The sequence below is a fragment of the Paenibacillus sp. BIHB 4019 genome (assembly GCF_002741035.1).
Classification (GTDB): domain Bacteria; phylum Bacillota; class Bacilli; order Paenibacillales; family Paenibacillaceae; genus Pristimantibacillus.
Map to the genome: position 1 here is coordinate 5,655,947 of NZ_CP016808.1, position 57,671 is coordinate 5,713,617.

Here is a 57,671-nt window from a genome sequence, read left to right on the forward strand (position 1 = left end):
TTTCCGTATTTGGATTTTCAGCATTGCTTGAATAAAGCTATTGATACGTACAAATATCATTTATTTACGTATGGCGATCCTCAAGGAATGGCCGAGCTTCGCGAAACACTCGTTCGCCATTTGGCTAATGATCAGGTGTTTGCGAAAACCGAGCGGATTTTCGTGACATCAGGCGCTCAGCAGGCGCTGGAAATATTGGCGAAAATGCCCTTCCCAAACGGCAAGCAAACCATTCTCGTCGAACAGCCGACGTACAATCTTTATTTGAGGTTTCTGGAAATCGAGCAGCTGCCGACAGCGGCCATTGCCCGCACCACGGCGGGGATCAGCTTGCAGGAGCTGGAGCGTCTATTTCGCGACGAGGATATTAAATTTTTTTACACGATGTCGCGTTATCACAATCCGCTGGGCACGTCCTACACAACCGAGGAACGGAAAGCAATTGCTGCCTTGGCGAAAAAATACGATGTGTACATTGTCGAGGATGACTATATGGCCGATCTGGGGGTGGAACGGGGGTTTGATCCGATTTATAGCTATGATTTGACGGAGCATGTCATTTATTTAAAAAGCTTCTCGAAAATCATTTTTCCCGGCTTGCGCCTTGGCGCTGCTGTATTGCCGGAACAGCTCATTGAAACGTTTTACCGCCATAAAAAATACGGAGATACGTCATTTCTTTCCCAAGCGGCATTGGACATTTATATTAAAAATGGGATGTATGAACGCCATAAGCGCGCCATAAGCAGCCTGTACACCTCGCGAATGCTGGTGCTGAACGAAGCGCTCGCACGGCATAATGGAGCAGGGCTTATTCAAGCCTCTGGAGTGAGCTCAGGCATCTACACCCAATATAAACTGCCTATTACCGTTAATATGGAGCAGTTGATGGAAAGGCTAACAGCAAAGCAAATCCGGGCTGTCGATGGGAAAGGCTTTTATTTGCCGGGGTATCTGGAGCGGGAGAAGTTTTTGCGAATCAGCATCTCCCGGGCCAGTGAAGGGCAAATCGATGAGGGCATAACGGCTATTGTGGAGGAAGTAAAGCGGGCTAATCATTTTTATTAACACAGATGAGCTATATTCCTCTATTCATAATAGAGCGGTGCAAGCTTAACACCTTGAATAAAGACGGGATCATGGAAGGGAAAAAGCATGCTCCCTGGCTGTTTGGCCAGCTCATTCAGCCTGCGGATGGAGGCGAGCGCCGCCTCGTCGCCGCCGCTTGCTGAGCCCGGCAGCTGTTCCCGCTCAAAGTTTTCGAGGAAATCGCCAGCATCGAACGTGAGCACGAGCCTTGTCCCGCTTGGCAGCGTTGCGACAGCAGATTGATGGCCCGGCGTATGTCCGGGTGTTGAAATGATTTGCAGGCCAGGCACTAGCTCGGCGTCACCATCGAGAAGCTGCCAATCGATATCTGGAAAATCATAATCCTCCGTAATATTGCCCAAGAAGGGAGGCGTCTCCATAGCAAAAATATACTCTGCGCGTTGAACGTACACTTTGGCATGCCGGAAAAGCTTCAAATAACCAGTATGATCGGCTTCCATGTGAGAAAGAAACACGCGGGTAATATCGGCTGGCTGAACACCAATGGCGTTCAACTGATCCAGAAGCGAGTGGGCGGGACGGACGACAGGAAGGGCGCTCCAGCCGCGGCTCGTATAAAAGTGCTTCGCGAGCTCGGGATCGCGGAGCCTCGATTCATCTAAGCCTGTATCCATTAAAATCCATCCTGTATCGGTATCAACCAAATAACAGCATATCGGCTCTGCAATCATAATGCGGCTATCGCCGCCTCGCAGCGACAATGACTTGGGCACCATTTCATATCCAACTAGCAGGACATAGAAGCGTTTAATTGATGTCATTAAAGATCCTCCTTTTTTTCATAGTCAGGCATGAAGCAAATCTACAATTTCCCGTTTTAATTGAATGAAGGGCTCTGAATCGCGGAGCGCTTTATTTTGGCGCATAGCAGCCGGAATTTCAATTTCGCGGACGATGCGCCCTGGGCGGCTTTTCATCACATATAGACGCTCAGATAGAAAGATGGCCTCATCAATATCATGCGTAATAAACAAAATAGTGGCGTGCTCATGCTTCTGAATGTTCATGAGCAGCTCCTGCATATCGCTGCGTGTCTGGGCGTCCAGAGCGGCAAAAGGCTCATCCATCAGCAGCATTTCCGGAGAATTGGCTAATGCCCTGGCGATGGCGACGCGCTGCTTCATTCCGCCCGACAGCTGCTTCGGATAAGCATCAGCAAATTTCGCCAACCCGACCAGCTCCAAATATTTATCCGACACTTCGCGCCGCTGCAGCTTGGGAGTTCCTTTCAGCTCCAAGCCAAATTCAATATTGTCGCGTACGGTGAGCCAAGGAAACAGCGTATAGGATTGGAAAACAACGCCGCGGTCTGCGCCGGGCCTGGTTATTCGCCTGCCCGCTATGGAGGCGCTGCCGGAGCTTGCATCCTCAAGGCCCGCAAGCACCCGGAGCATCGTTGATTTGCCACAGCCGGACGGGCCAACGAGCGTCACGAATTCATTTTCTAAAATATGTGCCGAAACTTGATCCAGCGCAGTAAAGCTGCCGGATTTGGTTGTGTAGGTTTTGGACAGGCTGTCGATGATAATTTTGCTGGATCTGGCTGCTTGGCTTACGCTAGCTGTATGCGGCTCCGTTTGCGAGGGGAAAGTACTCATCTTAGCGTCCTCCTTCTGCCCATGGAAATAGCTTCTTGTTGAGTAAAGCAAACAAACGATCAATGATGAGTCCGAGCATGCCGATAACGAGTATGCCCATGAAAATCATATCCGTCTGCAAATAGCGCTGCGCTCTAATAATCATAAATCCTAGCCCGGAGCTGGCGGCAAATAGTTCGGATGCGATGAGGTAAGACCATGCCCATCCCATTATAAGGCGCATCGTATTCATAAGCTCCGGCAGCAGTGCAGGGAGGAGCACCTTGCGAAGCACCTGCAGCTTATTGGCGCCAAGCGTATAGGAGGCCTGCAGCAAATCATTGGATACTGCGCGGGCATTGTCGGCAACCATCAGCAGCATTTGAAAGAAGCATCCTACGAAAATGACCATTATTTTTGCGGGCTCCCCAAGCCCAATCCAAACAATAATGAGTGGAATAAAGGCAGTGGCGGGCATATAACGAATGAATTCGGTAAGCGGTACAAGCACAGCTTCAGCAAATTTAAACGTACCTGCCAAAATGCCGAGCGGAACAGCAAGAAGACAGGTGAACAAATACCCCATCAGCACCCGGTAAGAGCTAATGCCGACATAGCTCCAGAAATCAGCGCTCTGGATGCTGCTCCACAAGGTTTTGCCGACTGTGCCAGGCGTTGGCAGAAAGGTCGGATCGACCAGCTGAGAGTAGCTTAATAAACTCCACGCCACAAACACGGCGGCGAAGGTACCGACAACTGTAGCCATATAAGCTTTACGGCTCATCTCCCCACGGATTTTAAAAAGATTGGATAAGGTGTCCATCAACGTTATTCCTCCTGCTTATGCGAACAGGCGGCAAGCGGATTCGTCCGACTGCTGTCCATTCGCATCTTTATTTTACATAGCTAGCTGTTTATTTGAACAGGAAAGGATTAATGGCACCGCTTGTGTCAAGCGACTCGGTCAATATTTTTTGTTCGATAAAAAATTGTACGAATTCAGCCATTTGCTTCTCCCAAGCTGCCTGATCCTCCATGAGCATTTTTTGGGAATCCGCAAGTGCAGCTAAATCAAGCGTTGCTGCTGTACTTTTAACAGCCTCGAGGTCCATGCCTAGCTCATCGCCAACAAGCTGCTTGCCTTCGTCTCCATTGTTGAATAACGCAAGGCCTTCATCAAAGGCTTCCGCCATTTTTCTCAGCTCATTTGGATACTGGTCAATGATGCTTTTCTTGGTAACTAGAGTATCGACAATGAGATCAGGCGCATCAGCTGTGGAGTAGAGCAAATGTCCATTTTTTTCTACCGCCTGAGATAGGTAGGGCTCCCATGTTACCGCTGCATCAACTTGCCCGGACATAAAGGTCGAGCCGGCAAGGTTGTTGTCCATATTTACAATTTTGACATCCGATTCTTGCAATCCAACCGTATCCAAGGCGTGAAGCAGCAGAAAGTGGGCGAGAGAGCCAATGGATACGGCTACGCTTTTACCTTTAAGGTCCGCCAAAGAAGTAACGGACTGGCTGGCAATAATGCCGTCTGCACCTTTGGATTTGTCGACGACCGCAATAATTTGGATCGGGTCATCAGCCTTTTCCTTCGATTTCATCTGCACGACAGCATCGAGCGACTGCACGACTACATCCAGTTTGCCTGACATAAAGGCATCCTTTGTGCTGCCTTCCATTTTTACAAATTCGACGTTAACGCCCTTCTCCGCAAAAAGGTTTTTGGCTTGGGCGATAATCGCCCCTGCAGAGCCGATCCAGGGACTATAGCCGAAACGAATCGTTTTGGAGCCGCCCTCGCTGTTGTTGCCCGCGGTTTGTGCGCCGGATGGGGAAGCTGTAAGAGCGGGGGCTTGGCTAGGTGTGTTATTGCTTCCGCATCCAGCAATGAGGAGCATAACGGAGAAGAGAAGTGACAGCGTTGTAAACATGTGCTTTTTTGTCATAGGTGATTCCTCCAAGTGTTCGTTATCGGCTTGCTTATCCAATCGTTCTATAAGACTGAAGCACAGGCACCTCCCTAATAAAAATAAAAAACCCGGGAGATTATTTATGAAATAATCTCCCGGGTTTTTATCCCTCCGTGTCACTGACGCATTAAGGTAGCGGCAGCGGTTTACTCTCGGACCTGACCCAAATTGGCGGAACCCTAGTAAACTGTAAAACCGTTATTCAGTTAATGTAATGTATACTAACATTTAAAAGTTGATTTTGACAAGAGTTTTATGAAATATTAAATAAATTTAAGAGAAATATCTAATTAGTTAACTTAATGAGTTATATATAAGTTATGTTTGGCGTTGGATAATTTCGTTTTTTTTCTATGTCCATAATGGAATAGGGGAGGCGAGGTTGCAGAATGCCGTTCTCGGCGTGCAGTGGGCACAGCAATAAAAAGAAAAGGCAGGGGAGAGGGCGTCGCACGCCCGTTCCTCTGCCTTTTGAAAATGCCTTGATAATTGGACGAAAGCTCGTCGCTACTTCAGCGGCTTGCTGCTGCTTAATGTTGGCGTGTGAGCTTTGCGCAGCGGGATGAGAATAGTCAAGCTGACCAAGGTGACGAAAATAGTGGCACCCATATCGGATAAAATTGCGATCCACAGCGTGAGCCAGCCTGGTATGGTCAGCAGCAGCGCAAGCACCTTAAGCCCGAGTGAAACCGCAATGTTGAAGCGAATCACCCGGTTTACCTGCTTGGCAACGGATATCGCCTCGGGCAGCTTGCCCAAATGATCCTGCATGAGCACAATGTCCGCTGTTTCAATCGCGCTGTCTGTGCCCTTGCCCATGGCAATGCCAAGCTGGGCAGAGGCAAGAGCGGGAGCATCATTGATGCCGTCACCGATCATAGCGACTTTGCCGCTTTCCCCAAGCTCTTTAATCCGTGCGACCTTATCCTCAGGGAGCAACCCTGCGTAGAAAGCAGATACCCCGACAGCCGAAGCTACTTTATCGGCCGTTTTTTGGTGATCGCCGGTGAGCATGACCGTACGTTTAATGCCCTGCTGATGAAGCGCAGCGATGACCGCATGGCTTTCCTCGCGAATTTCGTCAGCGATTCCGAACATGCCAAGCACTTGATTGGCATTTGCAACAATGACGAGCGTGAGTCCAGACGCTTTCATCTGCTCGACCGTGTCGCGCACCTGATCAGAAAAGCTTAAATGCGCGATGCTTTTCTCATTGCCGAGCCAGTAGCGCTCTCCATCAATGACAGCTTCCATTCCACGGCCGGCTACATTGATCATTTCCTCTGGCTCTGGCAAGCTGACTCCGCTTTCTTGCACAGTCTTCATAACCGCTTTAGCGAGCGGATGGGAGGAGGAGCGCTCCATCGCGCCGGCAACCTTATAGAAAAGTGCATCCTCATAAACTTCCACCTGTACGACATGCGGCTCGCCTTTGGTTAAGGTGCCTGTTTTATCAAAGGCAATCGTATCGATTTTACCAAGCTGCTCCAAATATACGCCGCCTTTAATTAAAATGCCGTTTCGGGCATTGCGCGTAATGCCCGAAACAATGGCGATAGGCGAAGAGAGAATAAGGGCGCATGGGCAGCCAACAATCAGCACTGAAAGACCTTGATAAAGCCATTTTGTCCAGTCCTCTTGCAGCAGCAGAGGAGGGAACAGCGCCACAAGCAAAGCAATCGCCATAATAAGCGGTGTATAATATTTCGCGAATTTATTAATAAACAGCTCGGTTGGCGTCTTTGTTTCCTGGGCTTCCTCTACCAAATGCAAAATCTTCGCTAGCGAGGAATCCTCATAGGCTTTATCAATTCGAATGATCAGTACGCCTTCATTGTTGATGCTGCCGCCAAATACGGTATCCCCAGCTGCTTTGTCGACCGGAAGCGACTCGCCAGTTAGGGCAGCTTCGTTGACCGAGCTTTTCCCTTCCGTAACAGCACCGTCCGATGGGATTTTCTCTCCAGGTTTGACGCGGACGATGTCTTGCGCCTTCAGCGAGGTAATGGGAATAACCAATTCCTTGCCATCTATCAGCTTGGTCGCTTCCTTAGGCGCTACTTGCAGCAGCGTCTCCATTGAACGCCGCGCCTTCTCCATGCCGTAGCCTTCCAGCCATTCATTGACGCCGAACAATACGGCGACGAGCGTCGCTTCCTTCCATTCGCCGATGGCGATGGCGCCAACAAGCGCAATGGTCATTAGCGTATCAATGTTGAATTTTAGCTTGAACAAATTGCGCAGTCCGCGCCAAAAGGTCGTATATCCGCTGATGGCGATGGCTGCCAAGTATAAAGCGATTAACAGTGGTGCGCTTAGCGCCTGCTCCAGCAGCAGCGCTCCGCCGTAGAGTACGCCGGAAGCAAGCAGCAGCTTCAGCATATGGGAGTTTCCTCCCCCATGGGTATGATCATGTCCATGGTCGTCGTGAGCATGGCTGTCGCCATGCGAATGAGCAGCTTCCTCATGGCAATGACCGTCATGGCAAGCGTGGTCATGAGCCGAGTGGTCATGAGAATCAGCGCTATGGACCGATCCCGATCCTTTAACGGCAGCGGGAGCAGAAAGCTTCTCTAAATAAGCGCCTTCCGACTTCAAAATTTGTTCAACCTTCTGCATCGAAATTTGCTCATTGACCAGCAGCTTGCCCGAATTATAGCTGAGCTTGGCATCTTCGCCAAACGTCAATTTTTGAATTTCCGTCTCCATCGTATGGGCGCAATGGCCGCAGGTCAGACCTTTAACACGATACTCAACCATGATTCAGCCCTCTTTTCTACCAATGTATGAATAAGTGCTCATATATAAATAATATGCCTCGATGACAGCATCTGTCAAACCTATCTTTGCCAATTAGCTCCCGAATCATGAGGCAAAGCTGTTTAAAAGCAGATTATGCAAGACATGGAGCGGCGTGTCTAATGCATATAAATAGGGAGTAGAAGGAGCGTGATGAATTGAACGAGAAGGTGAGGAAATATTACCAGCTCAAGCAGAAGCAAAAGGAACTGGAGCAGGAGCTGGCTGGCCTGCGAACGGAAATTTTAGCTTATTGTGCGGAGCAGGAAGCAGCGGAGCTGACTGTAGGCCGCTATAAAGTAAAAATTGTCGCACAGGAGAGGCGGGAATACGATGAGGCGAAGCTGCTTGCAGCACTTCCAGAGCCCGATGCCTGGCGCCTCGTTTCCAAAGTGGACCCATCAAAGGTATCCAGTCTGCTGCAGCTAAACGTCATTAGTGAATCCAGCCTTCAGGATACCTTTACAACGAAAAAAATTTCCTTATTGCAGGTTGATAAACTATAATTTCCACCCAAAAAGGCGATTGCAACCGTTGGACTGAGATTGTTTATGCTCAGAAAGCCAACGCTGCAATCGTCTTTTATTATTTCTCTTCATGAATTAATTTCCATATATATCATTATATAAATGGATTATTCGATTAAATAATAATCCGTTTAGCGGTATTTAGAATCCGTTTTAAGGTAGCCGCTATTTTCGCAATGGATTACGCTTGAAGCAGAGCAGCGCCAAAACAACAGCTGCGAAAGGAGAAGTAGTGAAAATGGGACGAATAAGGCTCAGTATATTTTTTAGCGTTTTTGTTGCTATGGTTGGATTAATGATTATAGCTCCTGTCATGCCGCCGCTTATCCGCGAATTGGGACTAAGCGAGACACACTCGGGCTTAATTATTTCCTTAGGTTCCATTGCCATGGCCGTGATGGCTCCGGTATGGGGGAGAAGAAGCGATTCGTTAGGGCGGAAGCCGGTCATTTTAATCGGATTTATAGGCATGTTTGTCAGCTACATTTTGTTCACGGTCATCATGTATGCTGGGCTATCAAAAATGATAAATGGAACGCTGCTGGTTGTGCTGCTGATCGCAGCGCGTGCGATGGTCGGGCTATTCATTCCAGCCGTACCTTCGTCGGCACAAGCTTATATGGCGGATGTGACCGATGAAAAGGGACGTTCGGCCGGCATGGCCTTAATCGGGGCAGCCAATGGGCTGGGACTGGTGCTAGGACCGGCAATTGCGGGTGTTTTTGTCCTGATTGGGCTGCTATGGCCGTTATATATCGGTGCTGTGCTGCCGCTTATTGCCTTTGTCGTCGTCCTCTTGTTAATTCCCGCTCATAAACCGGTCATTCGAGAGAAGCTGCCCAAAGTTAATCCGTTCGCCAAAGGGCTTCGTCTGTATTTGTTTGCTGGACTTGCCACGATGCTGAGCATCGTCACCTTGCAAGTCATTGGCGGCTTTTATTTTCAGGATCAGCTCGCTTTGACGACACAGGAAACCGCACGCGTGGTATCGCTTGGCCTCATATTTAGCGGAGTCGCGATGATTATTACCCAAGGGCTGCAGATGAAAAATACAAAATGGCAGCCAAAGCCGCTCATTCTTGCTGGCGCTTTGCTTTTGCTCGTCAGCATGGCTATTTTTCTTTTTGCCATGAGTTTAATTGGTTTTTATACGGCTTTCTTTATATTCGGAATTGGTGCGGGCTTGATGATGCCGGGCTTTATGGCGGGCGCTTCGCTTAGCGTTTCACCAGAGCAGCAAGGCGGCGTCGCAGGGATGGTTGCATCGGTTCAAGGCGTATCCGCTGTAATTGCGCCGATACTAAGCACGACCTTATATCAGGTGGATAAACATCTGCCTTTTGTCGCGGTAGCCGCGATTGTGCTCATTATGGGAATTACACTGCTTTCCGTGAAAAATAAAGCGAGTGCAGGCCAGCCAACGTCCGAAAAACATTTTTCTGCTTGACTTTTTTAAACCGGCAGCCGTAATATAATACCTACATCTTCATAACTGGCATTGACCAAAGACATGATTCCAATTTCGGGCCGCCCAGAGAGAGAAGCGATTGCTGCAAGCTTCTTCGGATACCGGATATGGTTTTACCCCTTTGCAGCCGTGCTGCTGAACCCGCTCCCTTGTGCGACAGTAAGCTTCACCGCCTTATCCGCGATAACGGATACCAATAAGGGCCTTTTATCCGGGGCGCTGCAGCAAGGGCTGTGGCAAGCTGGCGATTAGGTCGAATAAGGGTGGAACCACGAGCCGAACGCACTCGTCCCTTTCCGGGATAGAGGCGTTTTTTTGCGTTCCCAAGGTGAAACAGCTATCGCCATCCTTTGGCGGCGCAGCGCGTTTCAGTCCGAGAAATATAAGCATATTTATAAGGGGAAACTTATAAATTCTTATATTTTAAATAAGCAGAAGTGGAGGCTCAAGCGATGAAAAATCAAAGCGAAAATCAAAATCACATACAAATCAAGCTGCCGGATGGCGCAATCAGAAGGTGCCCAGCTGGAACAACAATGGAACAGCTCGCTGAATCGATCAGCCCAGGGCTGCGAAAAAAGGCCGTTGCCGGCAAAGTCAATGGAGAAGCCGTTGATTTAAGCTATTCCATAGAGGAAGACAGCGACGTGGAAATCATTATTTTGGACAGTCCGGAAGGGCTGGAAATTTACCGGCACAGCACAGCGCATCTTTTGGCGCAGGCGTTGAAGCGGCTGTACGGCAAGCAAGAGGTTCAGCTCGGAATTGGGCCTGTCATTAGCGACGGTTTTTATTATGATATTGCCATTGCAAGCCCGCTGCCGAATGAGCAGCTCGCCGTCATTGAGCAGGAGATGGCCCGAATTGCGGAGCAAAATCTGCCGATAATTCGCCGTGTTGTCAGCCGGGAGGAAGCGCTGCAGCTATTTGAGCAGCTAGAGGAGCCGCTTAAGGTCGAGCTGATTCAAGCTTTGCCGGAAAAAGCCGTCATTTCACTTTATGAACAGGGTGAATTTATCGATTTATGCCGCGGGCCGCATTTGCCATCAACAGGCTGGATTAAGGCGTTCAAGCTGCTGCACACAGCGGGAGCCTACTGGCGCGGTGATTCCAATAACCAAGTGCTGCAGCGCATTTATGGCACAGCATTTCCGAAAAACAAGCAGCTGGAGGAGCATCTCCATATGCTCGAAGAAGCGAAAAAACGCGATCACCGCAAGCTGGGCAAGGAGCTAGGGCTATTCATGTTTTCGGAGGAAGCGCCTGGCATGCCGTTTTATTTGCCGAATGGCATGATTATACGCAATGAGCTGGAGGAGCTGGAGCGCGGCATTCATCGCGAACGGGCCTATGATGAGGTTCGCACGCCGCTAATGCTGAACAATCGGCTATGGGAGCAGTCCGGTCATTGGGAGCATTACAAAGACAATATGTATTTCACACATGTTGATGACGCGGTTTTTGCCCTCAAACCGATGAATTGTCCGGGCCATATGCTTATATTCAAAAATGAGCTCCGTTCTTACCGAGATTTGCCGATCCGCCTTGCCGAGTATGGACAGGTGCATCGCCATGAGTTTTCAGGAGCGCTCAATGGCATGATGCGGGTGCGGACGTTTTGTCAGGATGATGCGCATTTATTCGTCCGGCCCGATCAGATCGAGGAGGAAATCGCTAAGGTAATGGCGCTCATTGACGATATTTATTCGATCTTTGGCTTTACTTATCGGGTGGAGCTGTCGACTAGGCCGGCCGATTCCATGGGCTCGGCACAATTATGGGATCAAGCGGAGGATGCGCTCAAAAATGTGCTGGTCCAGCAAAATGTCCCTTATATGCTCAATGCAGGAGACGGCGCCTTTTATGGGCCGAAAATCGACTTCCATATTCGCGATGCGCTTGGCCGCAGCTGGCAATGCGGAACAATCCAGCTTGATTTTCAAATGCCTGAAAAGTTTGATTTGACTTATATCGGCGAGGATGGCGGAAAGCACCGTCCTGTCGTCATCCATCGTGCCGTATATGGCTCTATTGATCGGTTTATGGGCATATTGACAGAGCATTTCAGCGGAGCATTCCCGCTGTGGCTCGCACCCGTACAGGTGAAGCTGCTTCCTGTTTCAAGCGTGCATTTGGATTATGCCCTGCAAGTCAAGCAGCAGCTTCTGAAAGCAGGCCTTCGTGTGCAAGTCGATGCTCGCAGCGAAAAGCTTGGCTACAAAATTCGGGAAGCGCAGCTGGCGAAGATTCCTTATACACTCGTAATCGGGGATCAGGAGGCGAGCGAAGGGACGGTTTCGGTTCGCAGACGCGGCGTGAATGAGCAGCAAGGGATGTCCATTGCGCAGCTAATGGAGCAGCTTTCCCGGCAGGTTGCAGCTAAAGAGCTGAACGCTAATGAGAGCGTATAGCGGAATGTGCTGCCTGGCTTTCTACTGGCGATAAGCTAAAAAGCAGGAAAGAGCAAAAGGACGGCATCCAGGCTATAAAGCCTGGTGTGCCGTCCTTTTTTTCATTGGATTAAGAGGTGTGCCCTGTGTAAACAAGCACCGCATCGCGTAAAAATGCTGCAGAACCGGGCTGCTTCTCATCATAATAGGCAGTGAAGCGCTCATCGTCAACGTACATTTGGGCAACGCCGGCATGCGCTTCCTTCGAATAGCTGCCCCAGTAAAAGCTCAGCCATTGCTTGTGCAAGTCAGCTGCTTTCTGTGCGAGCTCGCCCGCAGGATCACCTGTCGCAAAGGCTGCCGCCAGCGCCGTCAGCACATCCTCGCCGAGCTTTTCCACTTCAGCGTGCTGCGCTTCTGTTATATTTTTAATAGCATCGTTTGAGCGATTGACGGCTGATTCCCCATATTTGGCCCTGATTTCTTCGCCATACTTGGCCTCATTGTCATCCAGCAGCTGCTGCTTGAAGCCTGCAAACTTTTCTTTATCGTTCATCGTTTGTTTCCCTTCCTTCTGCAATAATGTTTGGTCGAGGTTGGCAATAAGCTGATCGAGCTGCTGCCTGCGCTCAAGCAGCTTGTGCCGATGCTCCTGCAAGGCCGTGTGGACGTCGAAATGAGGCGACGTCATAATCGCTTTAATTTCCTCCAAGCTGACGCCAAGCTCCTTGTAAAATAAAATTTGCTGGAGCAGATCAACCTCGGTCTGCCCATAAATCCGATACCCTGATGAGTTGATGCGCGCCGGCTTTAATAGGCCGATTTCATCATAATAACGCAGCGTTCTTGTACTAATGCCAGCCAAATAGCCCAGCTTCTGAATGGTGTATTCCATATGCTCACCTCCTGACAAATTTATCGTACACGTTGACGGCGCGTGAAGGTCAACCGTTTTTTTTCGGATGAAGAGGTCGTGGGAAGATTTACTTGGCCTGAAATACAACCAAAAGCCCCGTCAGAAGAGAGCGTTCTTCTAATGGGGCCTAATCGTTTTGATTTTACCTTTATGTTTTGATTCAAAATTTAATGCTGGCGCCTAGAAAATAGCCGATCGTAACAAAAATAAGCACCCATGTAAGTGAGCCGAGACTCGTAATGAGCAAATACTTGCGGAACGGCATTGATGTAATGCCGGAAATGTAGCTGGTCATGCTCCTGACACCCGGAATGAAATAGCCAAAAAACAGCGTCCATATGCCAAAGCGGGCAAACCAGCCCTTTACCTTTTCAAAACGTTTGGTTGTTAGGCCGACCCATTTGCCGTGCTTGTCGATTAAAGGCTGTCCAAATGTTTTGCCCAGCGTGTAGCTTAAAAGCATGCCCGTTATAGCTCCCGTGAAACTAACTAGCAAAGAAATGGAATAATTTAACACCATAATCGAACATAAATATCCGATAAATAACATTAATAATTCATCTGGAACCGGAAGCCCGATAATGCCGAGTGCAAGCAGCCCGAAGACGGCGTAATATCCGTACTGAGAAATCATTTCTATGGCAAAAGTCATAACCGGCTCACTTCCTTGCGTAGTCTTTTTTGAAGGCGGGAAATGGAATTCGGCTGACCATTAAGACAGAAAGCAGACCCATTAAGGCGAGAGCAGCGGCGGGCTTCATTTGACTGTTTAAAAAAGGAGCAAGCGCCAAAATGACCCCGGCGGCCGTAATCGGCAAGCCAACAAAACCTTTCACTTGGCCTTTTATATTGAATCTTGCCAGGCGCAGCGCGCCGCAAGCTAGAAATAATACAGCGGCAATTGGCCCTAGCCACAATGAACCGTCGAGCTTGTACAGCAGGACCAGAAATACAGGCGCGATTCCAAAGGAGACCAGATCAGCCAGCGAATCCAGCTGTTTGCCGAAGTCGCTTGCACAATGAAGCCATCTGGCAAGCAGTCCATCGAGTACATCCCATAAAGCTGCTGTCATAACCATGGCGAAAGCAAGCTTATACTCGGCTTTTATCGTAAAAAGTAAAGACAATGTCCCGGCTCCCAAATTCAATAAGGTACAGAGGGAGGGCAGCCAGTTTTTATTCATGTCAATCAGCCCCTTGATGAATGAAATCCTTTTTTTACTTGCAGGTTAATAATGTAACAGGCGGCTGTGACTTTTATGTGTCCACTTGTCCTTCTTTTATATCTTTAACGACAAAATCCCTATTAATTCACTTTATTAAGCGACAATGTTAAATTTTAATGTCGATTTTCAGCTTTACATAAACGAATAGGCGCCTCCGCCAGCAAGGGCAACCCCAAGCAGCGATGCAATTATCACTATATTGTACTCAAACCCGCCGTTAACCGACCAAAGTCCTTTGCTGCCATGAACTTTGATGATGGCAACAATCATCGTCAATATCAGCAGCACAGCACCCGCCACAACCGATAGACCGGAAGCAAATAAAACTCCCCCAACCAACTCGGAAAGTCCAGCGCATATGACCATCGCTCTGCCAGGACGGAGGCCAATTGCTTCAAAAAAACCAGCCGCTCCTTGAATCCCTTCGCCGCCAAACCAGCCGAACAGCTTCTTGCAGCCATGCCCAATCATAAGGAGCCCAATAACTAAACGAATTAATAATAACCCTAAATCTAACATTTATAAATCATCCTTCCTCGTTTGCATGCAACATTACGCTCATTCTAAGGAGCAATCATACTGAAATCTCATTTTCAAGTCAATATCGTGCAGAAAATAATTTATTTTTGCCGCTTGCTTGTATCAGAGTATGGAAATGTGCTAATGTCGTTGTCGATATGATGAACAGGAGTGATAAATGATGAGCCAAGCAAAACTTTGTTTTATCGGTGCAGGCTTTCATGCCTCGACGAATATTTTTCCATCGGCAGTAGAAGCAGGAGCTGAAATTGCAGCAGTATCCACCCGCAGTCTGGAGCGTTCGCAAGCTGCGCTTACACGCTTTGGCAGCAGCGGCACACCGTATGACGATTACAAGCAAATGCTGCAAAATGAAGAGTGCAGCGGCGTTGTTGTTGTAGCCCAGCCTGGCGATCAAACGGAAATCGTTATGGACTGCATTAGAGCGGGTAAACATGTATTCGTCGACAAGCCGCTCGGATGGACTGCCGAAGAAGCGGCAGCTATTGCGGACGCCGCAGAAGAAGCTGGCGTCGTGCTGATGGTCGGCTTTATGAAGCGTTATGCCCCGATCTATCTGAAGCTCCGAGAGCTGATTGAGTCTGGCGAGCTTGGAGCAGCGCGCTCGTTCCAAATTCGTTTTGCCTGCGATAGTACAGGCTTTAGCAAAAACGAGGAACAATTCCTGAAGCTGGCTGCCATCCATCTCGTTGATCTCATGCGCGGCTTGTTTGGCGAAGTGGCGCAAGTTGCAGGGTTTAACAACAATTTGGACGAAAATATATCCCAGACGTTTTCTTTGAAATTCGACAACGGCATTTCCGGCAGCGTCTATTTTGCAGGCATGACCGCTTGGTCGAGTGAAAGCGAAAGCGTGCTGGTTACCTTCGACAACGGCCATGTCGTAGCCGAAAATTCCAAACGGCTGTCGATTCACAAGCCGCCTTTGCCTGGCTCCTCTTCGTACCAGATGCTCTCCGAGGAAACAGCGGTGTTGACGCCGTCGATTTCCACGATGTCCGGCTGCTTTGGCGACCTATATATACGCGGCTTTGTCGGTGAAATGGCCCATTTCATCGCCTGCTGCAAGCAAAATTTGACGCCGAATTCGAGTGGGCGGGACAACATTGGCACGATGGATTTATGCGACCGCATTTTGGAAGCGCTGAACTAGTATGCACCGCTGTAAATCTGCGAGGATAACTAGCATGAACGCTCCCAGCTCCGTTAAAAGTTTGAGAAAGCTTTGATCGCCGCGATGATTCGCGGCTTTTTTGCTGTCTTGTTGCCCTGCTGGTGTCAACAATCTGTATGGTGGCGAATGACAGCTGAAAAAACTTTGCCAAAAAGGACATATGTCCTTTTTAAAAGGGTAAAATAGGTTTACATTTAAGAAACTGAGGAAGAGCGACAGCAGAGAAGGTGCCATATTGCGTACAGATTTGCGTACAGATATAGATTCCATTGAACGGATCATTCAGGGACATGGCTGGCTGAAGGAGATGTTTGACGAGCTTCCAGAGCAGGTGCAGAATTGCTGGGAAGTGCGCCGCTTTCATCCGGGCGAGACGGTATGTGATCAAGCCAGCGACATGGTCTACGTGTATATTTTGATTTCCGGCGAACTTGCGGTAGAGCGGAAGCTATCCGACGGGAAAATGTTCCGGCTCGCGATGTTGCTGCCGGGCGACGTCATCGGCGATATTGAGATTAGCCTGGATATGCCGTTTATTAATCAGGTCGAGACGACGCGCGAGTCTACGCTGCTTGCCCTCGACAAGCAGCGCTTCAAAAAGTGGGTCATCAACAGTCCTGCTTTTCTGCGCCGATTGAACGATCAGCTAGCGAATAAGCTTTTCCAGCAGGGGAGAAAGACGCTTGAAAACAGCTTTTATTCAATGGAGCATAAGCTGCTGGCCTATTTTTACGAGGCATTGGGCCATGCTGATTTTCAGAAAAAGCCGGTATATGAGCTCATTGCCACTCGTGAGGAAATGGCGCGGCAGCTTGGCGTAGCAGTGCGCAGTGTCAATCGAATTATGAAAATGCTTAAAGAGGAGAAGCTATTCGTCGTAAAAAAAGGGCGATTGCTGTTTACCCAACAAAGCAAGCGGTCGATTGAGCAAAAGCTGAACTGCAGCAACCGCGCGATGTTTTAATAAATGGGGATAGCACAGGTTAAGCGACGATTAATGCTGCTAGCATTTAGGATTGCCATTTGAACAGTGTGCGACGTGTTTCTTCTATATATAATAGAGTGCTGTTAGAGAGGCCGAATTGATCGTATTTGATCTGCTGAAAGATCCGCTGCTGAAGCGGGTCTTTTTTATTTTGCAAACAAGCTTTTCAGGAAGTCGTTCGTATGCTAATGTTAGCTTATTAATGATTAACGAAACCTAACAAAACTAACTAATGTCTCTATTCTAACTAAAGGATGTGAAGCTATGGCTAACAAAGTGACGATGCAGCAAATTGCTGACTATTTAAATGTTTCAAAATTCGCTGTTTCTAAAGCGCTTTCAGGAAAGCCGGGCGTTAGTGCGGAGACGCGGGAGAAAATTGTCAGCGTTGCTACGCAGCTTGGCTATTTTGCCGGGCAAAAGCTTAAAGCTCCTTCCGCCAGCATAAGCGGCGACAAATCAAGCGAGCGTCAAACACGCGATACGGTCATTTTGCTTGTGCCGAACGTGAGATACCAGACGCGGGATTCCTTTTTCTGGGGCAAAATTATGGATGGCATTACGATGGAGCTGGAGGAGCGGGAAATTGGCACGATGATGATTACGGAGCAGTTCAAAAATCATTTCTCCCAGTTCATTAACCCGAGCAGCATTCGCGGCATAATTGGCGTTGGCCTAATCACCTCGCAAATGCTGCTTGAAATTCGCAGTCTAGGCATACCTTTCGTACTGGTGGATCATGAAGACCCGCTGATTCCGTCGGATACGCTCTTTATGAACAATATGGAGTGCATGCGCAGAGTGACCAATTATTTAATCGGCTGCGGCCACCGCAAGCTGCAATTTGTTGGCAACACTCACTATTCGCGCAGCTTTCTTGACCGTTTTCTCGGGTACAGCTCCATGCTGGAGGAGCATGGGCTTGTCCAAGAGCAGGAGTCTGCGCTGTTGGCGTTCGAGGGAAATAACCGTTCAGAAATGACCGAGGCACTGGAGCTTATTGTAAAAAAGCTTATCCAGGAAGCAGCGCTGCCGACCGCCTTCATTTGCGCCAATGATTCCATTGCCATCTGCATAATGACGGTGCTGGGTAAATTAAATGTTGCCGTTCCTGGCGAATGCTCCGTTGTCGGCTTTGACAATATTGAGGATGCGGCTTGGTCAAAGCCTACGCTCAGCACCGTCGATGTGCAGAAGGAGGCTTTCGGCCGCCGCGCTGTCGAAATGCTGCTGCGCCGGCTGGAGCACCCGAGCAGCCCTCAAGAGAAAATTTTGCTGTCGGGCGATTTCGTCATGCGTGAATCGACTTCCAGCTCCATGGCGCAAAGCTAAGGGGCGAATGCGATGGGAGACTCAAAATTTTGGCTGCGGCGCTGGACTTTCTTTCCGGCAACCCGCATGGAGGCCAAGCTGTTTATCGTGTTCGTGCTGTTGATCCTTATTCCGGTTGGCGGGCTTACTTATATTTCTTCGCTGCGTTACACGAATACGATTGAGAAAAATACAGTCACCTATGCAGCGGAAATTTCCGACAAAATGGTCAGCAAGCTCGACGACTATACGAAGGATATGAAAAAAATTTCAATAATACCTTCCTATCTCGGCGAAATTCAGGAGGGGCTTAAGCTCTCTAATCATTATTATTCGCAGGTGGAGGCCGAAACGGGAGGCAACCCTAATCTGCATGATGGAAATAATATAGAAATGAAGCTGCAAATCCAGCGCAAAATCGAAAGCAGCATTTATTTTATGAACAATATTAAGGAAGGCGCCAGCAGCGTCTATTTATTTGATGCGTACGGCAATCCCTATTATGTCATGAAGAGCGGGGGCGCTCGCGCCAACCTGCCTGAGTTTTATAATCGCTGGCATGAAACCGCTGCTGCTGCAAATGGCAAGCCTGTGCTGATCAGCACGCAGGAGGTAAGCGGAGATACGAATCGCAAGCGGTATGTATTCACGATCGTACGCAATATTATTGACAGCACCTACCACTCCGTCGGGATGATTGCGGTCGATGCCAGCATTGAAGTCATTGAGAACGTTGTGAATGATCTGGATGAGACGACGAAAGGCACAACGCTCATATTGGATGAGGCGGGCACCGTTATTTATGACAGCGAGCAAGCCTTTCTTGCTGAGAATTTATCCGGCGATGCGCTGCTCCAGCAGGCAGAAGGGCAAAACGGCAGCTACATCGTCGATAAAAATGGCAAGGAGCAGCTCGTCATTTATCGTAAATCCGAGGAATCCGGCTGGCTCACTCTTATTCTCATTCCGAAGGAGCAGGTGGAGGCCGAAGCGATTCAGACGCGTAATTACACGGCAGCGGCAGCAATTGCCATTATGACGCTGGCTCTGCTCATTTCGATTGTGCTGATTTTTGCGTTGACGAAGCCGATGCGCGAAATGGTGAAGCTGATGAAGCAGGTGCAGGCGGGCAATCTCGATGTCGCCTTTCCGGTTCGCCGCCGCGATGAAGTCGGCATGCTTGGCAATGCCTTTAACCGCATGATGGTGAGAATTCAGCTGCTGATTGAAAACATTTACCGCATGGAGCAGCGTAAAAACCAGATCGAGCTGGAAAGCTTGCAGCGCCAGATTAATCCTCATTTTATATACAATACGCTGGAGTCGATTCGAATGACTGCTGTGCTGAACGATGATCCTGAGGCCGCTGAGATGGTCCAGCTTCTAGGGCAGCAGCTCAGATACAGCATTCATGCAGGAGATGAAACGGTGACGGCGAGCCAGGAATTTGAGCATTTGCGCATGTATATGCAGCTGATTAATGACCGCTTCGGCGATCGGTTTCAATTGGAGCTTCCAGAGGGAGAAGCGGCCTGGGGCATAAGGGTGATGAAGCTGCTGTTCCAGCCCATTGTGGAAAATGCCGTCAACCATGCGTATGAGGATTCCCGGGAAACGATGCTCATTCGCATTGGCTGGGGAATCGTCGGCAGAGAGCAGTGGTTTACCGTTTCCGATGACGGCTGCGGGATGGAGGAAGCACAACTGCTTCGGGTACGCAATGCCTTGTCTGCTGCCGAGCCGTTAGAGCCAAATGGAAGAGGCATTGGACTGCGCAATGTCCATGAGCGCCTGAAGCTGCGTTTTGGCGTCAGCTATGGCTTAACGATCGACAGCGAGCTGGGGAAGGGAACACGGGTAACGATTCGGATGCCGCTGGAACAGGAATAAAAAGCGCAGCGAAAAGGAAGGAGTGGCAACGATGGATATAGTTGTTGTAGACGACGAGGAACGAATCAGGCTGGGATTATGCAAGCTCATTGAGCAGGCAGGCGAGGAATACCGAATTATTGGCGCATTTGGCAGCGGGCAGGAGCTGCTTGACCAACTGGATCATCTTAATCCCGATTTTGTGCTGACGGATATAAAAATGCCGCAGATGACAGGGCTCCAGCTCATTGCCAAAGTAAAGAAGCTAGGTAAAAATATTAAATTTGCTGTGCTGAGCGGGTTTAATGATTTCGAATATGCCAGAGAATCGCTGCGGCAGGGAGCAGAGGATTATTTGTTAAAGCCAGTAAACCTGGATGAGCTCATTCGCCTGCTCGCCAAGGTGAACAGCAAGGTGAAGCAGGAGCGCAGCCGCAGCCGCCTGGAGTCGGGCGATTTAATTAGCCTGCTGCTTTATGCCGATGAGAAGCAGCTCCCCTCCTATGTCGTAGAGGATGTATGCGCAACGCTTGATCAGCTGCCCTTGTTTCTCCATCACTACGCGGTGCTGCTATTAACGACTGCCCCAGAGCTGGACGAAGTTCAGTTGGAACGGTTTATGGCTGACTGGCTGCGTGAGCGAATGATTATTACTGGTGAAGGCGGCAGACGGATTATCCTCATCGCCATTCACGATTCCGACCATGCCGAGACCGTCAGGGAGCTCGCTGTTATACTTCTTCAGCGAATGCCAGCCTTTACGCGTGCAAAAGTAGGCTTTAGCAGCATTTTCCGCGGCAGCAGCTGGCTGACCAATGCTTATAGCGAAGCTTTTTCCGCCTATCAGCATGCTTGGTATAATACGGAGCCGCGCTGGTGCTCCGGCGCTGTTAGCCGTGCAGCACCTGTTGACCAGTTGCTGCGTTTGACGCACATCGTGGGCAAGGAGCTTCTGCCGGCGCTGCAAATGAATGATTTCGCCTTGGCACAGACTGCATTTAACAGCTGGCTGCAGGAGGCAGCCGCCCAGCGCATTTGCTGGAAGGAGCTGCATGAGGCATGCTTCGGCTTTAAAGCACTCATGGCCGAGGAGCTGAAAAAACGCAGCGTTCAGCTTGCATATGGCCAGGTGAATATGCCGATCGACCCGGAAGCTAGCGAAAATTGGGAAGCTTTCGCTCAAAGCATGCGGACGGGCATGGAGGAAATTAGCGCCTTGCTAGGCAGCGCGCGATCGGATAATAGAGCAATAGATAAAGTTAAGTCGTATATCCAGCAGCATTTCACCGAGGAGCTTGAACTGCAGCGCCTTGCGGATATTGTATATTTGACGCCAAGCTATTTAAGCAAGCTGTTCAAGACGGAGACGGGCGAGACAATTACCGATTACATGATTTCTGTGCGGATTGAGGCAGCGAAGCAGTTGCTGCGGCAGGAGCAGGGGCTGAAAACGTATATGGTCGGTGAGCGGATAGGGTATGCCGATCCGGCTTATTTCACTAAAGTGTTCAAAAAAATGACCGGCCTAACACCGAAGGAATATCGCGATAAAGTTAGGTAAATAAAGTTAGGTTCCCGTTATCCAAATTGAAGACAATAAAACATAACAAAGACCATTATAATCGGGCCCGGCATCTCCTATAATGATGAAAACGCTAACAACGTTGTTCATTAAAAGAAAGCGAGGGTGGCCTTATGCATCAGTTCTCTTACAAAACGCAGCGATATTTAATTTTGTTCGGGTTTTTGACAATTCCCGTCCTGCTGTCGCTGACCTTCTCGTATTACCCGGCCGTATCTTTGCTGTATTACAGCTTGACGGATTGGAGCGGTCTTGGCTGGGACATGAATTTTATCGGCCTCGACAACTACAAGGAGATTTTCACCAAGCCCGAAGTATTCGGAGCGCTTAAAAACAATGCTTATTATTTCATCGGTGGTTTAATACAAGTCGTCTTTTCCTTGTATTTTGCCGTCATATTGACTGGCAAGCTGCGGGGACGCAATGGGTTTCGGGTCATTTTGTTTCTGCCCTATGTGCTGCACAGCGTAGCAACGGTCATTATGTTCAAAAACGTTTACCATGTGGAATACGGCTCGCTAAACACGCTGCTTGGGGCAATCGGACTTGAATCATGGCAGCAAAGCTGGCTGGGCGATAAGCATTTGGTCAACTTCTCGCTTGCCTTCATCTCTATGTGGAAGTATATGGGGCTGAACATGGTTATTTTCATCGGTGCCTTGCAGTCGATTCCAGACGATTTATATGAAGCGGGTTCAATCGATGGCGCATCGGGCTGGCAGAAGTTCAGGTTCATCACGCTGCCAAGCATTCGCAAAGTGCTGGAGCTCATGCTTATTTTAACGCTGACAGGAGCGCTTGAAGCATTCGATATTCCTTATGTCATGCTGCTAGGTGCGAACGATACGTCAACCTTCGTCATCAAGACGGTGGATACGGCATTTAAATATCAAAACTTCGGCCTTGCCTCGGCGATGGCGGTTGTGCTGCTATTAATGGTTCTGCTCTTTATCGTTATTCAGCGCAAATTTTTGTTCAAAGGAGGGGAATAGAGGATGGGGCAGAGTAGAGAAGGTTCACCATTATTTACAATTTTCAAATATGTAACGCTGGTTCTTGCGCTGTTCGTCGTCTTATTCCCGCTGTACTCCATTGTAACCGGAGCGTTTAAGACACAGGTCGAGTATTATCAATCGGGCCTTGCTTTGCCAGCAAACTTCTTGAATTTTGATAATTTTCAAAAGGTGTTCGACATCGGCAAGCTCGGGCTCGGCTTCCGCAATATTGCGATCATTTTGGTCATCGCTGTAGCGGGCAACATTATGTTCGGCACGATGGTGGCGTACGCGCTCGGAAGATTTGATTTTAAGCTGAAAAAGGGAATTATGGGCATGTACCTCGTAGCCCAAGTCATTCCTATGGTTACGACGCAGGTTGCTACATTTAGCGTCATTAAGTATTTCTCGCTTTACAACACGATGGGGGCGCCAATCATTCTTTATTTGGGAGCCGACGTGCTGCAAATCGTCATCTATTTGCAATTCGTCAACAGTATTCCGAAAGATTTGGACGAAAGCGCAATGATGGAGGGCGCATCGCTGTTTAAAATTTATCGCTCGATTATTTTCCCGCTGCTCGGGCCAGCAACAGCGACGCTCGTTATTTTGAAGACGATCTCGATTTACAATGACTTCTACACGCCTTATCTGTATATGCCAAGCCAGAAGCTAAAGGTTGTATCGACGGCTATTTATGCCTTTGTCGGACCGAATGCCGCCCAGCTGAACGTCATATCCGCGGGCATATTAATTATTTTCATTCCGACGGTAGCGATCTTCCTCTCGATGCAAAAGTTTATTTTCGCCGGGGTAACGAGCGGTGCGGTCAAATAACAGGGCGATCCAATACAAGGTTAGCGAATTGAAGGGGGAAACACACGTGCAGCAGCAGTGGAATGAGCAGGTTTTTGGAATGACATGGGGCTGGACGGGAGTCCGTGGTACGTGGGCGGGGCCTGCGGCGGCGGCTTCCATCGCTGAAATGGCCAAGCTGAACGTTAACTGGACGGCGATTGCGTTCGCAGCCGTTCAAGATACGCCGCAATCGACAGAAATTCCTTATTGGAGCGAGCCGACGGTTAGTGATGAGGAAATCCGCTGGGCGATTCGCGAGGCGAAAAGGCACGGCATTAAAGTATGCCTCAAGCCAGTAGTCAACGTTGGAAATGGCACTTGGCGGGCACATATCGGCTTCTTCGACCAGGATACGCCAGGGGAGCCGAGCTGGGGGGAATGGTTCGCTTCCTATGGAAAATTCATTGCCTATTATGCAGCGATAGCCGAGGAAGAGGGCTGCGAAATGTTTTGCATCGGCTGTGAAATGGTCCAGTCGGACAAACGCGAGCAGGAATGGCGCGATTTAATAGCCTTGGTACGGACGCTATACAGCGGACCTATTACTTATAACTGCGATAAATATCAGGAAGAGCGAGTGGGCTGGTGGGATGCCGTCGATATTATTTCGTCCAGCGGCTATTATCCGATTGATCAATTCGAGGAGCAGCTTGATCGCATAGAGGCGGGCATTGCGAAGTGGAATAAGCCGTTCTTCTTCATGGAAGCGGGCTGTCCAAGCCGTGAAGGCTCGGCTGCAAAGCCAAATGACTGGTCGCTGCCAGGCGCGCCGTCTGAAATCGAGCAGGAGCGTTATTATGAAGCGATGTTCGCTGCTTGTGCCCGGCGCGATTGGATGCTCGGCTACATGCTGTGGGATTGGCCAGCTCAGCTTTACGATGCGAAAGATGCTGCCCGCAACGATGATTATTGCATGTATGGCAAACGTTCGGCAGCGGTCATCCGCTCTTACTATGCCAAGGGACAAGGACAGCCAGTAGGTTAGGGAGGCAAAAGAAAAATGAGCAACGTAACAGGAACGCATAACATGCTGGATGTTGTAGAATGGCAAAAATCGCTGACGGAGGAAGTGCGCGAGCAAATTCTTGGCTTCTGGATGAAGCATGCGATAGATGAGAAGAACGGCGGATTTATTGGCCTTATGGCAAGCGACGGGTCCATTTCGGAAAATGCAGATAAGGGCCTCGTGCTCAATGCACGGATTTTATGGTCTTTCTCGTCGGCGTACCGCATTTATAAGGAAGCGCCTTATTTGGAATTGGCAGAGCGGGCACTTGGTGCGCTGCAGGAGCATTTTCATGATCAGGAGCATGGCGGTTTGTTTTGGATGGTCGATAAGGACGGGAAGCCCGTTCAGACGAAAAAGCAAGTGTATGGGCAGGCATTCGTTATTTACGCCCTAGCGGAATATGTGCGGGCTACTGGAAAGCAGGACGTGCTGCCGTGGGCAGAGGAAATTTACAGATTGCTGGAGAAGCATGCCTTTGATCCTGTTCATCTGGGATATATTGAAGCACTCGCGCAAAACTGGCAGGAAACGGATGATTTGAGCCTCAGCGGCAAGGATCTCAATGAGCGTAAATCGATGAACACGCATTTGCATGTGCTGGAAGCTTATACGAATTTGTATCGGGTATGGAAGCCGGAAGGGCTTCGCGACAAGCTGAAGACGCTCATTGAGCTGCATTTGGATTACATCATTGATCCGCAAAGCCATCACTTCAAGCTGTTTTTTGACGATGCATGGAACTCCAAATCCCGCCATGTCTCGTATGGCCACGATATTGAAGGAAGCTGGCTGCTGTGGGAGGCGGCTGAAGTGCTGGGCGATAAGGCGCTTGAGGAGCGAGTGCGGGAAGCTGCTATTCATATGGCGCGCGTGACGCTTGCCGAGGGCGTTGATGCGGATGGCGGCATTTATAATGAAGCCGACGGAGACGGACATCTGGATGCAGCGAAGGATTGGTGGCCGCAGGCGGAAGCGATGGTTGGGTTTCTGAATGCTTATGAGCTGACGCAGGAGGAGCGGTATTTGAATGCCGCTTGGGGCAGCTGGCAGTTCATTGCAGCTTGCATATCCGATAAGGAAACAGGCGAGTGGCACTGGCAAGTCTCCCGTGAAGGTGTGGCCGACACAAGCTATCCAAAAATCGATCCATGGAAATGTCCGTATCATAACAGCCGGGCTTGCTTTGAAGCTATTGAACGCTTAGAACGAATTAAGATTAATGGCATTAATAATTAATGGTCAAAAATAAAGCAGACATAAAAAAGATATGAATAATAAGGAGGCCCTTATGAATCAATGGTTGGAACAGCTTAAAGCAATATCGGACCGGCATGAGCAGCTGCTTCATGCGCCTAATAAACAAGTTCAGCAGTCCAATGGCGTATTTGCAAGATTCGAGCATCCCGTTATTACGAATGAGCACACGCCTCTGTACTGGCGTTATGATTTGGACCCGGAGACTAATCCGTATTTAATGGAGCGGATCGGTGTTAATGCCGCTTTCAATCCGGGAGCCATTGAGCTCGGTGGAAAGTTTTATTTGATGGTTCGGGTAGAAGGTGCTGACCGCAAGTCCTTTTTCGCAGTTGCTGAAAGCGACTCTCCGGCAGAAGGCTTCCGCTTCTGGGATTATCCCGTGCTGCTGCCGGAAACGGAAGATCCGGATATAAACGTGTATGATATGCGGCTTGTGAAGCATGAGGACGGCTGGATTTACGGGTTGTTCTGCACCGAGCGCAAAGATCCAGAAGCGCCAGCTGGCGATACGTCAAGCGCGGTTGCCCAAGGCGGCATTGCCCGCACGAAGGATTTGCGCACCTGGGAGCGTCTGCCGGATCTTGCTTCTCCGTCGCCACAGCAGCGAAATGTCGTGCTGCACCCTGAATTTGTTGATGGTAAATATGCCTTTTATACGCGTCCTCAGGACGGCTTTATTAATACAGGCGCAGGCGGCGGCATCGGCTGGGGCTTGTCGGAGAGCATGAATCCGGCAGTCATCGCCGAAGAAACAATCGTCGACAGCAAGCTTTACCACACGATTAAAGAGGTGAAAAATGGACAGGGTCCAGCGCCGCTAAAAACGGCTGAAGGTTGGCTGCATATTGCTCACGGTGTGCGCAATACAGCGGCAGGACTTCGTTACGTCCTATATGCCTTCATGACGGATTTGAATGATCCGAGCAAAGTTACGTACGCGCCAGGTGGTCATTTGCTTGCCCCGGAGGGGATTGAACGGATCGGCGATGTATCCAATGTCGTATTTTGTAATGGCGCTGTCCAGCTGCCGGGCGGCGAAGTGTACATTTATTATGCTTCCTCCGATACAAGAGTACATGTTGCTGCAACGAGTATCGGCCAGCTTGTCGATTATGTGAAGCAAACGCCGCCGGATCATCTGCGTTCCCGGGCAAGCGTCGAGCAGCGCACGGAGCTGATCAGCCGCAATCTCCAATTGATGGAGCAGGCGGAATACGCTTTTCTGCGCCGCAGCTAAGCAAACTAACAAACGATGGCGCTGTTAGCATAATTCATGACAATAAAAACAAAACAGCGTCATATTATTTTGCTTTCATAGCGTATATGATTACGATGTAAGCGATACCAAATACGACTCAGGGGGAAACAAAATGAAAAAAAGCTTGGCTTTATCTTCCGCAATTTTATTGATGACTTCCATTCTCGCTGCCTGCGGCGGCAATAATACGCCGGCAGAAAGCGCTCCAGCAGCCTCTGCTTCGGCAAGCCCTAGTGATTCCGCTGCAAGCCCAGAAGCAAGCGCAGCTAGCGAGCTGAGCGGCAAAATTAAAGTATTGACGCATCGGACCGATTTTCTCAACGATGGAACGCTAGACAAATACGCAGCAGCTTTTAAAGAAAAATATCCAAAGGCTGAAGTTGAGTTTGAAGGCTTGACGAACTACGCAACCGACATTCAAGTTCGCCTAACAACTGGCGAAGCAGGGGACGTATTGATGATTCCTTCCGGACTTGCTGTTTCGGAATATCCAAAATATTTTGAGCCGCTGCCGGATGATTTTTTCACTAATACTTTTTTCGCTGACCTGACGCTCTTCGATGGCAAACGTTACGGTCTGTCGACTGGCGTAAACACGCAAGGGATTGTGTACAACAAAAAAGCTTTTGCAGCAGCAGGCATCGAAAAGGTTCCAGCTACGCTAGATGAGCTGTATGCGGATGCCGAAAAGTTGAAAGCAGCTAACATCATCCCGCTGTACATGAACTATGGCGCACAATGGCCAATGGGCAACTGGGCTGACAACTCCGCCTGGTACGTAGCAGGCGACCCGCAGTTCGTATCCAAGCTCGTCACAGACGAGGCGCCATTCAAAGTGGACAATGCTTGGGGCATTCTTGCCAACATCGGCCGTACCTTCATTGAAAAAGGCTGGGTAGAAAAAGATCTGTCGACGAACAACTGGGAAATGTCGAAAGGCGAAGTCGCATCGGGCAAAGCGGCTATGTACTTCCTTGGCAACTGGGTCATTCCACAAATCGTAGGCGCTGGCGCATCGTCAGACGACATTGGCTTCTTCCCGCTTCCTTATGACAATAGCGGCAAATACAATGCACCGCTTGGCTCGGATTATTTGGTTGCAGTAAGCAAAGACAGCAAAAACAAAGAGCTTGCGACTGCATGGGTCAACTTCTTCGTGAAAGAGTCCGGTTATGTAGAGCAATCCGGTTTCATGCCAATCGACAAATCGGCACAATCGACGATTCCTCAATTAGCGGAGTTCCAGGCTGCTAATCCGACACTGCTTGAAAGCGAAGCTACAGATCCAAAATTCAATGAAATTGCCAACAAAGCGCAAATCGGCATCGGTACTGGCAACTATGTTCAAGAGTACCTCGTTGCTGATGATCTGAAAGCAGCTTTCGACAAGCTGAATGCGAAATGGAAAGAAGCTAAAACCGCTTTGGGCTACTAGAATAACAGCCTTCTCTAGCTGATTTATCTGAATAGAGCAGCACTAGCAATAAACAATCAATTTATTCGTGTTAAAATAGCGGTAAAATGCATGGCAACCTTGCTTCGGCGGCTCAGTCTCCGGAGTAAGGTTTCATGTGTTTAGCTGACTTTTTTTCATTTTTAGGAGGATACGATGAAAGAGCAATGGACGATTGGAAATTGGAAATTTAAGGAGCAAGGGCAGGGAGAATGGCTGCCTGCTGCCGTGCCAGGCTATGTACATACGGATTTAATTCAAAATGGCCGGCTGACAAATCCTTTTTACGGAACGAATGAGAAGGACGCGCAGTGGGTGGACAAAAAAGACTGGGAATACGTTTCGAGCTTTCAGCCTTCACCGGAGCAGCTTGCTGGGGCGAAGCAGGAGCTCGTGTTCGAGGGCCTTGATACGTATGCGGATGTGTATTTGAATGGAACGCATATACTGGCTGCAGATAATATGTTCCGCACATGGAGAGTTGATGTTACGGACATGGTGACGGCTGGCGACAATGAGCTGCGTATTTTGTTCCGCTCGCCGATTAAAGAAGATTTGCCGAAGCTGGCTCAGCTTGGTTATGCGCTGCCGGCTCCAAATGATCAATCCGAAGTAGGCGGACTTGACGATCAGAAGATTAGCGTATTTGCCCGTAAAGCCCCCTACCACTATGGCTGGGACTGGGGCCCGCGTTTCGTAACGAGCGGCATTTGGCGTCCCGTATATTTGGAGGGCTGGTCCTATGTCCGGATTACCGATGTATACATCCGTCAGGATGAGGTGCGGGCAGAGCTGGCAAAGCTTACAGCCGTCATTGAGCTGGAGGCTGAGCGCGAATGCGATGTCATGCTGAAGCTGGCAGCATCCGATAATGGCATGTTCAGCGGGCATTCTGCTTCTTTAGCCGTAGGCAAACAGACGATTGAAATTCCGTTTGAAGTTGAAAATCCGCGCCTATGGTGGTGCAGAGGTCTGGGCGAGCCAGAATTATACACGTTCCAGATCGAATGCTGGCATAACAATAACGAAGTTCGATATGATTCGCAAAAGGTAACGACGGGACTTCGCACGATCCGGCTCGTTAGGCAGCAGGGCGAGGTCGGCACTTCCTTTTATATGGAGCTGAATGGGGTTCAGGTTTTCGCCAAAGGCGCGAATCATATTCCCAATGACAGCTTTACGACGAGAGTCGGCTACGAGCGTTATAAACATGAAATCGTAAGCGCCGTACAAGCAAATATGAACATGCTTCGTGTATGGGGCGGGGGCTTTTACGAGGAAAAAGCTTTCTATGAGCTGTGTGATCAATATGGCCTCCTCGTATGGCAGGATTTCATGTTTGCATGCAGCATGTATCCGGGTGACGAAGCGTTTCTGCGCAGCGTGCAGCTGGAAGCTGAAGATAACATTAGGCGTCTGCGCAACCATCCGTCGATCGCCCTATGGTGCGGCAATAATGAGATCGACACCGCATGGTCGCATTATAATCCAGATGGCGGCTGGGGCTGGAAAAAATCGTACACGCAGGAGCAGCAAACGAAACTATGGGCAGACTATGAGGCGATTTTCCATCGCATTTTGCCAGAAGCTGTAGCGTCCTTGACGGTAGGAATCGATTATTGGCCTTCCTCGCCAATGGTTGATTTGACCGGCGACCATACGCAGCACTCGGATTCGTCCTCGATTAGCGGTGATATTCATTATTGGGGCGTATGGCATAATGTAGAGCCATTCGAAAACTATAATCGCTACGTCGGACGCTTCATGAGCGAATATGGCTTCCAGTCGTTCCCGGAATACAAATCGGTGCGCAGCTATGCGGAAGAGGCGGATATGGAGCTGGAATCCACAGTCATGCTCGCCCATCAGAAAAATGGCGCCGGCAACCGCCTCATTAAGCAATATATGGAGATGTATATGTCCGAGCCTAAGGATTTCCCTTCGTTTTTGTATATGAGCCAAATTTTGCAGGCAGAGGCGATGAAAACGGCTATTGAAGCACATCGCCGCCGCAAGCCGTATTGCATGGGCTCCTTGTATTGGCAGATGAATGATTGCTGGCCTGTAGCCTCCTGGGCGGGAATGGATTATTACGGCCGCTGGAAGGCGCTGCAATATTATGCAGCAAGAAGCTTCGCAGACTGCCTGCTGTCGGTAGATGATCGCAAGGAAGCAGGGGAAATCAGCTTCCACATCGTATCCGATCAGCTCGTTCCCGTACGAGGCCAGCTGCGCCTGCGGCTGTACAGCTTTAGCGGCGAGCTGCTGGGCGAGCAAAGTGCTCCTGTCCGCGTAACAGCAAATACTGCGGCTAATGTCCTGACACTTCAGCGCTCCGAGCTGCTTGGAGCTGCCGACACCGCGGCAAGCGTATTGCTGGCAGAGCTGCTGGATGAAGCAGATGGCCACACCTTGGCAAGCGAGCTGCATTATTTTGAGGCCATGAAGGACATCACGCTGGCGCAGGCTGAGCTCAAAATAACAGAGTCCGAGCACAACGGCGTTGCACAGTGGACGCTGGAGACGAATACGCTGGCCAAAGGCGTCTGGCTGACATGCGAGCGCGAGGGCCGCTTCAGTGATAATTTCTTTGATTTGCTGCCAGGCACGGTTAAGACGGTCACGTTTATACCGCATGAACTGGGAGATTTCAATGCAGGTGCAAGCACGGGCGGAACAGAGCAGGATAGCCGCGTGACGGCCCGTTCAATGGCCGATTTTATTGTTTAAGCGGATGAAAAAATAGCCCGGGCAAAAAAATAGGGGCGTTTTTTTAAAAAAAGAGATGACAGAATGAAGCGCTTTCAGCTATAATGGCTGCATAAGGTTTAAATTTCAATACCGCGTCCTGTAAATTGCCTGTTCATTGGCGATTGCAAGCGCGGTTCATTTTCACCAAGTTAAGCGCTATACCTAATCGCTTTTTCATAAAATAGATTAACGGATAGCAAGCTACGCCATGGAAAGGATTTGTGATCATTCGATGTCGATTTATTTTCAAGCAGAGGAAAGTGCACAGCATCGTTTTGGCGACAAAGATACCGCTATTTTGAAGCTGCTGGCCGACCGTTATGTGGGCGCGAATCCGCAGGCAGGATTTATTTTCCGCGCTTTCAACAAAAATGGCGTTTTGCAAAATGCAGAGGGACTGTATGAGCTGGATCTTGCTTCACGGTTTCCTGAGGCAAAAGCTGGTCAGCTGAGCTATGGAGCAGGGCTCGTATGGAGCGATGAGGAGCGCAGCTTGGATATTAATGTGCGCTGCCTTGGCCCTGTGAGACTGTATTTCAACGGCGAGCTAGTTTTTCGTTCGAATGTAATAGAGGAGATTAGCCCGGATGCGACGGTTAAGCTGAGCCTAGTATTTGCTAAGGGCTGGAACAGCTTATGGCTGTCGATGACTTGCACGCCAGCGGGCTTTGGCTGTCAAATCGGCTCCGACGAGGCTAAAGTAAGGATCATGAATGTACGTGCACCATTCGAGGAGCGTTATGGGCAGTCGGGATGGATTTTCTCGCAGCCGGTTGATGCAGCCCTTGAGGCAGGCAAGCGGGTAGAAGTGGCGCAGCCGGATTTAATGGGATCACAGCAGCAGGAGCCGGGTCTGGACTGGCTGCCGGTTATCGATTGGACAGAGGAGGAGCGCAGCCTTGGCCAGCTGGAACGGATTTTCGGAAAGCAGCATGGCAAAGCTGCCTATGCGTGGACGACATTGTATCAGCCGCTGCCTGGGAAGCAAGCAGTCGTGCTTGAAGGCGAGTCCTCTGGCGAGCTTACCTTGTGGCTTGAAGGAAAACAGGTAGGTGAAAGCACGGCGGCAGGACCGTTTCGCATTGAGCTTTTGCTGGAAGCTGGTAAGCATCATTTCGTAGCTCGCAGCGTGTGCGGCCAGCAGTCTTGGGGCTTTGAGCTGACGGCGGCTAACGCCAATGATGGCAGCGCTGTCACAATGAGCCTGCCGCAGCAAGTGCATGGTTCGGGAGCAGGACAATGGTTATATGCCGGTCCGTTTGAAGCTGGGGCGGCTAACCCTGCTTGGGAGCAGCTTGTTCGCACGGATTGTCTATATGCTCTAAACAAGGAATCGCAGCCTGTTCAGCAGGGACAGATGAAGCACACTTACTGGCAGCTCGACCGACCGAATACTTGGGTACGTCCTTATTATGAAAATGCCATGCTAAGCAATAAATGGACCGTCGGTACGGTATCCAATTATGCGCGGTGGGATTATCCGCTTGGCGTCACGATATACGGCTTGCTGCAAACCGGTCGTTTTCTGGATCGCCCAGATATCGTCAGCTATGCGACCCAGCATGTTGAGGCATGTACGGAAATGTACGACTATTCCTTCTGGGATCGTGAGCAATATGGGTTCCCAGCCATTAATCAGCAGCTCGTTATGATGAAAATGCTCGATAATTGCGGCTCATTCGGCTCGGCTATGCTGGAGTCTAGACAAGGGCTCGCTACAGCAAGCGTAGAGCCAATTGCCGAGCGCATCGCTGATTTTATGCTAAATAAGCTGGAGCGCAAGCCCGATGGCGCGTTTTACCGCACCTGCGAGGGCGAGTATGCTGCCAATACGATGTGGGCCGATGATTTGTACATGAGCACGCCATTTCTGTGCCGCTATGCTCGCTTAACAGGCAATGATGAGGCGCTGGATGAAGCGGCGAAGCAATTTTTGCGCTTCAAAAACTATTTGTTTATGCCGGGTGAGAGGCTAATGTCCCATGTCTATGATTTTAAATATGACAGGGCGACAGGCATTCCTTGGGGGCGGGGCAATGGCTGGACGATTTTTTCACTGACAGAAGTGCTGGAAGCTTTGCCTGCGTCGCATGAGCTGCGCGATGAACTGCTGGACTTCTTCAATGAGCTATGCGAAGGTTATGCCGCTCGTCAATCAGATCGCGGGTTATGGCATCAGGTAGTCAATCGTTCAGATACTTATTTGGAGGCATCCTGCACGGCAATGTTTGCTTATGGCTTCGCTCGGGGCGTTCGCTTCGGCTGGGTGAAGCAGCCTGCTGCTATCACGAATGCTGCGTTCCGCGCATGGGACGGCTTGACGCGTTACGCCATTGACCGGCAGGGCAATGTGCATGGCGTATGCAGCGGCTCGCGCTACGCTTTCACAGCGGATTATTATGATCAGGATTTGCGGACGGTTGTCAACGACAATCACGGCATCGGCATTATGATGCTTGCCGGCACAGAAGTCGCCAAGCTGAAGCGGCATTTGCAAACGCAAACAAACGACGATAACGCAAAATAAGATGTGGTAATAGCAAGGCTACAAGGTGAAACGGCTGTCGCCGTCCTTTGGCGGCGCGGCGCGTTTCAGTCCGAGAAATATAAGCGGAGTATAAGGGTGAAACTTATAAATTCTTATATTTCAAGAAAAAACTTGTCAGCGGCTCTATGTTATAGTAGCCTATGGGTGAAGCGCTTAATCTAAAACATTAGGCGCCATTCCTCTGGTAAGTTAAGCGCTTAATCTTAGACGTAAACATAGTTCCTGCAAGCTGGCTATAGACTTGATGAAAGTGTTCAAATTATAGATTTACGATAGGAGGAAATGGGCATGACGACGATTCGACTGACGATGGCGCAAGCGCTGCTGCGGTTTTTGGATCAGCAATACATTTCGGTAGATGGCGAGGAAACGAAGTTCGTTGAAGGGGTATTCGGCATCTTCGGTCATGGCAATGTGACCGGCATGGGAGAGGCGCTGGAAAGAAGCGCAGGCAGCTTAACCTTTATTCAAGGCAAAAACGAGCAGGGCATGGTGCATACAGCAGCAGCCTTCGCCAAGCAGCGTAACCGCAAGCAGATTTATGCCTGTACAACCTCGATTGGCCCAGGTGCCCTGAACATGGTAACGGCTGCGGCAACAGCGACCGTTAATCGCATTCCGGTGCTGCTGCTGCCCGGCGATAACTTCGCTTCGCGCCAGCCGGACCCGGTGCTGCAACAGCTTGAGGTAAGCAGCGACTATACCCTTTCGGCTACGGATTCCTTCAAGGCCGTAAGCCGTTACTGGGACCGCATCGTTCGTCCAGAGCAGCTGATTACCGCAGCGCTGCAAGCGATGCGCGTGCTCACAGACCCGGCAGAGACTGGAGCGGTCACGCTCGCGCTGCCGCAGGATGTGCAGGCGGAAGCTTATGACTATCCAGAAAGCTTCTTTGCAAAACGCGTGCATTATGTTGACCGCCGCGAACCGACCAAAGATGCAGTAGCCCGTGCAGCAGAGCGCATTGCAGCGAGCAAGCATCCGCTTATCGTAGCTGGAGGCGGCGTCTTGTATGCGTCTGCGACCTCCGAGCTGCAAGCCTTCGCTGAAGCTTTCGGCATTCCGGTTACGGAAACGCAGGCCGGAAAAAGCGCATTCGATTGGCGCCATCCGCTGTATGCAGGAGCCATTGGTGTCACAGGCGCACTGGCAGCAAACGAATGGGCCAAACAGGCTGATCTGGTTATTGGCGTCGGCACGCGCTACTCGGATTTTACAACCGCCTCCAAGTCCGCATACGCGAACCCGGATGTGCAGTTTATTAACATTAACTTAAATGGCGCTGACGCAGCGAAGCTAGGCGGGGAAGCGGTAATTGCCGATGCCCGCACTGGTTTGCAAGCGCTGCAAAGTGCGCTTCAAGCAGCGAATTACAAGAGCAGCTACACCGATGCGGAAGTGGCGCAGCGCAAAGCGGCGTGGGACGCAGAGGTTGATCGTCTTTATAAGGAAGAGCATGAAGATGGCTTCTCCCAAACCCGCGCGCTAGGCGTTATTAACGAAACGATTGATTCGTCTTCCGTCGTCGTTGGCGCTGCCGGAAGCCTGCCCGGCGATTTGCACCGCTTATGGCGTTCGACAGAGCCGAAAACGTATCATATGGAATATGGTTTTTCCTGCATGGGCTACGAAGTTAGCGGCGCTTTCGGAGCAGCACTCGCCGAGCCGCAGCGCGAGGTGTATGCGATGGTCGGCGATGGCAGCTACTTGATGCTGCATTCCGAGCTAGTGACGAGCTTGCAGGAGCAGCGCAAGTTTACGATATTGCTTTTTGACAATCATGGGTTCCAATGTATTCATAACTTGCAGCGCGAGCATGGCAGTGATGGCTTCGGCAATGAATTCCGCTACCGCGAAGCGAGCACAGGCAGATATACCGGACAGCCGCTGCCGATTGATTTTGCTGCCCATGCCCGCAGTCTTGGGGCCAGTGCGTACAAAGCAACCAATGCGGAGGAGCTACGTGCTGCTTTGCTTCAGGCGAAACAGGAAGAGCGCACGACACTGATTGAAATTAGCGTATTGCCGGGCACAAACTCCGGCGGCTATGAATCCTGGTGGCATGTTGGCGTTCCTGCTGTGTCAGAGAGCGATAAAGTTCTCAAGGCACATGCAGCGATGCAGGTAAAGCTCAGCAAGGCGAAGCAGCTGTAACAGGTTGATCCTATTTTTGAATAAGGAGCTGGGGTAAGCAATGAAGCCATTTACATTTTCACTCGGCATTCACCCGATTAACTGGGTTGGCGAGGATGTGCGGGAGCATGGGGCGGATACGACCTATGAACAGATTTTGGATGATATTCAGCGGCTGGGGCTGACTGGAACGGAGATGGGACGCAAATATCCGGCGGATACTGATGTATTGCGCGAGGAACTGGGCAAGCGAGGCATTCAGCTCGTGTCCCAGTGGAAATCGGTGCTGCTTTCTGATCCCGCATATCGCGAGGCCGAGCTTGAGGGCTACCGAAAGCATGCCGAGTTTTTGCAAAGCATGGGGAGCAAGGTGATTAGCACGGCTGAGGTCGGCGGCTCGCTGCATTTTGATCCGCGGCGTACGCCTAATGAGACGCAAGTGCTGCGGCTGGATGAAGCGGGCTGGCAGTCGCTGGCGACAGGCCTTAACGCTGCCGGAAAAATAGCGGCTGAATACGGCTTAAAGCTGGCTTACCATCATCATGGCGGAACCGTAGTTGAGCAGCCGGAGGAAATCGACAAGCTGATGGAGCTGACGGACCCGGCCTATGTGCATCTGTTGTTTGATACAGGTCATGCTTATTATGGCGGAGCGAATCCGCTGGATGTGCTGAATAAACATTATGACCGCATCGCATATATTCATTTGAAAGATATTCGCCAGTCTGTACTCGATGAAGCTCGCGCAGAACAGGCCGATTTCGTCACTTGTATTCGCAAAGGCGTCTTTACGGTGCCGGGTGACGGGTGCCTTGATTTTGCACCAGTTATTCAGGAGCTCACGGCTCGCGGCTATAACGGCTGGGCGATGCTTGAAGGCGAACAGGACCCTGCGATTCATAATCCCTATGAATACGCGAAGAAAGCGATTAGCTACTTAACTTCATTAAATAACTCGAATTAAGTATTTCATAACATTAAATAACTTTAGGAGGTGGGCCCTCGAATGTCTTATATCACATATAACGCAGCGAAGCCGCTGGATTTCACGGCTATCGGCCGCTTGTGCATCGATCTGAACGCGAATGAAATTAATCGCCCGATGGAAGAGACCATGACGTTTACCAAATACGTTGGAGGCTCTCCGGCGAATATTGCGATTGGCATGTCCCGATTGGGGATGAAAACATCGTTTATCGGCAAGGTTGCCGATGACCAGATGGGCCGTTTTATTACGACGTATTTGGAAAATAATCAAATTGCCACCTCAGGCGTCGTTACGGATGACAGCGGTGCAGTGACAGGGCTTGCTTTTACCGAAATTAAAAGCCCGACGGAATGCAGCATCTTAATGTACCGCGACAACGTAGCTGACCTGTTGCTTAAGCCGCAAGAGGTTAGCGAGGAGCTGATTGCCCAGTCTAAAATGCTCCTTATTTCGGGTACGGCGCTGGCGCAAAACCCTTCACGCGAAGCGGTGTTCCTGGCCATCGATTATGCCCGCAAGCATGGCGTCGTTATTGCCTTTGATCTTGACTACCGTCCATATACGTGGAACTCGCCGGAGGAAACGGCAATCTATTACAACCTGGCTGCTGAAAAATGCGATATTATTATGGGTACTAGAGAAGAATTTGACAATATGGAAACATTCGAGCCTAATCCGGAGCGTGATGACCATGTGACCGCAGCCAAATGGTTTAATTATGCCGCGCAAATTGTCATTATCAAGCATGGCAAGGACGGCTCCATTGCTTACACGAAGGATGGCGCTTCGCACCGGGCCAAAAGCTTCCCTGCCAAAGTCATTAAAACGTTCGGAGCAGGCGATTCGTATGCGGCAGGCTTTTTGTACGGCAGCATGCAGGGCTGGTCGATTGAGAAAAGCATGGAGTTCGGCAGCGCCGCTGCATGTATCGTCATTTCCAGCCACAGCTGCTCTGACGCTATGCCGTCCGCCGAGCAGGTTCAAGACTATATTGACCGCTGCAACCGCGGTGAAATCATCATTTAATTTTAAAACAGAGAGGATTGAGTGGATATGACAGCAACATTAAGCAATTGGATTGGTGGAAAATGGGTAGCCTCGGTATCAAAGCAGACAGAAGCCGTTTACAATCCGGCAACGGAAGAGGTGCTGGCTTATGTGCCGCTATCTTCGAATGAAGATGTGGAGCAGGCTGTAGCCAATTCGAAGGAAGCATTCACTTCATGGAGCCGCACACCTGTACCGAAACGGGCCCGCGTATTGTTCAAATACCAGCAGCTGCTCGTTGATCACTGGGAAGAGCTGGCACAGCTTGTAACGAAAGAAAACGGCAAAAGCTACGCCGAAGCTTATGGCGAAGTGCTGCGCGGCATTGAATGCGTCGAATTTGCGGCGGGTGCGCCTAATTTGATGATGGGCAAGCAGCTTCCTGACATTGCGACTGGACTGGAATCTGGCATGTACCGCTATCCGATTGGCGTAATCGGCGGTATTACACCGTTTAACTTCCCTATGATGGTGCCATGCTGGATGTTCCCGCTTGCGATCGCCTGCGGCAATACGTTCGTGCTTAAGCCATCGGAGCGGACGCCGCTGCTCGCCAATCGTCTTGCTGAGCTTTTCCATGAAGCGGGTCTTCCGGCTGGCGTGCTGAACATCGTTCATGGCGCGCATGATGTCGTTAACGGCTTGCTGAAGCATCCCGATGTAAAAGGCATTTCCTTCGTTGGCTCGCAGCCGGTAGCGGAGTATGTATATCGCACAGGAACGGCGGAAGGCAAACGTGTTCAAGCGCTCGCTGGCGCGAAAAACCATTCCATCGTTATGCCGGATGCCGACCTTGATCTGACGGTCAAAGAAATTACGAACGCTGCCTTCGGCTCCGCAGGCGAACGCTGCATGGCTTGTGCGGTTGTCGTCGCTGTTGGCGACGTGGCTGACAAACTCGTAGCCAAGCTGCTGCAAACAGCGGATTCGCTAACGATCGGCAACGGTTTGGAGGAAGGTATTTTCCTAGGTCCGGTCATTCGCGGACCACATAAAGAGCGGACGCTTCGCTATATTGAAATCGGCGAGCAAGAAGGCGCACAACTGCTGCGCGACGGACGCAAAGATGCTGCGGCTGCGGCAGATGCAAAAGGTTATTTTGTCGGGCCGACCTTGTTTGATGGCGTACAGAAGGAAATGACGATCTGGAAAGATGAGATTTTCGCTCCGGTACTGGCGATTGCACGGGTTGCGACGCTGGAAGAAGCGATTGAGCTTGCCAATGCGTCGGAGTTTGCAAATGGCGCTTGTCTGTTCACGAAGGATGGCAGCAACGTCCGTACATTCCGCGAAACGATTGAAGCGGGCATGCTCGGCGTCAACCTTGGCGTTCCAGCACCAATGGCATTCTTCCCTTTCTCCGGCTGGAAAAAATCGTTCTACGGCGATCTGCATGCCAACGGCACAGATGGCGTCGAATTTTACACACGCAAAAAAATGGTGACCGCTCGTTGGTAGCCTGAAGGGCAGCCAAATGAATAACGGATAATCGCATAAAGGAGACCAATCAAAATGGTACAAAAAATTAAAATCGGCATTATCGGCGCAGGCCGCATCGGAAAAATCCATGCCGACAACTTGCTGCGGCTCCCGCAGGTGGAAATTGCCGCAATCAGCGATTTGTTCGCTAACGCGGAGCTGGAAGCATGGGCTGCTGAACGCGGCATCGCTACCGTTACGAAAGACAGCGCTGCGCTTATCGCAGACCCTGCAATTGACGCCATTTTCATTTGCTCTTCAACAGATACACATGTGCCGCTCATTAAACAGGCTGCGGAAGCAGGCAAGCATATTTTTTGCGAGAAACCGGTCAGCATGACGCTTTCGCAAACAGAGGAAGCAGTCGAAGCGGTAGAGAAAGCGGGCGTAAAGCTGCAAATCGGCTTTAACCGCCGCTTTGACCACAACTTTAAACGGATTCGCGAGCATGTAGAGCAGGGAACGATTGGCGAGACGCATATTATAAAAATTACGTCGCGCGATCCGAACCCGCCTCATAAAGATTACATCAAGGTGTCCGGCGGTATTTTCATGGATATGATGATTCATGATTTCGATATGGCGAGATTTTTGGCAGGCAGCGAGGTTGAGGAAGTTTTTGCGCAAGGCAATGTTCTCATTGATCCTGTATTCGCAGAATGCGATGATCTCGATACTGCGATTGTGACGCTGCGCTTTCAAAACGGGGCGCTCGGCGTAATCGACAACAGCCGTCAAGCCGTATACGGCTACGATCAGCGTGTCGAGGTATTCGGCTCCAAAGGCAGTGCCGCCGCAACGAATGATCACCCGAATACAGCGGAAATTAGCACAGCCGAGGGCATTGTGCGGGATAAGCCGCTGCACTTCTTCCTTGAACGTTACAACGCTGCTTATGTAGAGGAAACCCAGTTGTTTATCGAAGCGCTGCTGCTGGATAAGAAGGTAAAGGTCGATGGTCACGATGCGCTGCAAGCCGAGCGGATTGCAAGAGCGGCGAAACTGTCAGTGAAGCTTAGACGGCCAGTGAAGCTAAGCGAGCTGCACGAGCTTACGTAAGTAGACGGATACAAGAAAGGTTGTGTGCGCAAGTGTCTGATTTAATCGTAAAACCAAGCGCTGCTCCGGGCGAGCAGGGCGAACTGATGAACATAACGCCGCAAAGCGCAGGATGGGAGTATGTTGGTTTTCGCATCGTCCATCTGGAGCCGGGCGAGCAGCTTAAGCAGAACACGGATGAAAATGAAGTATGCCTCGTGCTGCTGAGCGGACGCGCGGATGTGCGCACTCAGAAAGAAGAGTGGAGCAATATCGGCCAGCGGATGAGCGTATTTGAGAAAATTCCGCCATATTCGGTTTACGTGCCCAATGATGACTTTTATCAAATTGAAGCGGTAACTGCGCTGGATATCGCCATTTGCTCTGCTCCTGGCCAAGGCCAGCATGAAGCGAGACTGATTGCCCCGGATGCTGTAGGTGTTGAGCAGCGCGGATATGGCAATTTGGAGCGGCAAATCCATAACATTTTGCCAGAAACAGCGCCGGCGGACAGCCTGCTTGTCGTTGAAGTGTTTACGCCAAGCGGACATTGGTCCAGCTACCCGCCGCATAAGCATGATCAGGATGCGCTGCCGAATGAATCGCTGCTGGAGGAAACGTATTATTTTCGCGTAGAGCCTGAGCAGGGCTTCGCCATTCAACGTGTATATACGGATGACCGTTCGCTTGACGAGACGCTTGTCATTCGCAATGGGGAGGCGGTTCTCGTGCCGCGCGGTTACCACCCTGTAAGTGCGCCTCCGGGCTATGAGGTGTATTATTTAAACGTGATGGCTGGACCTACCCGCATTTGGAAATTTCATAATGATCCGGACCATGCCTGGATTATGACGAAGCCTGCTGAAGATACGGCTAAAGCCTAGAAAGCAGCGCCGGTTTACAAGGGCAACAACTATAGTAGAAACCAGCTTTCGTTTTGTGGAGGCTGGTTTCTATCTTTTTAAGCCAATTACACCAATTTCATTGCAAGATAACATGCTGTGATACATAATAAATCTACCAGTTCAAAAGTAACGGAGGTCGTTTATGAAAGCTACTATTTATGATATCGCCAGAGAAGCGGGCGTCTCCATTGCGACGGTCTCCCAAGTCATTAACGGCAAGGGGAAAATCAGCGAAGAGCGGCGAAATGAAGTGATGCGCATTATGGAGCGGCTTAACTACCAGCCGAGTGTAATCGCTTCCGCGCTTACCGGGAAGCGGACGTATACGCTTGGTCTGCTCGTTCCAGACATATCCAACCCCTTTTTCGCCGAAATTGCCCGTGCCGTTGAGGATCAGAGCCGCCGATTAGGCTACAGCCTCGTCATATGCAGCACGGACAATAAAGACGAGCGGGTAGAGCGTTATTTGTCGCTGCTGCGGCAAAAAAGTGTGGACGGCATCATTATCGGTACCGGAATCGATAACGAAGATATTATTAAGCCGCTGCTGACGCAGTCCATCGCTGTAGCGCTCATTGCGCGGGATATGCCTGCTCTGGCTGTGCATACGGTCATCGTTGAGGATTTTAAAGGCGGAGCGCTTGGCGCTGAGCATTTGCTGAAGGAAGGGCATCACCGGGTCGCGGTGCTTGCCGAGCATATGAAGGTCAGCAGCAGCCGCGAACGGGTTAGCGGATTTAGAAGCATCGTTGAAGCGGCAGGTCTGCCCTGGTCCGACGCTTCCGTCAAGTTTTGCGACTATACGCTGGAGGATGGCAAGCGCAAAGCGCTGGAGCTGCTGAAGCAGACGGAGCGTCCGACCGCCTTGTTTTGCTGTAATGAGCTGCTCGCTATTGGCGCGCTGCAAGCGGCAAAGGAGCTTAAGCTGCGCATCCCGCGCGACGTATCGGTAATCGGCTTCGACAATACGATTTTAGCCTCGGTCAGTGATCCGCCGCTAACGACGATTGCCCAACCGATTGAAGCAATGGGGAAAAAGGTTGTTGATTTGCTGGTGGAAGCGCTGCAGGAAAAAACAGCTGCGGCCAAAGCGGAACGTATCGTTCTGGAGCCCGAGCTCATCGTTAGACAATCGACGAGTTCCATGCATCTGTAACCTGTGACGATTTTGCTTAAGAGGAAGGGCGGCTTTGCAGTTTGTTTTTGACAATAGCCCAAATGAAAATAAATGTCATGGAGCCGCCTTCAATAATAAGCGATACAAACGGAAACCAGTAGCTTAAATAGCGATCCACTATGTAGCTTTCATTGCTATAAGGAAACATCGGGCTAAACACGAATATCGCTCCAAAAACATATACCCATAGCTTATGCGATTTCATCCCCAGCCACTGCGAAGTACCTTCCGCAACAGCATAATATAAGGTTGAGATCGTAATAAACGAGCCCGAAATAAAGATGAGCAGCAGCAGCACCTCAATTCGTTCAAAAATAATAAACTGGGTCACTCTCGACAGAATGTAAACCGGGTTTTCAAAATGGCCCGCCATTACAGGCCCCATGACTGCTATGCTGTATAATAAATACAGCGTCATGACCGAGGTGCCAAGCACAACCGCATATACCTTCATGCGGAAAATGTTCTTCTGGTTCTGGATATGCGGCATCAGCATCCCCATCATAATGCAAATGCCGAACCAGCTGCCTGGATAGATCGCTCCATGCAGGGCAGGAAACAGTCCGTTCTCAAATTGGGGAAGCAGATAGCCCAGCCGGAGATAGGGCGTACAGCTAGCGAACAAAATAATTGAAGTTAACAAGATAATAACGCCAATTATTTGGCTAAGCCTCGCGATGGCTTCAATTCCTTTTACAGCTGCGAGCCCTGCGCATAACGTCATCGATATGGAAAAGACGAGGCGAGGTGTTTCGGGCATTAACGTCCGCGATAAAAAATCGCAGTAAATCCACATGGCCGTCACTATTACTCCTAGAAAGAACAACAGAAAAAAAAGGCCAACGACCTTCCCTGTTTTTCCTAATATCGAGCGCGTATATTGAATCAGTGATTGTCCGGCATACATTCTGCCGAGCCGATAGAGCAAAATCGCCACATAAATATCGATGACGGCCCCTAATGCCATAGACAGCCATAGGTCCTGCTTCACCTTGGCAATCAGTTGGCTAGGAACCGAGAAAAACGTAAGAGAGGTAATCGATACAAAAATGATGAAAAAGAATTGGCTGGCTGATATTAGATTATTCTTTTTCAACGACTATCATCCTTTTTTATTATGCCGTCAATAAGCAAGCCAGACTTAACAATTTCGATCGAAATGCTCGTCTGCACATCTATTTGAGCAAGCTCCTCGTTCCAGTTGTTTTTCATTTTTTTCCAGCTTTTTGCATCCCGGCGATGAATCGCCTCTCCGAAACCAATTACGTCGCTTTTATAGGAGCGAAACAGCTTATAGACGGTTTTTTCAATCGAGGCGGTAAGCGCATCGCTGAGCTCTTTTTTCAACAGATCGGTTGTTTGCTTCTCCGACAAGTCCAAAAGCTCCGTCGACGTCTTAATGGAAGCTTTAGTTTTCATGCGTACATTCATTTTCAGCTTTCCGTTTACATAAACCGGACTAATCGCCATATGGATGCTGTCCAAATCAAACATGACAGATTTTATGTCCTTGGTCGCAATTTCAAACATGCCCATTGAAGATAGTTCGGTAAGCCAACTGACGATCTGCGCTTCCTCGCTATTGAGCCAGCCAACCATTTTATTATTGCGAAAGACAGCAAGGTCCGTAATTTCCATAATCATGTTTTTTGAGCCTGTTGAATTGACTAGAAACATGCCAGGTACGGCTGCTTGAAAGCTGGTCTGCTCGAGTCTTGGCAAAAATTGATACAGCTGAATGCCGCCGCTTGTCGGCTTGTATCTTTTGCTTTTAAAATAAGCTTTCCATTCATCCGCAGCCACCGCTTGCAATTCCTGTGAACGGGTCAATACTTCCTTAATCGGCCGCCTTGACACCATGATCCAGCTGTTAAAGTTTTGATTCGGCTCGCGCCAGAAAAAATCCATCATATCGTCCATGCCTTGACGGGCTAAGCGTTCACCAATAAGGATAACCTTCGTTTGGGAGAAAAAGAGGCTTTTCTTCGCTTGCTTGCGAATCACCTCCAATGCGCTTTCAATTGTGACCCCGGTCGCTGCATAGGTAGCAATGGCTCTGCGCTGCTGTCCGCCTCCGCCCGCCGCAACGGGAAGTGTTGGATTAACGAGCTGGACAGTCACCTCGAGCTGTCCTTGTTTATTTAGATCAAGCCCAATGGCTGACACGACCGTCAGCTGGTCAAAATTGATTTGGCTCCAGCAGCCGCTAAGCAGCAGCAACAGACTGAGAATAGCAGCATATTTGCCAAGGCGGAAAAACACAAGGTAGTCCCCCTTCGATAGACATTTGGATTACCGTTTATGACGGAGCGTAAACCAGGGAACGCGAAAAATGGCTTGCTCGGCCTCTTTTTTCTTAAATGGCGCGAACGGGGACAAATAGGGCATGCCTACGGATTTTATCGACGCGAGCTGAGTGCCTAGCATAAATAAACCGATGATAATGCCGTAAAGCCCTAGCAGCGAAGCTAACATCAGCATGAAAAAACGCAGCATGCGAATCGTTCCTGACAGCGAGATCGACGGAATCGTAAACGAGGCAATCGCTGTGCCAGCCACAATCATGACCGATGGGGAAGAGATAATACCGGCTTGTACGGCGGATTCGCCAATAACAAGCGCTCCTACGATACTGATGGCAGATCCAATAGAACGGGGCATCCGAATGCTCGCCTCGCGCAGCCCCTCAAAAATGATTTCCATAATCAGCGCCTCCATCAAGACGGGAAAAGGAACACCGTCACGAGCCGACAGTATGCTGCTAAGCAGCTGTGGGGGAACCATTTCCGGATGGTAGGTCAAAATGCCGACATAGGTAGAGGGCAGCAGCAGTGTGATGAAAAAACCGGCATATCGAATCCAGCGGATAAACGTAGCTACCGGGTAAGCCAAATAGAGATCTTCCGTCGTTTTGAGCAGGTGAAACAGTGTGCACGGAAGAGCGAGAACGAACGGGGTGCCGTCTACGACAATGGCCACACGCCCATCCAAAATAACGCCGGCAATATCATCAGGCCGCTCGGTGCTGTATACAGTCGGGAAGAAGGAGGTCGGGCTGTCTTTAATGATTTCTTCAATATAATGAGACTCCAACACGGCATCTATGTCGATAGACTCCAGCCGTCTGCGTATTTCGTCAACCGTTTCCTTCTCAGCCCGGTCATGGATATAGACCATCGCGATTTTCGTATGCGAAAGGTTTCCTATAGTTAGCGTTTCCACTCGAAACGCCTTGTCCCGAATTCGCCTGCGAATCAGCGAAAGATTTACACCGAGTGCTTCAACGAAGCCATCCCGAGGACCTCGGATGACACTCGATGATGCCGGCTCATCAATGCTGCGCGTTTCGTATCCCTGCGTATTGACCGCAATGGCTCCCTTGCTGTCCTCTACTAAAATAATTGTCCAGCCGCTAACGAGCAGAGGCACGCACTCCTCGCAGGTATATACCATTTTGACATGATTCGCAGTCAATATATAACTGCAAAGCAGCTGATGAGGGGGCTCGCTTTGATCGAGCAGCTTTAGCTGCTGGGTTCCTGAAATGAGTGGCGATATGACATCGGCATTTAAATTTTGCTTGCTTACAAGTCCGTCAATCCACACGACAGAGGCCGGAATACGCTCCTCGCCAATCAAGCAATCTCTTGTTGATAAATCAGAGCTGTTGCCAAGCTCGGACACTAGCTCATTATAGAGGTCGCGCTTCGTGTTTTCCTTGCTCTCGGGCATAAAGCGGCAGCTCCTTTTGCTAAAGCTTGTTTTGTTTGGATGTATCACATAGTTATTGTGGCTAAAATTGGCTATATTATTCGATCAACGCACGGCGTAATTTGAAAGCAACAGCTAGGCATTATTATGGAAAGCAAGTACAATGAAACTTAAGCTAATAATGGAATCAAGCGTAACGATGAAAGGGGCTTATTAAAATGTCAAAAACAATTGGGCTAATTGTAGGAAGCTTGCGAGAAAATTCATATAATCGGATGGTGGCGCAAACGCTGAGCGAGCTGGATGCTTCTATCGTATTTAAGTGGATTGAGCTTAAGGAGCTTCCTTTGTTTAATGAAGATTTGGAGGCGGGAGACGGACCAGAGGCTGTACAGCTGTTCAAGTCGGCTATTCAGGCAGTCGATGGTGTTATTATTGTGTCGCCAGAATACAATTCCGGCATTCCGGGCGTGCTCAAAAATGCGATTGACTGGGCATCCAGGCCTTCACGCGGCTCCGTGCTGCGCAGAAAACCATTTGGCCTCATTGGCGCAACGCCAGGCGGCATGGGAACCGTGCATGCCCAGCTTCAAACGCGGCATATCCTGGAGTCCGTCCAGGCGCAGGTGCTTCCTTTTCAGAAGCTGCTTATTTCACAGGTTCACACGAAAGTAGATGCGGAGCAGCATCGCCTAACAGATGAGAAGACGAAGGAATATTTGCAGGCTTATTTGCAAAAGTTTGTGCATTGGATCGATCATATTCCTGCCTTAGATTAAAGAACAACTATAGCATTTTGACACCGCCGTGGGAGAGGGGCCCGATGAATGGAATCAGCAGCAGAAAGATGGTATGAAATTGCCAATACGGTTAATCGAAACTGCACTTTAGCGGATAATTTGAATCAGCTGTATCGTTCCAGCTCCTCAGAACAGAGGATTCATATGCCGGAACAGCTTGGACGCGGTTACTGGCAGCTCAATCAGATTCATTCGTCCATGGAGCTTGTCATATGTGATGCCTCATTCCATAAGGCAACTTCCTTGCAAAGCCTGGAGCGGAACAACAGCTTAAAACTAAGCTTTTGCCTTGGAGAAAAGCTTCAATGGAACGTCGAAGAGCTTGGAAAAGAATATCAGCTGGAGCACGGGGAGGTTTCAGCCTTCGGACATCTTCCCACAAGCAGCAGCTGCCAGTTTAACGTCAATCAGCATATTCGCGGGGTAACTCTCAAGCTGGATCGCCTCACGGAGATTGGCGCTTTACAGCAGCTGCCGCTGCATAAAATTTCAACCATATTGACAGAAAATCGCGAGCCTTTTCATCATTCCTCGATGACGCCGGAAATGAAGCGAATTACGCAACATATTTTTCACTGCAATTATCAGGGAGCGATTAAACAGCTTTATTTAAGCGGGAAGGTGCTTGAGCTGCTTGCCGTTTATTTCAATGAAGCAATTTTGCAGAAGCAACCACAGCCAAGCTTGCCAGGATTATCCCGCACCGATATTGACAGCCTGCACCGGGCCAAACAAATCGTCGATGCGCAATTAGTAACGCCTCCTAGCTTGGAAGCGTTGAGCAAGCTCGTTTGCTTGAATGAATTTAAGCTCAAAAAAGGCTTCAAGCTGCTGTTCGGCCTGCCTGTTCATGCTTATATTATTAATCGAAGATTAGACGACGCCTATCGCTTGCTTGAGGAAGGGAAGCTGAACATTACCGCAGCGGCAGCAGCCGTCGGCTTTAGCAAAGCAAGTCATTTTTCAGAACAATTCAAACGAAAATACGGGATCAATCCCTCTGAATATTTCAAATTTTATCCTCAAAAAGAAAACCGCCGCTAAAAATCCGCTTATGGAACCTCTTACTCCCGATTTGGGTATCAGCCCAAACCCAATATATGCGATATTAGCTTATACATCGCGCTTTATGTATGAGAATGATTTTTAATATCAATTATGTTGGGACGGAGTGAAATGAAGACGAAATCAGAAATATCCGGCTTAGTTCAAATTGCTGGCGAGCGGAAAGGGCTGTTAATAACAGCCAGCATTTTCTCAATCCTTTCGAGCCTGCTGCAAATTGTACCGTTTATTGCGGTATATAAAATCGTCCAGGAACTGCTCATTCATGCGCAGCAGCCGGCCAATATGAACAAAGAGCTGCTCATTCATTGGGGAATCATCGCTTTTGTCTCCTTGCTTGGCATGCTTGCAGCAATGTATGTTGGGGGAATGTGCTCGCATATTGCGGCTTTCAACATTCTTTATGAGCTTCGGGTGCGGCTTGCAGCGCATGTGGCGAAAGTGCCGATGGGATACCATACGAAAACGGCAACGGGAGAGCTCAAGAAGATCATTGAGGTTAGCGTGGAAAAGATTGAAAAGTTTATTGCCCATCAGCTGCCCGATCTCATTAGCGCAATCGTCATTCCAATCGTGTTAATCGGTTATTTGTTTTGGCTGGATTACCGAATGGCACTCGTATTGCTGCTCCCGATTGGCGCAGGCGTGTGGCTGCAAACCAGATTGTTCGGCAGCGAAGCTGGCAAAGAAGCGTACCGTGAATTTCAGTATGCGATTGAAGAGATGAATGCAACGGGGATTGAGTATGTGCGGGGAATGCCAGCAGTCAAAGTGTTCGGCATCACCGCAGATTCATTTCTGACGTTCAAGCAAGCCGTTATGAAATACCGCGATGTTTCTTTGAAAATTACGGCTATCTGCAAGACGTCGTACAGCCTCTTTTTTGTCATCATTATTTCGCTGTTTACATTCGTCGTGCCGATCGGCTTATTGCTGTTCAGCGGCCAAGCAGGCAGCCAGTCCTTCGCTATTACGTTTATTTTGTTCCTCATCGTTACGCCTAGCCTATCGGCACCGCTGCTGAAGCTGATGCATTTAGGAAGCGGGCTGCGCGAAATTGTCGAGGGACACAAGCGGATTGAGGCTGTATTTGCCGAGAAGGCCGCTCTGGAGCCGGCTTCGCCCCGAGTGCCTCATCATTACGACATTGCCTTTCAAGACGTAACCTTCGCTTATGAGCAGACGGAAAGCAAAGATTTTAAGCCTGTCCTGCAAAAAGTTAGTTTTGCAGCTCATGCAGGTGAGCTCACTGCTCTTGTAGGACCTTCAGGCGGAGGGAAATCAACCATCGCGAGCTTGCTGCTGCGATTTTGGGAGGTGCAGGAGGGCATCATTTCGATTGGCGGTATTCCCATTCGCGATATTGGAACAGACAAGCTGATGGAGCTCGTATCCTTCGTTTTTCAGGATGTTCACCTCTTTTACGATACGATTGAGGAAAATATTCGGATGGGCAACAAGGCGGCCACCAGGGATGAAGTGCTGGCAGCTGCAAAAACGGCCTGCTGCCATGAATTTATCGAGAAGCTGGATCAAGGCTACGATACCAAAATTGGACAAGGCGGCACGTATCTATCTGGCGGTGAGGCTCAGCGCATTGCGATTGCCCGAGCCTTGCTTAAGCGCGCCCCGATACTCGTACTCGATGAAGCAACAGCGTATGCCGATGCTGAAAATGAATACAACATCCAGCAGGGCATCGCCCAGCTGGTGAAAGGCAAAACCGTCATCATTATCGCCCATCGCCTCTCTACCATCCGTTCCGCTCAGCAGATTCTCGTCGTCCAGCAAGGCAAAATTGTCGAGCAAGGCACCCATGAACAGCTGCGCAAGAAACAGGGGCTGTATGAGCAAATGTGGCTGGCCCATCAAAGTGCGGCTTCATGGAAACTGGGCGTTAGAGGAGGGGAGCCTCAGCTGTGAGAAACTACTTTTATAACATTTCCGGCGGTTCGCCTAAAAGCTTATGGCCGTCTGCTATTGCTGCTCTTTTGGACGGCATCGCGAAAATCATTCCCGCCGCGCTGCTTGTAGATCTTTTCAATACGATTTACCTATCGTTTGCGCAGCCAGAGCTTGGCCTGAATACGAACCGCATGTGGATCGTGTGCATGGTACTGTTCGTTTGGCTGCTTGTAGAATATGCAGCTTACGCTTCTCTTTACGATAAAACGTACCGGGCGGCTTACAGCCTCGCTGCATCAGGGCGATTAAAGCTGGCTGAGCATATTCGCCACCTATCGCTCGGTTTTTTCGGCAAACGCGATCCTGGTGACTTGACGAATCTTATTTTGAGCGATTATGGACAGGTGGAGCATACGATTTCTCACAATGTGCCGCAGCTCATCAGCGCTGTCGTGCTGCCCATTATGGCGCTAACCGGTCTTATATGGCTGGACTATCGAATGGCACTGGCGATGTTTATCGCCGTTCCTCTTGGCGTGCTGTTATTGTGGCTGACGGATAGGCTTCAAGCACGGCTGAGCGAAAACCACGTGCAAGCTAAAAATGAGGCGGCTAGCCGCCTTCAGGAATATTTGACGGGCATTCGTGAGATTAAAGCTCATCATTTGGGCGGCGAACGCTTTGAGCGGCTGCGCCTTTCGTTTGACCGTCTAAAACAAGCATCAATCCGGCTGGAAGCGATTATGGGACCGATGATTATGGGGGCGATGCTGCTTGCCCGATCGGGAATGACGCTAATGATTTGGACCGGCAGCTATTTGCTTGTCGGCGGCAGCTTGTCTTTGCCTGTGTTTCTGCTGTTTCTGCTCGTCGGAACGAAAATCTTTGAGCCCTTGACGATTGTGCTGATGAATTACGGAGAAATGCGTTATTCCGCCTATAGTGCCCAGCGCATTATGGATGTGCAGCAGGAGCAGACGCTGGAGGGGAGTGCAGATATTGCCGAGGCTCATCCCAGCATCATTTTTGACCAGGTGACCTTCGGTTATGAGGCGAGGACGCCTGTGCTCAGCGGCGTTTCCTTTACGATTAAGCCAAAGACGATTACGGCGCTTGTTGGGGCATCGGGGAGCGGGAAAAGCACCATTAACCGTCTAATCGCGAGATTTTGGGACATTCAGGCGGGGACGATTCGTATCGGCGAGCAAGCAATCCGCTCGATTGCTCCCGAAAAACTGCTGCAGCACATTTCTATCGTCTTTCAGGATGTTTATTTGTTTCAAGATACGATCGGAAACAATATTCGGATTGGAAAAATGGATGCCAGCCAAGCGGAGATTGAAGCAGCGGCGAAGCGTGCATGCTGCCATGATTTTATTTCCAGACTGCCGCAAGGCTACAACACGCCAGTTGGGGAAGGCGGATCAACGCTGTCAGGCGGTGAAAAACAACGGATATCGATTGCACGCGCGCTGCTGAAGAACGCTTCTATTATTTTACTTGATGAGGCTACTGCTTCTCTTGATCCTGAAAATGAAGCGGCTGTCCAGCAAGCGATTAATGCGCTGGTAGCGGATAAAACGGTCATATTGATCGCCCATCGCTTAAAGACGATTCAAAACGCAGATCACATCATCGTGCTCGATCAAGGGCGTTTGGTCGAGGAAGGAACGCATGACCAGCTGCTGGGCGGACAAGGCATTTACTCCCGTTTATGGCATTTGCAGCAGCAGGCCGAGGGCTGGCAGGTTCAAACCTGAGCTAAGCCAGCTGGCTAATATTCTAGCTTATACATTTTGAGAGGAGAAATAACGATGAAAAAGGCAGTTATGATGTTGGTGTTAAGTTGTATGATCATATTGGCGGGCTGTGGCAGCCAGCCAGCGAATGGGACGGGGTCGGCTAGCGAGCCTGAAACGACGGAAAGCAATGAAGCGGCAAAAACAACGAAAACGGTGAAAAACCCGAATGGGGAAGAGGTTGTTATTCCGCTCAAGCCTCAGCGCATTGCTGATCTTTCTGGAGGAACCGAGGAGCTGCTGCTGCTCGGCATTGAACCTATTGCTACTGCAAATGCAGATTACGGCAATCAAAGCGAGCTGTCGCCGACCATTAAAGAACGCATGAGCAAGGATGCGATTAATCTGGATTGGTACGCAGAGCCTATCAATATTGAGCTGGTTACAGCCGCAGATCCGGATTTGATTATTTTGGGAGCCACGTTTAATACGGAAATGTATGAGCAGCTTAGCCAGATTGCCCCCACCATTATTATTCCGCATGCCTATTATGAATGGAGAGCGCGCTTCAGCTTCCTGGCCGAGCTGTTTGATGAAGAGGAAAAAATGAAGCAATGGATAGCCGGTTATGATGCAGCAGCAATGGAGTGGAAAGAAAAACTAGCGCCGATCATCAAGGATGAATCCTTCGGGATGGTTGAAACGTATCCGAATAACATCGTTGTTTACTCTACAACGGGATCGGCGGAGCTTATCTACAAAGATCTAGGCTTGAAACGTACGGAGGGCATACCTGATCCCGAGGATTGGGGCGGCAAGCAAATCAGCTTGGAGGGCTTGTCTGCGATCAATCCAGATCATATGCTTTTAATGGAAAATGATGAAAATAAAATGGCGGACAGCAACGTTTGGAACAATATAACAGCCGTCCAAAAAGGCAACATTTATAAAATTTCAAATGTCGATAATTATAACTATTCCTATACGGCCATAGGCCGACTGGAGCTGCTCAACCGGGTAGGCCAGCTTATCTTGGACCATCATAAGGATTCATAAACGAGACGAAATACGAAGGACCAGCAGGCTGTGGCCGCTGCAGAGCATGATTCTGCGGCGGCCGCAGCTTATTTTTTGAAGAAGAATAGCTAGCTGGATTGTACGGCAAGTTAGAAGAATAAACAATTAAGCTGGAATTAAGATAGAGTTTTCTCTTACATAAGATTGATCCGCTATAATATGACTACGATAAGGGGAGTGGGACAGATGAGAAAATGGGCTAGACGGTTAGGGAAGACAGTGGTTTTTGGATTGCTTGCTATCGTTGTGCTAATGGGAGCAGGAGCCGTATATGAACAAGCAAGCATCCGAAATGATTTGAAATCTTATACACCTAGCGGTAAGCTGTACAAGGTTCATGGGGAAAACATGCATGTATATACGGGCGGCCAAGGGGATGTTACCGTTGTGTTTGCCTCCGGTTGGGGCACCGCCAATCCTTATGTGGATTTTTCTCCGCTATATGAGAGGCTCGCGCCTCATGTGAAATTCGCCGTTTACGACAGATTTGGTTATGGGTACAGTGATACGACAAATAAAAAGCGTGACATCGATACGATAACGGATGAAATTCACGAATTGCTGGAGACATCTGGTCAAAAGCCGCCTTACCTGCTTGTGGCACATTCGTTGGGATCGCTGGAAACGATTCGGTATGCACAGAAATACCCGGATGAAGTTCAAGGTATTGTGATGATAGATGGCGGAAGTCCGGAATATTATTACAAGGATTCTGAAAAGCCAGTAAGTAGCGGTCTCAATAAGCTCCTGATCAAAACGGGTGTGATTCGATTGCTATTTCAATCCGACAGCGTTATCGAAAACTCGCTTGCTATTCGCAACGGATTGAAGTACGTGTCCGAAGACTTAAAGAAGATTGATCATACCGCATCGTTGCTCAAGCTTGAAAATGCCAATATAGAGGACGAGCTGCTGCGTTCGCAGGTTAATGCAAAGGTCGTTTTGGATGCGAAACAGCCGTTTCCTTTTCCGCTTACCATATTGACGGCTGATTATTTTGGGGCGAGCGAAGAGCTCTGGACCAAAACCCAAGCAGCCTTTGCATCCTGGTCCTTGCAGCCAAAGCAAATCATTGTTCAAGACACCGAGCACTACATTCATCAATACCAGCCAGATCTTGTTGCAGAAGAAATATTGGCTTTGGCTAAGCGCTAGACCATTAAAAAGGAGATGGCCCTGGTTCGGGCCATCTTCTTTTTGGCATGTGTACTGTATCGCGAGGCTTCTTGATACTCGATCTATGCCTTGAAAATATCGTCGATTACCTCAATCTCCCGGCTTGTTAACTGAGTTTCCAGCGTCAATAAATTGTTGGTCACTTGCCCGGCATTTTTGGCACCTGGAATAAGGACCTGAATGGCCTCTCTCGTTAAGTACCAAGCAAGCACAACATGGGCAACCTCGACTCCTTTAGCTTTAGCGATTTTCTGAACTTGTTCAACCTTTTCCAAATTTCTCAGAAATGCCTCACCTTTGAAATAAGGAAGGCTTGTCCGAAAATCATTGAAGGTTGAATCCTTCGTATATTTGCCGGCAAGAAGTCCGGATGCAAGAGGGAAGTACGGGATAAAGGTAATTTGATTGTCGATCGTATAAGGAAAGTAGTCCGACTCTGCTTTCCGGTTCAGCAGATTGTATTCCCCTTGGAACACGTCGACGTATTGATCCTTGTTGGCAACATGTAACTGATCCAGTGAAAAATTGGACAAGCCAATTGACCGAATTTTACCTTCATCCTTTAATTGCTTCAAAGCCCCAATTGCTTCATCTTTAGGCGTATGTTGATCAGGATAATGAATATACAGAAGGTCGATATAATCGGTTTGCAGCCTTTTCAAGCTTTTCTCGGCTTCTTCGCGCAAGAAGGCAGGCGAGTTGTCCATCACCAATTTGCCGTCTGCGAATTTTGGCGATACCTTTGTTGCTATTACGACCTTCGAACGATCTCCAATCTCTTTGACTACCTCGCCAATCAATTCCTCGGAGCGTCCATTGCCATATAAGTAAGCCGTGTCCAGCATGTTAATGCCGTTTTCGATAGCCGTGCGGACTAGGTGCTTGCCTTCTTGTTCATCCGTGCCGGGAAAAAGATTATGAGCGCCAACGGCATTCGTGCCGAGTCCGATTGGATTGACGTAAACCTCTGATTTTCCAAGCTGTACGCGATTTTTCATAGGAATACCTTCTTTCTTTTAACAATTGGAGCAGCGATTAAGCTCTTGCGTTACTTTTTGGCTTGCCTCAATGACATGGCGTGTTAAGCCTTTTACGATCTTTTTTGGCATGTTCTCGATGGAATCGGCAATTGAAATGGAGGCAATGACCTCACCGGCTTTAAACACCGGCGAAGCAATACAATGTATGCCTTCAATAAAATCCTGATAGTCGCCAGCAAATTGCTGCTGTTTAATGACGTCCAAATGGCAGAGGAGCAAGTCGACCTCCATAAACGCCTTTTCCGCTTCCTTGCCCAAAGCGAGCCGTGAAATATATTGAAGCCGATCTTCCGCTGCCATATGGGCTAAGAAAACTTTGCCTAATGCCGTTTGATGCATCGGATGGAGGCCGATAGAATCGACATTGACCATTTGCTCCGCTTGCGCATCATAAACCTTTCGGGAGATTACGCCATCCTCATGCAGTATGCCTACAAATACATCTCTGCCGGTGCTTGTCCCTAATTGCTGCAAAATTTGCGAAACGGACCAGTGAACAGAACGATCACTTGCTGAACCCGTCGTGGAAACCCGCGAATGAAGCTCATAGTATTTATCCCGTTTGACAATATATTTCGCTTCTTCAAGCGTATGCAATAGGCGAAACACGGTCGTTTTATTCATATTAAGCCGTTTGGAGATGTCCGTTAACGACAAACGAAAGTTCTCCTGCAGTAAATCTAGAATTTGAAGGCCTTTCTTTAAACTGGATACCTCATATCCGGATATGATTATCACCTCAGTTTCAAATTAAGTTTAAAATAGTTGCAGCTCGTGAGCAATGAACGTTTGTTTTGTTTCACAATGTGAAATTTAGTCGCTATCCGAACCGTTCCGAACATCAGTGTATGAAGGAGAAATGGCATCACGAAGCAGGAAGAATAGGACAATTCCCATTTACTTGTAGTATAATGGTTACTTCAATAAGAGATGGAAAATAGGAAAAGAGGGACCGAATGCTTACTATACTGGTTGCTGACGACGATGCGAACATTCGCGAACTTGTCTGTTTATTTCTACGCAACGACGGATTCGCAACAGTTGAAGCTGCGGATGGCAAGGAAGCACTGGCCGTCTACGCCTCGACGCATGTCGATCTTGTTGTACTCGATATTATGATGCCGATAATGGATGGCTGGACGTTATGCAAGGAGCTCAGAAGAGCCAATCCTGATCTGCCGTTGCTTATGCTGACTGCACGAGGCGAAACATGGGAGAAAGTGAAGGGGTTCGAGCTTGGGACGGACGATTATTTGACGAAACCATTTGATCCGTTGGAGTTGACGGTACGGGTTAGGGCCTTGCTGAAACGGTACCGGATTGGCTCCACGCAGACGATCCAGTTCGGCAACGTCATTCTTGACCGGCAGTCCTATAAGGTAATGAGAGGGAGCGAGTCGCTCACTTTGCCGCTCAAGGAGTTCGAATTGCTGTATAAGCTTGCTGGAACTCCCGGACAAGTGTATACGCGGGAGCAGTTGATCGATCAAATTTGGGGGATCAATTACGCTGGAGATGATCGAACGATAGACGTACATATTAAACGCCTGCGCGAACGGTTCGGGACTACACCGGAATTTCGTATCGAGACGGTGCGCGGACTTGGCTACCGGCTTGAGGTTTATGAATGATCAGCTCCTTATAAGCTCTTGTCCCGATTAAGGACAAGAGCTTATTTTTTAATGGATTTTTATTCGGCAAGCTCCGGCGATTGATGGATAGTTTTTATGTTAAATCTACAACTACTTTAACCGTACCTTTAGCTTCAATGGCTTTAGTAAAGGCTTCCTGAATATCATCCAGCTTATAAACCTGCGTAATAAGGGTGGACAGCTCATTTTTAAAGCTTGAAAGATGCTGGACCACCTTGGAAAAATCCTCATGTGTATACCCGCTGGAGCCTTTAAGCTGTACTTCTTTGGACATGACCTGCTGCAAGCTAATCGGCACATCGGTTTTATAAACGGCAATAATTGAAATTCTGGCTTTAGGCTTCACGATTTTCATGATAGCTTCAAACAAAACGGGAGCACCCGCCGCATCTATAAATACGTCTACATTTGGTACTTCAACACCATAAACGTTCACAGTGCCAAAATGTCCAGCCAATCCCTCTGCAAGTGTCGTTTCTGACGTATTGACGGTTAATGCCCCTAATCCGGCGGCTTTGGACAATCGCCATTCGTCAATGTCGACCACACAGACGTGCTTCATGCCTTCAGCAATCAAGCTGGCTGCAGCGAGAAGACCGATAGGGCCTCCACCCATAACGACAATCCGATCTTCAGGCTGAGGGTTTGCGCTGAAAGCGCCGTGCCGTCCGACGCTCATCGGTTCGATCAGTGAAGCTACCTCTACGGGAACGCTTTTATCTATTTCATATAAGTTATAGTTAAGTTCAGCTTCTTCTATTAAGACATACTGTGAAAATCCGGAACACTCCAGCGATTTGCGTCTCCCGACTTTTTTGGCTGTAATCGGGTTAATGCCTACACGCATTCCCATTTCGATCTGGGAAGAAACTTCGGACCCTATTTCCACCACATCGCCGACCATTTCATGTCCAAATTCCGAACCAAGAGTAATTCCCATATTGCCTGCACCGACTTTGACAATATTAATATCAGTACCGCATATGCCGCCACGCAGATTTCTTACGAGAACATCCTTTGGGCCTACAGCAGGAATCGCTTTTTCTTCAACTCGAATGTCATTTTTGCCAGAATAGATCGCTGCCTTCATCATGTACCTTCACTCCTCATAGATGATAATCGTTCAACCGTTTTTTCGCATCTGCTAAGCCGTAATC

47 protein-coding genes and 1 riboswitch (1 of these 48 cut by a window edge) are annotated in these 57,671 nt (G+C 49.4%); of the genes, 32 read left to right on the top strand and 15 right to left on the bottom strand.

The genetic code is table 11. The annotated features are described in order from the left end of the window. Positions 1-1,068 carry the 3' portion of an aminotransferase-like domain-containing protein gene (locus BBD42_RS24680; RefSeq protein ID WP_099520304.1) on the top strand. Its footprint begins 291 nt before the window's first position, so the window shows 1,068 of its 1,359 coding nt (coding positions 292-1,359); its start codon lies beyond the left edge, outside the window; its stop codon occupies positions 1,066-1,068. Positions 1,069-1,088: 20 nt separating this feature from the next. Here the strand turns inward: BBD42_RS24680 and BBD42_RS24685 are convergent, their stop codons facing one another. From BBD42_RS24685 to BBD42_RS24705, 5 genes are all read right to left on the bottom strand, one after another. Further along, positions 1,089-1,871 (bottom strand): N-acyl homoserine lactonase family protein, encoded by a 783-nt coding sequence (locus tag BBD42_RS24685; protein WP_099520305.1) that lies wholly within the window; start codon positions 1,869-1,871, stop codon positions 1,089-1,091. Positions 1,872-1,895: 24 nt separating this feature from the next. Further along, positions 1,896-2,708 (bottom strand): ABC transporter ATP-binding protein, encoded by an 813-nt coding sequence (locus BBD42_RS24690; protein WP_099520306.1) that lies wholly within the window; start codon positions 2,706-2,708, stop codon positions 1,896-1,898. 1 nt (position 2,709) lies between these two features. After that, positions 2,710-3,510: an ABC transporter permease gene (locus BBD42_RS24695; RefSeq protein WP_099520307.1), complete on the bottom strand. Its 801-nt coding sequence runs from the start codon at positions 3,508-3,510 to the stop codon at positions 2,710-2,712. Between the two features lie 91 nt (positions 3,511-3,601). After that, positions 3,602-4,642 carry an ABC transporter substrate-binding protein gene (locus BBD42_RS24700; protein WP_099520308.1) on the bottom strand — a complete coding sequence of 347 codons (1,041 nt, stop codon included), beginning with the start codon at positions 4,640-4,642 and terminating at the stop codon, positions 3,602-3,604. A gap of 114 nt (positions 4,643-4,756) precedes the next feature. Further along, positions 4,757-4,860, bottom strand: a riboswitch (guanidine-I (ykkC/yxkD leader). A gap of 313 nt (positions 4,861-5,173) precedes the next feature. Then, entirely contained in the window at positions 5,174-7,426 is a 2,253-nt protein-coding gene (locus BBD42_RS24705) for a heavy metal translocating P-type ATPase (protein ID WP_099520309.1), read from the bottom strand. A gap of 197 nt (positions 7,427-7,623) precedes the next feature. Here BBD42_RS24705 and BBD42_RS24710 point away from each other — a divergent pair, with 197 nt between their 5' ends. From BBD42_RS24710 to thrS, 4 genes are all read left to right on the top strand, one after another. Continuing rightward, positions 7,624-7,971 carry a hypothetical protein gene (locus BBD42_RS24710; protein ID WP_099520310.1) on the top strand — a complete coding sequence of 116 codons (348 nt, stop codon included), beginning with the start codon at positions 7,624-7,626 and terminating at the stop codon, positions 7,969-7,971. A 259-nt stretch (positions 7,972-8,230) separates the two neighbouring features. Next, positions 8,231-9,439 (top strand): MFS transporter, encoded by a 1,209-nt coding sequence (locus BBD42_RS24715; RefSeq protein WP_099520311.1) that lies wholly within the window; start codon positions 8,231-8,233, stop codon positions 9,437-9,439. Between the two features lie 63 nt (positions 9,440-9,502). Then, positions 9,503-9,712: a hypothetical protein gene (locus BBD42_RS24720; RefSeq protein WP_099520312.1), complete on the top strand. Its 210-nt coding sequence runs from the start codon at positions 9,503-9,505 to the stop codon at positions 9,710-9,712. A 200-nt stretch (positions 9,713-9,912) separates the two neighbouring features. After that, positions 9,913-11,871: a threonine--tRNA ligase gene (thrS, locus tag BBD42_RS24725; RefSeq protein WP_099520313.1), complete on the top strand. Its 1,959-nt coding sequence runs from the start codon at positions 9,913-9,915 to the stop codon at positions 11,869-11,871. A gap of 109 nt (positions 11,872-11,980) precedes the next feature. Here thrS and BBD42_RS24730 read toward each other — a convergent pair whose 3' ends face one another. The 4 genes from BBD42_RS24730 to BBD42_RS24745 all read right to left on the bottom strand — a co-directional run bounded on the left by BBD42_RS24730 (position 11,981) and on the right by BBD42_RS24745 (position 14,511). Next, positions 11,981-12,745, bottom strand: a complete 765-nt coding sequence (locus tag BBD42_RS24730; protein WP_099520314.1) for a MerR family transcriptional regulator — start codon at positions 12,743-12,745, stop codon at positions 11,981-11,983. A 181-nt stretch (positions 12,746-12,926) separates the two neighbouring features. Continuing rightward, the gene (locus BBD42_RS24735) at positions 12,927-13,418 is read right to left on the bottom strand and encodes a DedA family protein (protein WP_056040469.1); all 492 of its coding nucleotides are present in this window, start codon (positions 13,416-13,418) and stop codon (positions 12,927-12,929) included. A gap of 7 nt (positions 13,419-13,425) precedes the next feature. Continuing rightward, a complete protein-coding gene (gene pssA, locus BBD42_RS24740; protein ID WP_056040466.1) occupies positions 13,426-13,950 on the bottom strand; it encodes a CDP-diacylglycerol--serine O-phosphatidyltransferase in 525 nt (174 codons plus the stop codon). Between the two features lie 174 nt (positions 13,951-14,124). Continuing rightward, positions 14,125-14,511 carry a DoxX family protein gene (locus BBD42_RS24745; protein WP_099520315.1) on the bottom strand — a complete coding sequence of 129 codons (387 nt, stop codon included), beginning with the start codon at positions 14,509-14,511 and terminating at the stop codon, positions 14,125-14,127. A gap of 181 nt (positions 14,512-14,692) precedes the next feature. On the opposite strand from BBD42_RS24745, the gene BBD42_RS24750 reads away from it, so the two are divergent. The 20 genes from BBD42_RS24750 (at position 14,693) to BBD42_RS24845 (ending at position 42,328) form a co-directional block, all read left to right on the top strand. Next, positions 14,693-15,685 (top strand): Gfo/Idh/MocA family protein, encoded by a 993-nt coding sequence (locus tag BBD42_RS24750; protein WP_099520316.1) that lies wholly within the window; start codon positions 14,693-14,695, stop codon positions 15,683-15,685. 256 nt (positions 15,686-15,941) lie between these two features. Next, a complete protein-coding gene (locus BBD42_RS24755) occupies positions 15,942-16,670 on the top strand; it encodes a Crp/Fnr family transcriptional regulator (protein WP_099520317.1) in 729 nt (242 codons plus the stop codon). 285 nt (positions 16,671-16,955) lie between these two features. Next, on the top strand, positions 16,956-18,023 hold the full coding sequence (locus tag BBD42_RS24760) for a LacI family DNA-binding transcriptional regulator (protein WP_099520318.1): 1,068 nt from the start codon (positions 16,956-16,958) through the stop codon (positions 18,021-18,023). Between the two features lie 12 nt (positions 18,024-18,035). Further along, a complete protein-coding gene (locus BBD42_RS24765; protein WP_099520319.1) occupies positions 18,036-19,892 on the top strand; it encodes a sensor histidine kinase in 1,857 nt (618 codons plus the stop codon). A 31-nt stretch (positions 19,893-19,923) separates the two neighbouring features. Beyond that, complete coding sequence (locus tag BBD42_RS24770; RefSeq protein WP_099520320.1) at positions 19,924-21,432, top strand: response regulator transcription factor; 1,509 nt, start codon at positions 19,924-19,926, stop codon at positions 21,430-21,432. A 134-nt stretch (positions 21,433-21,566) separates the two neighbouring features. Further along, positions 21,567-22,445 (top strand): carbohydrate ABC transporter permease, encoded by an 879-nt coding sequence (locus tag BBD42_RS24775; RefSeq protein WP_056040451.1) that lies wholly within the window; start codon positions 21,567-21,569, stop codon positions 22,443-22,445. A 3-nt stretch (positions 22,446-22,448) separates the two neighbouring features. Beyond that, entirely contained in the window at positions 22,449-23,285 is an 837-nt protein-coding gene (locus BBD42_RS24780; protein ID WP_056040449.1) for a carbohydrate ABC transporter permease, read from the top strand. 79 nt (positions 23,286-23,364) lie between these two features. Beyond that, positions 23,365-24,291, top strand: a complete 927-nt coding sequence (locus tag BBD42_RS24785) for a glycoside hydrolase family 113 (protein ID WP_099521789.1) — start codon at positions 23,365-23,367, stop codon at positions 24,289-24,291. 15 nt (positions 24,292-24,306) lie between these two features. Beyond that, positions 24,307-25,551, top strand: coding sequence for an AGE family epimerase/isomerase (locus BBD42_RS24790; RefSeq protein WP_237163219.1), 1,245 nt, complete (start codon positions 24,307-24,309; stop codon positions 25,549-25,551). A gap of 52 nt (positions 25,552-25,603) precedes the next feature. Then, a complete protein-coding gene (locus BBD42_RS24795) occupies positions 25,604-26,809 on the top strand; it encodes a glycoside hydrolase family 130 protein (RefSeq protein WP_099520321.1) in 1,206 nt (401 codons plus the stop codon). Between the two features lie 133 nt (positions 26,810-26,942). Further along, positions 26,943-28,265 (top strand): ABC transporter substrate-binding protein, encoded by a 1,323-nt coding sequence (locus BBD42_RS24800; RefSeq protein WP_099520322.1) that lies wholly within the window; start codon positions 26,943-26,945, stop codon positions 28,263-28,265. A gap of 174 nt (positions 28,266-28,439) precedes the next feature. Further along, the gene (locus BBD42_RS24805) at positions 28,440-31,013 is read left to right on the top strand and encodes a beta-mannosidase (protein WP_099520323.1); all 2,574 of its coding nucleotides are present in this window, start codon (positions 28,440-28,442) and stop codon (positions 31,011-31,013) included. Positions 31,014-31,242: 229 nt separating this feature from the next. Then, the gene (locus tag BBD42_RS24810; RefSeq protein WP_237163220.1) at positions 31,243-33,561 is read left to right on the top strand and encodes a glycoside hydrolase family 88/105 protein; all 2,319 of its coding nucleotides are present in this window, start codon (positions 31,243-31,245) and stop codon (positions 33,559-33,561) included. A 309-nt stretch (positions 33,562-33,870) separates the two neighbouring features. Continuing rightward, positions 33,871-35,736, top strand: a complete 1,866-nt coding sequence (iolD, locus tag BBD42_RS24815; RefSeq protein ID WP_099520325.1) for a 3D-(3,5/4)-trihydroxycyclohexane-1,2-dione acylhydrolase (decyclizing) — start codon at positions 33,871-33,873, stop codon at positions 35,734-35,736. Between the two features lie 40 nt (positions 35,737-35,776). Beyond that, positions 35,777-36,679 carry a myo-inosose-2 dehydratase gene (gene iolE / locus BBD42_RS24820; protein WP_099520326.1) on the top strand — a complete coding sequence of 301 codons (903 nt, stop codon included), beginning with the start codon at positions 35,777-35,779 and terminating at the stop codon, positions 36,677-36,679. Between the two features lie 42 nt (positions 36,680-36,721). Continuing rightward, on the top strand, positions 36,722-37,729 hold the full coding sequence (gene iolC, locus BBD42_RS24825; protein ID WP_099520327.1) for a 5-dehydro-2-deoxygluconokinase: 1,008 nt from the start codon (positions 36,722-36,724) through the stop codon (positions 37,727-37,729). A gap of 27 nt (positions 37,730-37,756) precedes the next feature. After that, positions 37,757-39,208 carry a CoA-acylating methylmalonate-semialdehyde dehydrogenase gene (locus BBD42_RS24830; protein ID WP_099520328.1) on the top strand — a complete coding sequence of 484 codons (1,452 nt, stop codon included), beginning with the start codon at positions 37,757-37,759 and terminating at the stop codon, positions 39,206-39,208. Positions 39,209-39,262: 54 nt separating this feature from the next. Further along, a complete protein-coding gene (gene iolG / locus BBD42_RS24835; RefSeq protein WP_099520329.1) occupies positions 39,263-40,288 on the top strand; it encodes an inositol 2-dehydrogenase in 1,026 nt (341 codons plus the stop codon). Between the two features lie 32 nt (positions 40,289-40,320). Further along, positions 40,321-41,151 (top strand): 5-deoxy-glucuronate isomerase, encoded by an 831-nt coding sequence (iolB, locus tag BBD42_RS24840; RefSeq protein WP_099520330.1) that lies wholly within the window; start codon positions 40,321-40,323, stop codon positions 41,149-41,151. A gap of 163 nt (positions 41,152-41,314) precedes the next feature. Next, positions 41,315-42,328 (top strand): LacI family DNA-binding transcriptional regulator, encoded by a 1,014-nt coding sequence (locus BBD42_RS24845; protein WP_099520331.1) that lies wholly within the window; start codon positions 41,315-41,317, stop codon positions 42,326-42,328. A 16-nt stretch (positions 42,329-42,344) separates the two neighbouring features. Here the strand turns inward: BBD42_RS24845 and BBD42_RS24850 are convergent, their stop codons facing one another. The 3 genes from BBD42_RS24850 to BBD42_RS24860 are packed head-to-tail and all read right to left on the bottom strand — an operon-like array spanning position 42,345 to position 46,081. Beyond that, the gene (locus BBD42_RS24850; RefSeq protein WP_099520332.1) at positions 42,345-43,445 is read right to left on the bottom strand and encodes a GerAB/ArcD/ProY family transporter; all 1,101 of its coding nucleotides are present in this window, start codon (positions 43,443-43,445) and stop codon (positions 42,345-42,347) included. Beyond that, positions 43,442-44,611 (bottom strand): Ger(x)C family spore germination protein, encoded by a 1,170-nt coding sequence (locus BBD42_RS24855; RefSeq protein ID WP_099520333.1) that lies wholly within the window; start codon positions 44,609-44,611, stop codon positions 43,442-43,444. Before BBD42_RS24855 ends, BBD42_RS24850 begins: the two co-directional genes overlap by 4 nt. Positions 44,612-44,641: 30 nt before the next feature. Beyond that, positions 44,642-46,081 (bottom strand): spore germination protein, encoded by a 1,440-nt coding sequence (locus tag BBD42_RS24860; protein WP_099520334.1) that lies wholly within the window; start codon positions 46,079-46,081, stop codon positions 44,642-44,644. Between the two features lie 197 nt (positions 46,082-46,278). Between BBD42_RS24860 and BBD42_RS24865 the strand changes: the two genes are divergently transcribed. The 6 genes from BBD42_RS24865 (at position 46,279) to BBD42_RS24890 (ending at position 53,801) form a co-directional block, all read left to right on the top strand. Continuing rightward, on the top strand, positions 46,279-46,839 hold the full coding sequence (locus BBD42_RS24865) for an NADPH-dependent FMN reductase (protein ID WP_099520335.1): 561 nt from the start codon (positions 46,279-46,281) through the stop codon (positions 46,837-46,839). Positions 46,840-46,887: 48 nt separating this feature from the next. Continuing rightward, a complete protein-coding gene (locus BBD42_RS32375) occupies positions 46,888-47,904 on the top strand; it encodes a helix-turn-helix domain-containing protein (protein WP_099520336.1) in 1,017 nt (338 codons plus the stop codon). Between the two features lie 132 nt (positions 47,905-48,036). Continuing rightward, a complete protein-coding gene (locus BBD42_RS24875) occupies positions 48,037-49,848 on the top strand; it encodes an ABC transporter ATP-binding protein (RefSeq protein WP_099520337.1) in 1,812 nt (603 codons plus the stop codon). Beyond that, positions 49,845-51,590 (top strand): ABC transporter ATP-binding protein, encoded by a 1,746-nt coding sequence (locus BBD42_RS24880; RefSeq protein WP_099520338.1) that lies wholly within the window; start codon positions 49,845-49,847, stop codon positions 51,588-51,590. Before BBD42_RS24875 ends, BBD42_RS24880 begins: the two co-directional genes overlap by 4 nt. 54 nt (positions 51,591-51,644) lie before the next feature. After that, complete coding sequence (locus tag BBD42_RS24885) at positions 51,645-52,625, top strand: ABC transporter substrate-binding protein (protein WP_099520339.1); 981 nt, start codon at positions 51,645-51,647, stop codon at positions 52,623-52,625. A 207-nt stretch (positions 52,626-52,832) separates the two neighbouring features. Then, positions 52,833-53,801: an alpha/beta fold hydrolase gene (locus BBD42_RS24890; RefSeq protein WP_099520340.1), complete on the top strand. Its 969-nt coding sequence runs from the start codon at positions 52,833-52,835 to the stop codon at positions 53,799-53,801. 83 nt (positions 53,802-53,884) lie between these two features. On the opposite strand, the gene BBD42_RS24895 is transcribed toward BBD42_RS24890, so the two are convergent. Both BBD42_RS24895 and BBD42_RS24900 read right to left on the bottom strand, forming a co-directional pair. Continuing rightward, positions 53,885-54,820, bottom strand: a complete 936-nt coding sequence (locus tag BBD42_RS24895; RefSeq protein ID WP_099520341.1) for an aldo/keto reductase — start codon at positions 54,818-54,820, stop codon at positions 53,885-53,887. An 18-nt stretch (positions 54,821-54,838) separates the two neighbouring features. Next, entirely contained in the window at positions 54,839-55,519 is a 681-nt protein-coding gene (locus BBD42_RS24900; RefSeq protein ID WP_237163221.1) for an IclR family transcriptional regulator, read from the bottom strand. A 299-nt stretch (positions 55,520-55,818) separates the two neighbouring features. Between BBD42_RS24900 and BBD42_RS24905 the strand changes: the two genes are divergently transcribed. Then, positions 55,819-56,493, top strand: a complete 675-nt coding sequence (locus BBD42_RS24905) for a response regulator transcription factor (protein ID WP_099520343.1) — start codon at positions 55,819-55,821, stop codon at positions 56,491-56,493. A gap of 94 nt (positions 56,494-56,587) precedes the next feature. On the opposite strand, the gene BBD42_RS24910 is transcribed toward BBD42_RS24905, so the two are convergent. After that, a complete protein-coding gene (locus BBD42_RS24910) occupies positions 56,588-57,607 on the bottom strand; it encodes a zinc-dependent alcohol dehydrogenase (protein ID WP_237163222.1) in 1,020 nt (339 codons plus the stop codon). Positions 57,608-57,671 lie beyond the last annotated feature (64 nt).

Excerpts from the sequence above, each read along its gene's own strand:
- BBD42_RS24685 (WP_099520305.1), bottom strand. The coding sequence starts at position 1,871 with ATGACATCAATTAAACGCTTCTATGTCCTGCTAGTTGGATATGAAATG.
- BBD42_RS24690 (WP_099520306.1), bottom strand. The coding sequence starts at position 2,708 with ATGAGTACTTTCCCCTCGCAAACGGAGCCGCATACAGCTAGCGTAAGC.
- BBD42_RS24695 (WP_099520307.1), bottom strand. The coding sequence starts at position 3,510 with ATGGACACCTTATCCAATCTTTTTAAAATCCGTGGGGAGATGAGCCGT.
- BBD42_RS24700 (WP_099520308.1), bottom strand. The coding sequence starts at position 4,642 with ATGACAAAAAAGCACATGTTTACAACGCTGTCACTTCTCTTCTCCGTT.
- BBD42_RS24705 (WP_099520309.1), bottom strand. The coding sequence starts at position 7,426 with ATGGTTGAGTATCGTGTTAAAGGTCTGACCTGCGGCCATTGCGCCCAT.
- BBD42_RS24715 (WP_099520311.1), top strand. The coding sequence starts at position 8,231 with ATGGGACGAATAAGGCTCAGTATATTTTTTAGCGTTTTTGTTGCTATG.
- BBD42_RS24720 (WP_099520312.1), top strand. The coding sequence starts at position 9,503 with ATGATTCCAATTTCGGGCCGCCCAGAGAGAGAAGCGATTGCTGCAAGC.
- thrS (WP_099520313.1), top strand. The coding sequence starts at position 9,913 with ATGAAAAATCAAAGCGAAAATCAAAATCACATACAAATCAAGCTGCCG.
- BBD42_RS24730 (WP_099520314.1), bottom strand. The coding sequence starts at position 12,745 with ATGGAATACACCATTCAGAAGCTGGGCTATTTGGCTGGCATTAGTACA.
- BBD42_RS24735 (WP_056040469.1), bottom strand. The coding sequence starts at position 13,418 with ATGACTTTTGCCATAGAAATGATTTCTCAGTACGGATATTACGCCGTC.
- pssA (WP_056040466.1), bottom strand. The coding sequence starts at position 13,950 with ATGAATAAAAACTGGCTGCCCTCCCTCTGTACCTTATTGAATTTGGGA.
- BBD42_RS24745 (WP_099520315.1), bottom strand. The coding sequence starts at position 14,511 with ATGTTAGATTTAGGGTTATTATTAATTCGTTTAGTTATTGGGCTCCTT.
- BBD42_RS24750 (WP_099520316.1), top strand. The coding sequence starts at position 14,693 with ATGAGCCAAGCAAAACTTTGTTTTATCGGTGCAGGCTTTCATGCCTCG.
- BBD42_RS24760 (WP_099520318.1), top strand. The coding sequence starts at position 16,956 with ATGGCTAACAAAGTGACGATGCAGCAAATTGCTGACTATTTAAATGTT.
- BBD42_RS24765 (WP_099520319.1), top strand. The coding sequence starts at position 18,036 with ATGGGAGACTCAAAATTTTGGCTGCGGCGCTGGACTTTCTTTCCGGCA.
- BBD42_RS24770 (WP_099520320.1), top strand. The coding sequence starts at position 19,924 with ATGGATATAGTTGTTGTAGACGACGAGGAACGAATCAGGCTGGGATTA.
- BBD42_RS24775 (WP_056040451.1), top strand. The coding sequence starts at position 21,567 with ATGCATCAGTTCTCTTACAAAACGCAGCGATATTTAATTTTGTTCGGG.
- BBD42_RS24780 (WP_056040449.1), top strand. The coding sequence starts at position 22,449 with ATGGGGCAGAGTAGAGAAGGTTCACCATTATTTACAATTTTCAAATAT.
- BBD42_RS24785 (WP_099521789.1), top strand. The coding sequence starts at position 23,365 with ATGACATGGGGCTGGACGGGAGTCCGTGGTACGTGGGCGGGGCCTGCG.
- BBD42_RS24790 (WP_237163219.1), top strand. The coding sequence starts at position 24,307 with ATGAGCAACGTAACAGGAACGCATAACATGCTGGATGTTGTAGAATGG.
- BBD42_RS24795 (WP_099520321.1), top strand. The coding sequence starts at position 25,604 with ATGAATCAATGGTTGGAACAGCTTAAAGCAATATCGGACCGGCATGAG.
- BBD42_RS24800 (WP_099520322.1), top strand. The coding sequence starts at position 26,943 with ATGAAAAAAAGCTTGGCTTTATCTTCCGCAATTTTATTGATGACTTCC.
- BBD42_RS24805 (WP_099520323.1), top strand. The coding sequence starts at position 28,440 with ATGAAAGAGCAATGGACGATTGGAAATTGGAAATTTAAGGAGCAAGGG.
- BBD42_RS24810 (WP_237163220.1), top strand. The coding sequence starts at position 31,243 with ATGGAAAGGATTTGTGATCATTCGATGTCGATTTATTTTCAAGCAGAG.
- iolD (WP_099520325.1), top strand. The coding sequence starts at position 33,871 with ATGACGACGATTCGACTGACGATGGCGCAAGCGCTGCTGCGGTTTTTG.
- iolE (WP_099520326.1), top strand. The coding sequence starts at position 35,777 with ATGAAGCCATTTACATTTTCACTCGGCATTCACCCGATTAACTGGGTT.
- iolC (WP_099520327.1), top strand. The coding sequence starts at position 36,722 with ATGTCTTATATCACATATAACGCAGCGAAGCCGCTGGATTTCACGGCT.
- BBD42_RS24830 (WP_099520328.1), top strand. The coding sequence starts at position 37,757 with ATGACAGCAACATTAAGCAATTGGATTGGTGGAAAATGGGTAGCCTCG.
- iolG (WP_099520329.1), top strand. The coding sequence starts at position 39,263 with ATGGTACAAAAAATTAAAATCGGCATTATCGGCGCAGGCCGCATCGGA.
- BBD42_RS24845 (WP_099520331.1), top strand. The coding sequence starts at position 41,315 with ATGAAAGCTACTATTTATGATATCGCCAGAGAAGCGGGCGTCTCCATT.
- BBD42_RS24860 (WP_099520334.1), bottom strand. The coding sequence starts at position 46,081 with ATGCCCGAGAGCAAGGAAAACACGAAGCGCGACCTCTATAATGAGCTA.
- BBD42_RS24865 (WP_099520335.1), top strand. The coding sequence starts at position 46,279 with ATGTCAAAAACAATTGGGCTAATTGTAGGAAGCTTGCGAGAAAATTCA.
- BBD42_RS32375 (WP_099520336.1), top strand. The coding sequence starts at position 46,888 with ATGGAATCAGCAGCAGAAAGATGGTATGAAATTGCCAATACGGTTAAT.
- BBD42_RS24875 (WP_099520337.1), top strand. The coding sequence starts at position 48,037 with ATGAAGACGAAATCAGAAATATCCGGCTTAGTTCAAATTGCTGGCGAG.
- BBD42_RS24885 (WP_099520339.1), top strand. The coding sequence starts at position 51,645 with ATGAAAAAGGCAGTTATGATGTTGGTGTTAAGTTGTATGATCATATTG.
- BBD42_RS24890 (WP_099520340.1), top strand. The coding sequence starts at position 52,833 with ATGAGAAAATGGGCTAGACGGTTAGGGAAGACAGTGGTTTTTGGATTG.
- BBD42_RS24895 (WP_099520341.1), bottom strand. The coding sequence starts at position 54,820 with ATGAAAAATCGCGTACAGCTTGGAAAATCAGAGGTTTACGTCAATCCA.
- BBD42_RS24905 (WP_099520343.1), top strand. The coding sequence starts at position 55,819 with ATGCTTACTATACTGGTTGCTGACGACGATGCGAACATTCGCGAACTT.
- BBD42_RS24910 (WP_237163222.1), bottom strand. The coding sequence starts at position 57,607 with ATGATGAAGGCAGCGATCTATTCTGGCAAAAATGACATTCGAGTTGAA.